Consider the following 57671-nt stretch of genomic DNA (forward strand, 5'->3'; position numbering starts at 1 on the left):
GGTGGTTACCAGTTCTGGTAACCACCCCGCCTTTCGCCTATAAGACAAACACGTACGCAGGTTTTATAGCTGACCGTTATCGCGCGCCATCTGCTGCAGGCGGGCGATGCGTTTATCCATCGGTGGGTGAGTAGACATGAGGTTCTTCAGGCCACCGAAGGGGTTCGCAATCATAGAGGCCGAAGTATTCACAACCTGCTGATTCTTGGGATCCATTGGGTAGAGCGAGACACCCTTCTCCAACTTATTCAGGGCGGAGGCAAGTGCAATCGGATCGCCCGTGAGCTTTGCACCGTCTTCATCGGCATCGTATTCGCGGGTACGGCTGATAGCCATCTGAATAACCGCCGTAGCAATGGGAGCCAGAAGCGACATCAGGATTATACTCAAGAAGTTTCCGCCGCCGCGCTCACGGTTCCCGCCCATCATGGAGCCAAAGCCAACAATCTGCGCCGCCGCCGTAATCAGGGTTGCGATACCGGCTGCCACCGAGCTTGTAAGAATATCGCGGTTGTAGACGTGCATGAGCTCGTGCCCTAGCACACCGCGCATTTCGCGTTCGTCAAGAAGCTGCAAGATACCCTCGGTACAGCAGACGGCGGCATTGCGCGGGTTGCGCCCGGTCGCGAAGGCGTTTGGAGTCTGGGTGGGTGCCACATATAGGCGCGGCATAGGCTGACCGGCGCGCGAGGAAAGTTCCTCGACGATGTCATACAGAACCGGAACCTCCTCGCGGGTAACGGCATAGGCGTTCATGGAACGCAGCGCGAGTTTATCGGAGTTCCAGTATGAATATGCAACGGTACCCAAGCTCACAAGGGCGAAACCCCAGATAAAAATTGAGCTGCGGAAGTATGTTGAAAGGCCGCCGCCGATAAGCATCAGCAGACCGACCATGCCGCCCAGCAGAAGGGCGGTCTTAAGCCCGTTATAGTGTTTGTGCATTGCGTGTACCTTTAGAAATCGTGTTGCCGTGAACGTATTAGATTACAGCATACGGGATATATATATGAGGCAGACATCCAGATTCGCCACCAGCGTGTATTTCGTATTCTCGCATCCACAGGTTCCTCGAATGCGAGCAAGGTCACATGAAGTCTCGAAGTGTTCTGTTATCCCCCAGAAATTCGCAGTTTTAGCGACATAGTGTCATGGTGAAAGTACCCCGAACACGACTCTTATTATGAATTTATCGTAATTGTAATTGTGAAAAAGTCAGATTAACGGTAGAGTATTGTTCATGACCGAACCCCTAGATACGAACGCACACCCGGAACCCGAGCACCCTCTTCACGGATGCTCCCACACCGGCGTGCTACCGTTGGCAGCAGAATCCGCGACCGAACTTCTCACGGAATCTTGGTCGCAAAACTTGCGCGCTAAGGGGCGCAGGGTCACGAAACAGCGGCTTGCTGTTCTACGTGCGGTTCAGGCTCATCCCCATGCCAATGCCGAGGAAATAGTTACCGCTGTGCGGCAAGAGATTCCTACCATTACCGTGCAGTCGGTGTATGTGATCCTCACGGATCTGACGAATATCGACATGCTGCGTAAGTTTGAGCCGCCGGGAACCCCAGGGCTCTATGAGACTCGCACGGGCGATAACCATCACCACGCATTCTGCATTCGCTGCGGAAAAGTTCAGGATGTAGACTGCGCTATCGGCTCAGCGCCCTGCCTAACTCCCAGCGACTTCCACGGCATGGCGATTATCAGCGCAGATGTACTGTATCGAGGCGTCTGCGCAGACTGTCAAACTGAGGCAGAAGCAGAACTGGCGAAGAGCCAGGTGCAAGCCGCAGCGAGCGTTCAGCACTAACGAACCACATTCCCACACCTTACTCCGGGCGTGAAACAGCGCCTCGGTGTTCGTTAGCTGCACCCTAAAACAGGAAGAATGCTCGTCGAAAACCACATAGCATCACCAAAAACACAGGGAGAAGCAAATATGTATCAGACCCCGCAGAACCCCATTCATCCCGGTTCTTACACCACCACGAGCACTGGCACGCCGGTGGCTTCAGATGATCATTCGCTCACCGTGGGAGCCGATGGTCCCATCGTTCTGCACGATGCTTACGCTGTTGAAAAGCTCGCTCAGTTCAACCGTGAACGTGTGCCCGAGCGTGTGGTGCACGCAAAGGGAACCGGCGCATACGGCTACTTTGAAACCACCGAAGATGTTTCGCAGTACACCCGTGCGGCGCTCTTTCAACCGGGCGTTAAAACCGAGCTACTGATTCGTTTCTCGACCGTGGCGGGCGAATCCGGCTCCCCCGATACCTGGCGTGACCCACGCGGTTTCGCGGTGAAATTCTACACCACCGAAGGCAACTACGACCTGGTAGGCAACAACACTCCTATCTTCTTCATTCGCGATGCCATCAAGTTCCCCGACTTCATCCACTCGCAGAAGCGTATGCCCGGTTCGGGTCTGCGCGATAACGATATGCAGTGGGATTTCTGGAGCCTCAATCCGGCATCAGCACATCAGGTAACCTGGCTGATGGGCGACCGCGGTTTGCCCCGAACCCTGCGCCACATGGACGGCTTCGGCTCTCACACCTACCAGTGGATTAACGCCGAGGGCGAGCGCTTCTGGGTTAAGTACCACTTCAAGACCGAGCAGGGCAACGAGTTCTTCACCCAGGCTCAGGCCGATGAAATGGCGGGTAAGGATGCTGACTTCCACCGCCGCGACCTGCGCGAGGCTATCGAGCGTGGCAACTACCCCGCCTGGACGCTCTATGTGCAGATCATGCCCTATGAGGACGCGAAGACCTACCGCATTAACCCCTTCGATCTGACGAAGATTTGGCCGCACTCAGATTACCCGCTGATCAAGGTGGGTCGCATGGTGCTGGATCGCAACCCTCAGAACTTCTTCGCCGAGATCGAGCAGGCTGCCTTCTCCCCCTCGAACTTTGTGCCCGGTATCGCGGCTTCGCCCGATAAGATGCTGCTCGGTCGTATCTTCTCCTACCCGGATGCGCATCGCTACCGCATCGGCACCAACTTCGCACAGCTGCCCGTGAACGCACCACACGCAGCGCCGGTGAACAACTATTCGCATGACGGTTCGATGCGTTATAACTTCAACGACCCGTCCGTTCCGACCTACGCGCCGAATAGTCTGGGTGGACCGCATGCGGATGCGGCACGCGCTGGCGAAGGTAGCTGGGAGTCTGATGGCGAGCTGGTACGCACCGCCTACACCCTGCGCCCGGATGATGATGATTTCTCGCAGGCGCGCACCCTCTACGAGGTAACCATGAACGACGAAGAACGCGAACGCCTGATCAGCAACATCTCTGGTCACGTAGGCGCTGTTCGTTCCGACGAGATTCGTGAACGCGCGTTCCAATACTGGGATAGCGTTCACCCTGAGCTCGGTTCTCGCGTTCGCGAGGCCGTGTCAGCCGCCGCATCTGGTTCGTAAGATACGGCAGCGTCTGTTCTCCTGTAGGTTCGAGAACATGACGCACGGCTGCAGCATGGGGCCGGTGACTTTCAGTGAGGTGGAGTCACCGGCCCCATATTTTAAACCCGTTTGCAGGATTACAACCCTCTCCAAACACAAAAATCGTCCGGAAGAGACAACACCGTATGGGTGCTTCTTCCGGGCGATTTTTGCGTGACGGCTTTTATGAACTATGCGGATGCACTAGCACCAGCGGGAGAAGCGCCGAAGACCGCTTCCTGTTCACGCACAATATCGAGGAGTTCGCGGATCTGCTTGATGTCGAGCACAGCGCTGGGGTTGAAGTAATTGATCTGAATACCCGGGGCGTTGAGCTGCTCCGCGAGGGTCAGTACCTCAATCGCGTGTGCTACGCGCACCTCAATTGCAGGATCAATAGCGGCAACTTCAATCGGCGAGGTGAACGCCAGCATATTCGTGGGGTTGCCTTCATCATCGGGGACGAATGCCGGTCCCTGTACCTTACTCTTGGGGTCAATCGCCACCACCAGAATAGAGTTTGGTGCCACCAACGATCCGAGAAGCTGCTGCATATTGTCGTTGATAAGAGCCATTTTCGCGCCGTCATTGCGGGGCGAGTTCACAACCCACTGCACCTGGGCGCGCTCAATATAGCATTCGTGGTTAGAGCCCGGATCTATCGCAATCAGATCAAGATCGGGGTTGCTTAAGAAATCCATGAAAATCTTGACGGCGGGTTCGCGCAGAATCAGCTCGTCATCGTCGGAGTTTTCACGCATGTAGCTCTTCGAAACGTACTCTGCCGACGAGAATACGCATAGCGCCTGCATCCCGTTTTCAAGACGAATAACCTGGTAGCGCAGCTGCGATTCGGGACCAATATCAAGGTGCCCTGCAGGAACAATAGTTGAGCCGGAAGCATCCACGAGCAAATCGCCGCCGAGCATGGTGCGCACTACGTTAATGAGGGTTCGCTCTTTGACATCCTTCTTGAAAGCTTCGAGTGCAGCGGCGAGGTAGGGATTGGGAATTTCGTAATCGGTTTCTTTATGCAAGCCCGAAACATCGCGGGCGCGACCGTGCATACGTTCGGTCGCCCAAGCGGGAATACGCTCGGAATCGCGCGGGAACATGTGCAGATGCTCGCGTACATCCGAAGCACTCAGGGTTCCTTCAGTACCCCAGTTCTCCGGTTCTTCGTCGCGGTTATAAGATGCCCCCACACTGAACTTCGGTTCGGGCCAGTTATTGGCCGCCACCACCACAGATGCGGTAAACCAGGTGCCGCGGTTGCCGTCGTAGGCGGCGCGCTGGAGCTTGCGAAGATCGGGCAGTACGGGCGAATCTTCCTTGAGGGGGCCCACCGAACCGATGTACTCTTCGCCGTCACGGAATTCACGCACGCGAATATAGACCTGCCCGGCGAGGGGTTTTACGTCGAGGATCATCTCGCTCCACCCGGGCTCAGCCTTGACGACATCAAGAAGCCAGCTACCGATACGGTTGAGCGCATCCTGGGTGCGGGCGGCTCTACTCGTCGGTTCAGAACGTCGGGTATCCGTCATGGTTTTCCATTCCTTTATCGTCAGCTTGCATCTTAGGTCCCGGCGGGAAGCTACCCGCTACTCTATTGATTTTAGCGAAGCATCCGCCGTCACGCCGATTTATAACGTCATGATAGGTTAGGGAACACACTTTTGCGTGTGTGTTCTAGCATCGGTTACCAAGTTGTCTCTTGTTCAAATTTTTTCTCCATCCGACCTATAAAATTGGTGCAGTTTGTGGGTACTCACACCAAAAAGGTTGTTACCCTTAACCTATGACGAATTCTTTGCAGGATCTTATTGACGCATCAATCTTTATCTCGACCGAATACCAGGCGCGGTTGGCTGAACTTATTGGGTCTGCTGACTACGATGTAAACTTCGCCGAACAGTCCCTCACGTTCAAGGCCGCCGATCCGGTGTCTTTTCAACCCTACCTGCTCGGTACCGAATCTGAAAACCGTGGAACCTGGATTTGGTCGTGGCAGCAATTGGGATATTTTCCAAATGCGGTAGTCTCAGCGGCGCTGCAGGCGCGAGATGCCGGTGAACGCGACTCAGTTCTGGAGCTGAGTACCGACGAAATTCCGCTCTCAGAGGGATTGGCGCGTCGCCTGACTTTGGCAACGAAAACGGTGACCGGTTTGTACGCTCACTATCCTCTGCCGTCGGGGTCTGTGCGGGCGTGGAGCCTGATTGACAGCCCCGAACTGACCCTGGATGCGCCCACGTACAAAGGTGTAGGGCGCGTGATTGCGAAGGCTCTGCAAAGCGAAGATATTCACGATCATCCACTCGCCGTTAATTCTTATGCACGTCAGCGCGGGTTCCATACCGCTTGGGATACCGAGGCCACCGTGGTGCTCACCATGACCGACGGCGCCCTGCGGCTGTGGTTCGATGAGGGGCGCATTAGCGGTATCGAGCGCGCGAAGCCCGAGGTTACCGCCCAAGAACTTGCGCAGCTTGCCGCAGAGGCTGAGCAGTACCGTGCGGAATTGGCGGCTGAACGCACCGAAGTTGAGCAGGCTGCCGCTGCCGAGGCTGCAGAGCAGGTGGCCCTGCGCGAGCAGCAGTCGGCAGAGCGTGCGGCGGCACGTGCCGAAGCCGAGCAGGCACCCGCCGTTCAGGAACCCGAGGAAGCCCAGACGCCTAAGGACGCACAGGCAGCAAAGAGCGCCCCCGCACAGGAAAATGCACAGCCGGAAGAAGCAGCACCGGCTCAGCCTCAGGCTCCCGCGGCGGCCGCAGATCACGCTGTACCCGCTGGCACAGCGCAGAAACCGGTGGCGGGTGTGCGCACGACCGAGAACCTCTACCCGGATACCGAGGCCCCTTTCGATCAGGATCCGCGCGAGGATTCCGAGCATGGTCGCGTAACGGTCAATACCCTCCCAGGCGATGTTGTTCCGAACGCTGGCGCTGCCGCAGCACAGACCGGCGCACCTGCGGGTCAGGCTAAGGCGGCGAAGCCCGGTGCCTCCGATGCCTCGAAGTCCCGCACATCGATCACCCCGCGCGCAGCTGGCAAACCCGGCGCGAGTGCAGGTCAGGGACAGGCAGCTCCTCAGCCCGGCGCACAGAAGCCCGCTGCGGCAGGTGCCCAGCAGCAGCCGAAGCAGGCGCCCAAACCTGCCGCTTCAGGTACCGACGCATCCGCACCGCAGACCGAGAGCACCCCGGCAACTGCAATTCCGGTGATCAAGCCCGCCGAGCAGAAGGCCGATCAGCACGAGGAACAGGAGCAGACTCAGGAAACCGGCAAGAAGAAGGGCTTCTTCTCGCGGTTCTTCGGTCTGTAGACAACGCGATATCAGCAGGCATACAGGGTCTTTAATCCGTACCTGCGGCATATTATCCTGACCTAGAAATTTCATCATTCCGGTGGGGCGCAACGCTGTATTATGTTGCGCCCCATCGGCGTTTAATAGGCAACTCCCCTCCGCCAGCCGATACCTCGCACTCGTGCAAGAGTGCGGTGAAGAGTAGAGTTGTTAGAAGTTCACATCTCATCTTTCGTTCACAGGTAGGGAGGAGCCCTCACACTATGGCGCAGAACGCTCACAGCGCTACAGCACCCGCATCAGGCACGGCGGCACACGCTGCACAGACCCGCAATGGTTTTATCTGCCTTTTTACCACCTACGCGATCTGGGGTATGCTGCCGCTGTATTTCTATCTCATGGCGTCTTCGTCTGCGCTGGAGATTGTGCTCTCGCGTGTGATTTTTTCACTGGCATTCTGCGCGGTTCTGCTCCCTATTTTCCGGTTGACCAAGCCGTTTAACCAGGCGGTGCGTACTCCGCGCACTATGGGTATTTTGACGGTCGCGTCTTTGCTGATCGGCGCGAACTGGATGATCTATGTGTATTCCACCACGCACGGGCATACGATTGATATGTCGCTGGGGTATTTTATTAACCCGCTGGTCTCCGTGGTGTTGGGGGTCGTGTTCCTGCACGAGCGGCTGCGAAAAGTTCAGTGGGTCGCCATCGGGATTTCGACCGTGGCGGTACTGATTATGAGCGTGGTGTACGGGCAGATTCCGTGGCTGGGTTTGGGTGTTGCCTTCACCTTCGGAACGTACGGGCTGCTCAAGGCGCGGGTGGGGTCGAGTGTGCATCCGGTGGTGTCGCTATCGCTTGAGACTTTTATTTTGCTTCCGGTGGCGCTCGTGGTGCTGTGGTGGATGAATACGCAGGGACAGCTCACATTGTTTTCGCAAGGCCCCGGGCATTTCTGGCTGCTTGCTTCCACCGGCATTGTCACGGTGACTCCGCTGGTTCTTTTCTCGGCGGCGGCGCGGGCTCTGCCTCTGTCGGTGATCGGCATGGTGCAGTATATGGGCCCGACCATTCAGTTCTTCCTGGCGCTCTTCGTGCTGCACGATAGGATTACCCCGGATAAGTGGATTGGCTTATGTCTGATTTGGGTGGCTATCGTAATTTTCACGGTGGATGCGGTGCGCGCCTCACGCACCTCGCGCCCGTCGAAACTCACGGCGGTCGAGACCGGCATGATCCCTATTGTGCAGATTTCTCAGTCCTCTGAGGGTGGCGAAGACCGCGAGCAGAACTATCTTCTGGATGCGGTGCAGCTCTCGCCCGAAGACACCGAGGATTCTGCGGCGAACGCCCGCGATAAATCCTGAATTCTTGCCGTACATGCATAAAAGTGTTGGCATGAGGACCGATCAGAGTCCTCATGCCAACACTTTTTATTCGCGCCGAATGCGCGAGTATTCTATGTTTTTACGTGCCGGGCACGGTCCGCAGACCTGCCCGCGCGACGGTATTATTCGGTGGCTGCCTGCTCGACAGCATCATCCTCAGGTTCTTCGGGGTGCCTGCTCAGGTTTACGAGGGCAAACACCAGGCCTCCCCAGATAATGAGGATTGCCACGATCATCATAGCGATAGCTGCACCGCTCATTATGCCTCCTCACCCTGTGCTTTTGCGTGTGCTTTCAGCGCGGCATCGTCCACATGCGTGTGGGCGAGTTTACCGCCGATAACGGGCGGTGCCGGGGGTTCCTCGGCGGCGCGTGACTTATGCGACCACGGCAGGAATGAAATCACGATGGAGCCAACGATCAGGAGTACGACCATGCCCCAGCCGAAGATACCAAGCAAATCTGCAGGGTACCCTCCATGGGGTTCGGCAATTGTCTTCACGAGCGTGGAGATCAGGCTGTACCCCAGGATCAGCGGGGTAACGCCCGCCAAGAGAATCATCCAGATCCAACCCACTTTGAAGGAGGAAACAGAGTTTAGGTGCTCCCGCAGGATCGGCAGCGCCCGCACGCCATAGGTGATCACGACAATAGAGGTGAGGCCAGCGGCAAGAATGCCAAAGTTATTCACGAAGGTATCGAGTATATCCAGCATGTACAGACCGGATGCGGTGGGCATCAGCAGGGTCGAGATAATCGCCAGCGGGATAATCACGATCATAGTCGAGGTCAGGCGTGAGGTGCCTGCTTTATCCTGTACACCGGCGATAATGACCTCAAGAATTGAGATGAGCGAGGTGAATCCTGCGAAGAGGAGCGAACCGAAGAACAGGAACCCGATGAGCGCTCCCGCCGGTGCCTGCGAAATAATGGTGGGAAAGGCAATGAAAGCCAAACCTATTCCTTCTTCGACAACTTTATCCACGGCGATGCCCTGTGCCTGCGCCATGAAGCCCAGCGCCGCGAACACGCCGATACCCGCCAGCAGCTCAAATCCGGAGTTGGCGAAGCCCACGACGGCACCCGAGCCGGTCAGGTCGGTCTTGGGCTTCAGGTAGGATGCGTAAGTCACCATAATGCCAAAACCAATGGAGAGCGAGAAGAAGATCTGTCCGTAGGCGGCGACCCACACCTCGCCATTGGTTAGCGCACCCCAGTTGGGAGTGAACAGAGTGTTCAGGCCGTTCATCGCGCCGGGCAGGGTGAGCGAGTACGCAACCAGACCCACGAACATAAAGATCAGCAGAGGCATAAACACCACATTGGCAGCACCCACGCCTTTTTGTACGCCCAGCGCCATGATGACGATCAGGGAAATCCACACCAGCACGAGCGGAATGAGAATGCCGGGGTTAAAGTCAAAGGAAAGCTTCGGATCCCCCACTTTCAGGAAGTCCTTCATGAAGAAAGTTTTCGCGTCGCTGCCCCATTCCTGGTTGAATGAGAAAATCATGTACCGCACTGCCCAGGCGATAACTGCGGCATAGTAGATGGCAATAACCGCGCTAATGCCCATATGCCACCAACCGATAAACTCGGTTTTGCGGTTGAGGCGGCGGAATGCCAACGGAGACGATGCGCGCCCGCGGTGGCCAATCGCGTAGTCGAAGAAGAGGAAGGTGAGGCCTGCGGTCAGCAACGCCACGATGTACGGGATCATGAAGGCGCCGCCACCGTTCTTGTAAGCAACAGCGGGGAAACGCCAAATATTTCCCAGACCAACAGCTGAGCCGATGGCGGCAAAAAGGAAGACCCTGCGGCTGGAGAAGCCTTCACGCTTCGCCGGGGTCTTGGCGGGTTTTGTACCCATGATAGTGGTTACCTCGGTCTAGATGTTCATGTATGCACGTCACGCGACGATGCACCTTGAGGGTAGATGGGGCATGTCGTCGTGAACGGAGGCGCGCTAGGGTTTGGGCGCGACTCTCCGGTGCTCTGTGCTCTCAATGATGTATGGGCACAGACGTTCTTTAGGTTTACCTGATGTAGGCTATTTGGTCAATGATAGCCCATCATGTGGGATTCTGTGGGATTTATGAGGGGAATGTAACAGATAAACACAAGCATTTTTAAACTAAAGCTTCTCGACCTTCGGCCCTCACAACCTCTCGTGCCGAGTGGCAGGTGCATCTTGGAAGAGGCCAGATTTATCGGTACTTTTACGGCTCTCTACCTTTGGACTCCGCAAGATTCCCACCAGAATTACCGTGAATCCGCACAGTGGAGCAGCCCCGAGGGCGAGCTCGGTACGGCTCACCACATCCAGCGGCACGTGCAGCAGGAGCAAGGCCAACGCAGCCGCACAAACCCAACCGCTCACATATAAACGGTGCATATTCAAGGCAATAGCCAGATTTCCAGCAAGCACAAGCACGGCGATAATCGCGGATTCGAGGGTCAAAATAGCAAGCATCATTCCGGGTGCAAGACCGGCATATTTAGAGTAGAAAATGTCAAAGAGAAAAGGACCGATAAGATAGGCAAGCAGTGCGCCGAAACCGCCGATTCCCAGAACCCACAGACACGGGCGTGCTAAAGCGCGCAGTGGGTGATCTTGGTGCTTTAAGAAAGCCGATATGGCGACCCCTTGAAAGGCCTGAAGCGGCATCATAATCGGCGAACGTGTAACGCCAATAGCAGCGACCAGGGCATTGAACTGTGCGCTTTGTTCCTGCGTTGTGAACTGTAAGAAAAAGGGGAACGCCGTCATAAGAATCGATGCACCGGCGGATGAAAGCATGAGCATCACAATATTTCGTGCATACCGCCGCGAACTAACATCAATGCTCGCGTGCCAGACGCGCCGCCCGGTACGTGAAAATACGACGCACGGAAGCCAGATCAGCGAGGCAACAACCACGGCGGTCTCAAATCCGAGCAGGTGCCACGACAACGCTACCGCCGCCAGTGTTGCCGCCAAACGTATCAGTGCCTCACCACTGCCTAAAGCGGCGTAAAAATACCAGGAATCCCGCCCTGCGGATGCGCCACTAACCGCAGCATAGACGGCGTACATCACGACGCCGAACGCTATCAGTACAACACTCATCTGCGGGTAGGTGGGGAAAGCGGAGGACCACAGCGGTGAAGTCATGACGACGATCACGGCAATACCCAGACCTAACAGGGCTGCCACGGCGGAATATGAAAGTCTATTGGTGTGTGTTCGTGATTCCGGATTCTGCAGAAGGGACTCCCCGACTGCCCGCGTTGTCTCCTGCTGAATAGCGCCGGTTATGCCGTAAATTCCGAACACGAGAGGCCAGAATGCGGACTGAAACTGCCTAAACTCACTGTGCGATAAAAAGTACGCAGCAATAACCGATATAGCAAACGTTGCCGCAGCCGCTATAACCGAGCTGAGGAATATTGCGGCAGATTGATATGCGGTAACGGTTTTGTGGGCCATAGTTTCCCTTAAAGAACTCTATCGAGTTCAGCTCCACCTGGGCGTTCTTCACACACTACGCTGCATCGATATACACATTCTCGTGAAGAAGTCTTCCTGAAGCAACCGTATCACGCGGTTTAGCCCTCGCGATGCACCACGGCATGCGCGAAGGATTCCAGCGCCGCCTTCGCGGTGGAATCCGGCAGCGGCGCAATGGCCGCGATCGCACGATCCGCCCAATCATAGGCTATCTGCCACGCTTCTTGCGTGACCGGATGCGCGGCGAGCGCGGATACAGCGGCAGCAAGCGCATCGTCGCTCGATAGGTCTGCCTCAATGAGCGTTTGAACCTGACGGGCTGATTCGTCCCCGGCCTCTGCGGCACGGTTGAGCAGAATAGTCGGCAGGGTCGGCACACCCTCACGCAGATCGGTGCCCTGGGTTTTCCCGGAGGATGCACCATCGCTGACAATATCGATCACGTCATCGGCGAGTTGGAATGCCACGCCCACGAGTTCGCCGTAGGTGGCGAGCATCTGAATAACCTCTTCGGAGGCGCCCGCCAAGAGTGAGCCGTACTCCCCCGCCGCCGCGATCAGCGAACCGGTTTTCCCTTCAATCACGGAGATATAGTGATCGAGAATATCCTGGTTTTCGCGTACACCGGTTGTTTCGTAGAGCTGCCCCAGCACCAGGCGCTCGAAGGTTTGCGCCTGAATTTTCATGGGTCGCGTGCCCAGATCGGAGACCAGCAGCGAGGCACGGGAGAAAATGAGGTCGCCCGTCAGGATGGCGACGGAATTTCCCCAAATGGTCTGGGCGGTATCGACGCCGCGGCGTTTGGGCGCGTCGTCCATCACGTCGTCGTGGTAGAGGGTCGCCAGATGGGTGAGCTCAACGACCACCGCAGCCTCAATCACCTCGTCGTTAATCTGTCCGTCCACGGCGGCGGCAAGCAGGGTCAGAAGGGGACGCACACGCTTTCCACCGGCGAGCAGTAAGTGTCGGGCGGCAACATCGGCGAGCTTATCGGTGTAGCTGATAGCCTCGGCAAGCCGCTCTTCAATCCGCGCCAGCGAGGTAAGAATCTGGGGGCCAAGCTGCGGGTCGGACGCAATGAGCTCAAACCCTGCGGGCAGGTTGAAATCGAGTCCTGCCATCAGGTCGGTGGCTGCAATGGATTGCTCTGAGGTGCTCACGATGCCTTCTTCGGTGTGTTGGTGTGTAGCTGTATGCTGTGTGTTGCTCAATGATGATGTGCTGAGTGTTAGTTTTGGGGTTTGAAGCCACGGTGAATGGCAACAATTCCGCCGCTGAGATTACGATATTTGACGTCCTGCCAGCCCGCCTGTGCGAACTTTTGGGCAAGGGTTCTCTGATCCGGCCAATCGATAATCGACTCCGCCAAATATACATAGGATTCCGGGTTTGAGGAGATAGCGCGCGCTACGGGCGGTATCGCCTTCATAATGTATTTCTTATACACCTTACCGAAAGGGGCGAAGGTTGGGGTTGAGAATTCCAGTACCACGATGCGCCCGCCGGGCTTAGTAACCCGGTACAGTTCGCTTAGCGCACGGGGGTAATCCGCAACGTTACGCAAACCGTAAGACATGGTGACGGCATCGAAGCTGTCGTCCTCGAAAGGAAGGTCGGTAACATCCGCCCGCACGAAGGTCATATCGGGGCGGCGTTTGCGCCCGACCTCCAGCATCCCTTCGGAAAGGTCCGCGGCGATAACATCAATCCCGGCATCGGCGAAAGGCTCGGATGAGGTTCCGGTACCGGCGGCAACGTCGAGGACCTTCTGCCCGGGATGCGCATCCACAGCGGCGACGGTCTGCTTGCGCCAGTAGATATGCCGTCCCAGCGACAAGATGCCGTTCATCAGGTCGTAGCGTTTCGCGACGGTGTCAAACATGGCGGCGATATCGCCGGTCTTCTTGTCAAGGGTTGCGCGGGTACCCTGAACATTTTTCTCTACGTTGCTCACGCCTTCAATTGTGGCATGTTCTGCCGCCCGTGGGGTAGTTGAGCGCCCCTTGATACGTCATCTGAGGTGGCGAACACTTTAACTCACGAAAATATGCACTCTTGTTCCCGGTGTTGCGCACGTGCAGCACGTTTCTCCCGCCGTCCGCTGCAGCGCGCCAGCATTCCTGGTTTTATACATAATATGCATACATAATTCGTCATTTCCTCAGAAAAATAATGAATATTTATAGGTATACTTGCATTCTTTATCGCACAGGTGCACAATGGAAAACATCAAAATTTTCTACACACGGAGCACACCATGTCGATTTTCACCGCAAAACCCAACCTCAAAAAGTCCCTCGCGCTCCTCGCGCTCGCACCCCTCGTCCTCACCGGATGCGTCTCGACCGCATCCGACGGCGAAAACGGAGAGGTAAACCTTATCAACAACGGCGTCCTCACCGTCTGCACCAACACCCCCTACATGCCCTTCGAATACGAAGAAAACGGAAAAATCGTAGGTATCGATGCAGATATCGCAAACGCTATCGCCAAAGACCTGGGCGCAGAAGCACAACTCACCTCCATCAGCTTTGAAGGCCTCGATTCGGGCACCGGACTCACCAGCGGACAATGCGATATTGCTCTCGCGGGTATCAGCGTGACCGACGAGCGGAAATCCAAGATGGAATTCACCGATGTCTATTTTGAAGACAATCAGGCAATTCTGGTCCCCAAAAACTCTAAGATCTCCTCCGTCGAAGATCTTAAGAACGCCAAAGTAGGCGCTCAGCAGGCAACCAGCGGCGAATCCTACGCCAAAGAAAAAGGTGCGGATGTTGTGCAGTACGAGGACAACGAGCTCATGTTCTCGGCATTGAAGACCGGTCAAGTGCAGGCCGTCTCGGCAAACCTCTCGGTTATTTCTGAGGCGCTAACCAAAGACCCCGACTCTTTCAAGATCGCCTACCAGACCTCGGAAAACGCCGACCAGATTGCCGGTGCAGTAGCCCCCGAGAAGAAAGCCCTGCTAGATAAAGCAAATAAGACAATTCAGCAGCTCAAGTCCAGCGGCGAACTCGATAAGATCAAGGAAAAGTGGACCAAGGCTAAGTCTTCGCCCTCATCCGCATCTTCATCCAGCGCAAACTAACCGCGATTAGCGCGGTGCGCGTTCGTTCGCTCACGTGCACCGCGCATCCTGAATATCACGATAAACACAGACTACGTTAGTGTAACGATGGCACAGAATAAACTATCTCCCCGCAAAAAACAGGCGATGTTCCGGTACTCCCAGTACGCTCTGCTGGCGGTTATCGCGGTTCTTATTATTGCCCTTGCCGACTGGAAAACGCTGTCCAGTCAGGTATTCAACCTTGAGGTTGCGCAAAAGCAGTTCCCGAACGTTATTACGGTAGCGCTCAAGAATACCCTGATCTACACGGCCCTGGGTTTCGCCGTGGGTCTAAGCCTTGGTCTTATCCTGGCACTCATGCGTATCTCATCGATCGCACCCTATCGGTGGCTGGCTACAATCTATGTCGAAATTTTCCGTGGCATTCCGGCGCTCTTGGTGTTCTTTGCCTTCGGTTACGGCATTCCCCTAGCCTTCAAAATCCGGTTTGTCGATAACCTCATTCCGGTAACACTCTCCCTTGGACTGGTGTCCTCTGCCTATATCAGCGAGGTGCTGCGTGCTGGACTACAGGCGGTTCCGAAAGGTCAGTATGAGGCGGCACGGTCGCTGGGCATGTCGCACACCCGGGCGATGCTCTCGGTAATTATTCCGCAGGCATTCCGCATCGTGCTCCCCCCGCTGACTAACGAAGTTATTCTGCTGACTAAGGATTCCTCGCTCGTGTACCTGCTGGGTGTACAAATCGCGCAGTACGAGCTGGCGAAATTCGGGCGTGAAGGTATTACCACATCCGGCGCGGGGCTCACTCCCCTGGTAGTCGCGGGCCTGTGCTACCTGATTATTACCGTGCCGCTGGGGCAGCTATCCGCATATTTTGAGAAGCGCACGGGCGCATCACGCAAGTAACCACGACAAAGACTTTGGGAGATTGTCATGACTGACACAGTAACATCGGCGGCATCGGTGAGCATCACGGGGCTACACAAGTCTTATGGCAAAAACGAGGTGCTGCGCGGTATTGATATTCAGGTTGAACCGGGCGAGGTCGTCTGTCTGATCGGCCCTTCGGGATCGGGTAAATCAACGCTTCTGCGATGTGTAAACCTGCTCGAAGAGCCCAATGCGGGAACCATTACCGTGGGCGGTGTCGAGGTAACCGATCCGGATGCCGATATTAACGCCTTGCGCACCCGCATGGGCATGGTGTTTCAGCAGTTTAACCTGTTCGGACATCTGAGCGTGCTTGATAACTGCACGATTGCCCAGATCAAGGTCTTGGGTCGTGATCGTGCAACGGCAGAAAAGATTGCCCGCGAACAGCTGGCGAAAGTGGGGCTGGCAGATAAGGAAAATGCCTACCCGAGTAAACTTTCGGGCGGCCAGCAGCAGCGTGTGGCGATCGCTAGGGCGCTGTCGATGAATCCCGAACTCATGCTCTTCGACGAGCCGACAAGCGCGCTCGACCCCGAAATGGTGGGCGATGTTCTTACGATTATGCGTGATCTCGCCGACGAAGGCATGACGATGATCGTGGTGACTCACGAGATGAGCTTCGCCCGCGATGTCGCCGATAAGGTCGTCTTCATGGCGGATGGCGTGGTCGTCGAAGAGGGGCCCGCCGAGCGGGTGATCGGAAGCCCGCAGCATGAACGTACCAAGACATTCTTAGCGCGTGTGCTTGATCCCACCCACGTGGATGAAACCCCCGCAGATCAGGATGCGGCAGCAAACGCCTAGTCCGTTTGCCCTGTTCAGACCAACCCCGCAGATACGTTTTCCTCCAAGTGCTCCGTGAGGAAGGTATCTGCGGGGTTTTTACCGTTTCACAGAAAACCTGCTCATAACAGCTTTGCCTGTTGGGGAGAATATACGACAATGTCCCGTATCCGTCGCTGAATACGGGACATTACCGTGCTTAAAGGGATTTATTTATTTCTAAGGCGTTGTGCCCTAGACCTGTTCAACCTCAATAGTGATATTAGGCTCCGGATGTGATTCTCCGGTCAGCATAATGACCATCAGGGTCGAGTCTTCGAGTGCCGTGACCGAGTGCAACAGCTTTGCCGTGGTGTGGATGATTTTACCGGGTTCCAGAATAATACTCTGCCCCTTGGCGCTGTAATCAACCTTGCCTTTAAGCACCTGCACAATCACCGGATGTACACTGTGGTGTTCGTGCCAAGATTGACCGCCTGCCAGCTCCATTAGGGTGATGCTGCCACCATCGGCATCAAGAAGTTTCTTTGCCTGCGGCTTAGTCTCAAAGGGGGTAAGAACTTCGGTGAGCTGTGGGAAAACAATCACACGCCCTTCGTGAGTACCCGCCATGAGTTCTAACCTTTCGCCGATGATGGTTGTTCTTTTAGGATACGAACGTCCTAAAATCTGCATGAACTGTACTAAATTCTATGCCTGTGTTAGGGGCTAGGCAAAAAGTGAGGCATATATTTCATAACGTGATACGAATACGTCCTTAGTATTCCCACACGCGCGTATAGGGAGAAGATACCTGGTTACGCGGGCGCAGAAGCCGCACCAGTATCGCCGTGGTTCCCGTGCTGACCGCCAGAATCATGCAGGTTGAGGCAACGAACACTCCCCCGGGCATGGTGGAAAACATGGTGACCGCATACATCGCGGCCGCGCAGAACGAGAGGAACAGGCTTGCAATCGTCAGCAGAGGCACCGCGATGGCTCCCACCACGCGAGGGGTCGGTGCGTTAAATTCTGCACGGCGCAGGTACCGAAGAACGCCCAAGCCGAGAACGGTCCAGAGAGCAACTACCAAAATCGCGCTAATAACATCCGCTGGGCGGTGCCAGCCGTTAATAATGGTGGATGCGCCCGTAGCGCAGGTCGCCATCGCCGCCAGGACCGCAATCGTGGGTCGAAGCGCGCGAGGCGCTGCGATAAACAGAGCGGCGCCCGCAGAAGCGGCGAATGCCGTGTGCCCGCTTGGTGCGGAGTTCAAGAGGGCTTCCTGAATACCGAAATTAGGTTTGGTGACCACATAATTCTTGAGGACGTGGACGCTCAAACACGCGCCCGTGCCCGCAAGAATACCCACGATAGCGGGCAGGATGCGGTGCTTCCAGATCAGCCCAATAATAATGCCGATCACCGCGATTACGCCGGTAATTGTCGGCAGGTTATCGAGAGCCGCCAGGGTGGGACGCTGGTATTCCGCGAACTGGCTGGCATATTCGGTAAACGCATTTTCGTCGAGCTGCTGCCCGGTACGGCTGTAGATGAAGAACTGGAGCGTGGCGTAGAGCAGGGCACCGAACAGCACCATGACACCCAAATGCTGCGCCACAACCTTGGTACTTGGCGGATCATTAGGAATGGGCGCTTCTGCGGGAACACCTGCCCCGGGGGCCGCAGGGTTCGGGCGAGCGCCGTATCCGGCATAGTTCGCGGCGCTCATCGTCGGGTTAGCGGCGTGGGGATGCGCGGCGGCATTGTACTGCGGCGTGCCCGGGGGCGTGGTCTGCATACCGGGAGCACCCGTTGGCATGGCGACCGTGGCAGGATAATCAGCCGAAGGGGCTATATCCGGCTGCACACGGGTTTGCGGCTGGGCGGCACGCGTGTGTTGAACGTAGTGAGCACGCGGATCCTGCGATGCGCTGATGGCTTCGGTTGGAGAATCGTCAAGAGCGTCGAGGGCTACTGTGTCAGAGCTTTCACGGGGTTTAGGCGCCTCGTGCGGGTTCGGGATGGCGCGGGTTGCGTCCGTGTCTGGTGAGGAAGATGGCAGATCCTGAAGCTCCAGAAATTCGGTCGCGTCATCATCGGTTTCATAGGAAGATTGGATGCTCGATAACGGAACCGTCGCATCGACATCGGCACTGTCGTTATCGGCTAGAGTCTGAGGAGATAGAATACGCGTAGCATCATCCGTGTCATTCGAGGTACTGGTATGGCGAGGAACATGACCACGCGATGTGTGAGGACCCTGTGACATACTTTTTCCCTCCAAAATGTCTGTGATGCGGTGTCTGTAAACACGACATAGAAAACACTATCTCAGGTTAAGCTATGAAAAATACGTGTTTTCTAAATTCCAAGCTGGGAGTTTACCGAGAATACCTTAAGGAGAAACGCCATGTCATCCGTGCCGCCGCTAGGATACGGGTTCATCACTGAGGGCTTAGCTTTGCCGCCGTTAGAGCAGGTTTTACGCGCCGTTCGAGTGGTTGATATTCCCATGCGGGTGACCTTCCGCTCAGTCAATCGGCGCCAGAGTGCGCTGATACAGGGTCCCGCCGGATGGGGCGAGTTCGCGCCGTTTTTAGAGTATGACGATCATGAGGCGGCGGCGTGGTTAGCTTGTGCGTTAGAGTCTGCCTGGCTGGGGGCGCCGCCCGTTCGACGAACCACTATTCCGGTGAACGCGACCCTTCCCGCGGTGAGCGCCGAGCAGGTTCCCGAAGTGCTGAACAACTATCGTGGAACCATCCACGAGCTTAAAATCAAGGTTGCTGAGAAGGGGCAGACTCTCGACGATGATATTGCCCGCGTTGCGGCGGCGCGGTGTGCCCTCCCGAACGCGCGGTTAAAGGTGGACGCTAATGCGGGGTGGAGCGTCCCCGAAGCTCTCGAAGCCCTTGCGGCGCTGAACGAGTACGATCTACTTTATGCCGAGCAGCCCGTCGCCACGGTTGATGAGCTTGCGCAGGTGCGTGCCCTGGTGCGCGAGCACGGCCTTTCGATGCTCATCGCCGCCGACGAATCCGTGCGTAAAGCTAGTGACCCTCTCAAGGTGGCGCAGGCGCACGCCGCCGATGTGCTGATCGTCAAGGCGGCGCCTTTAGGCGGGGTTCGGCGCGCACTAAAGATCGTTGAACAGGCGGGTTTACCCGCGGGGGTGTCTTCGGCGCTGGAGTCTTCCGTAGGTATTGCAACCGGTGTGTCTTTGGCGGCGGCTCTGCCGGATCTTCCCTATGCGTGCGGGCTGAGTACGGTCTCGCTGATGAGCGCCGATGTGACCGAAAATTCGCTGCTTGCTCGCGACGGCGAGCTCGAAGTGCGACGGGTTGTGCCTACGGAGTCGGCGCTGAGGTGCGTTGAAGCAGAGGGCGAAGTGCGGGATGCCTGGATGGAGCGCATCCGACGGTGCTACCTGGTGCTTCAAGAAGCCTTGCCCACGAGTCTTTAGCCAGGTATGTTCTGAACGTTCTGGTCAGTGTTCTGGGGGCTAACTGCCCGTTTAGGGGCCCCATATTCTTCACACGCCCAAACACCGGTCTAGAATAGACGGGTGACTGAAAACCCCGACTGTGCCGACACCGTTCAATCTCCCCCCGCTCCAGACTCCATGCTCTCCGCCGTCGCCGTGCTCGATTCCCTGATTCGCGCGGGCATGCGGCATGTGGTGGTTTCTCCAGGTTCTCGAAGCGCTCCCCTGGCGTATGCGGTTGCGGCGGCCGAAGAGGCAGGTGCGTTGGTTGCCCACGTGCGCGTTGATGAGCGCGTGGCAGCGTTTACGGCGCTGGGTATCGCGAAAGCTTCGCAGCTGCCCGTGGGGTTAGTGTGTACCTCGGGAACGGCGCTGGGTGAGTATTTGCCTGCCGTGATGGAGGCTTACCATGCCGGGGTTCCGCTGGCGATCATGAGCGCGGACCGTCCCGTAAGGCTGCGTGGAACCGGTGCTAATCAGACGACGGTTCAAACCGATTTTTTCTCTCCCTTTGTGCGCGCAAGTGCTGATTTGACCTCGTACCCCGAACATAATCCTGGGCAGCAGACCGCCGATTTTATGGCATGTTTAGCGGCGCTGACCGGCAGCGATGCGCAGGATTGGTCGCGCGCAAGCGATGAGCCCGTGGGGCCGGCGCATATTAACGTGTGTTTCGATACCCCGCTCACACCTTCGGCTCGGACAGCCGAGATTCTTCCCACCTGGGCCGCATCGCTTGCCAAGCATATTGCCCCGGGGGCCGCATCGTACCCCGTTGAGCTTGAGCCTGCGCGGCTGAGCCCTGTCGAGAAGTTTTGGCTGATGCAGCATGAACAGGCGGCTCAGGCCTCGCCACTTAAACCCGAAGGCGCACCAGACTGCCCGAAAACGGTGGTGATCGCGGGAGACGGTGCCGAGCCGTTCGCTGCCGAGTTTGCCCGCGCGTTGAATCTGCCGCTGCTGGCAGAGCCTTCTTCGCAGGCGCGGCACGGCGCTACCTCGATTCCCCAGTACACGACGGTGCTCGGGGAACATGCGGCTTCCGAGCTGGGGCAGAGCATCGAGCGAACTATTTTATGCGGGCATCCTACGCTTTCGCGCGCTATTTCTGCGCTTTTAGCGCGTACCGATGTGCAGCATGCCTACTATGCGCCTCGGCGCGCCAGCTGGTACGAACCCGGCACCCGTGCCGTTCGCGAGATTGATTCGCCCGCCGAACTTGAAGCCTTTGCGCTTATGGGATCGGGCGTGCGGGCCGATGATACCTGGCTTGATGCTTGGGTCACTGCCGGTCAGCGAGCTCAGGAGGCATCGCTCACGTCGATCGAAGCCTATCGTTATGCCGAGTCTGAAACAGTGCAGCCGCAGACCTCTGCTCCATCCGAGGAATGTCACCAAGACGGTGCACATACTTCTCAGCCTGCTAGAATTCCCGCTCAGGCGCTTGCACTCCAAACCTGGAATACATGCGCACAGCAAAGTCGAGCCCTTGTCGTCGGCTCGTCGAGTATTGTGCGCGATCTAGATATTATCGCCCCCGCTCTTGGTGCCGATGCGCCCGCACGGGTTCTCGCAAACCGCGGGCTTTCCGGCATTGACGGGCTTATCGCAACGGCTGTCGGTGTTTCTTTAGCGGGCTACTACCCCACCGGCAACGCACGCACGGCTGTCGATGCTTCCGCCCATGTGGCGGGCGCGCCGATTCCGGTTACCCTCATATGCGGCGATTTGACCTTTCAATACGACATTTCTGCACTGAACCTGCCCATGACTGAGCTTCTGCCCGATCTTGACGTCGTCGTCTATGACGATGCTGGAGGCAGTATTTTTACCGCACTGGAACACGGAACTCTCGCCCAGAATCCACAATTTACCCGCGCCATCGAGCGGTTCTTCACGGTTCAGGCGGCACCGAATACGGATTTGGAACGCATGGCGGCGGGCTTCGGTGAGGAGTCGGGTATTCGGGTGCGCATTCACCGCCCGAACGATATTTTCGATACCCAAGCTTAGGCTGCGCCTTACCCCTTCTAAGATTCGCAGAATAAGACCTCCGCACAGGGACGCACCATAACCTCGAAATGGTACGTACCCTATGCAGAGGTTTTCAGAAATTCTTATGAATATGACAATATATGTCATATCCAGTCGTCATATGTCTGCGCTTATGCTAGTGCAGGCTGCCAATCGTGATAGGACCGGTGTATCCGGTGGTTTCAGAGCTGTCGGTAGGCACTTCGGTACCGTCAAGCTGTGCCATACGATCTAGCAAGAACCGGGTAGGTCCGGGTGCGTACGGCAGGTGGTACATGGCGGCGGTGGTACTCGCATCATTCGGGTCAATAGTCGAATGGCGAATAGCGTAAATAGCCTTCTTCATGGTTTCCTGAAAACGTTCCACAAAGTCACGCTCTACGGGGTCGCCGCAGCCAGGCACATAGACGCGGTAACGATCAAGCTCAAGAAGCGCGCCTAGGGTCTCTACCCAACGATCGGGGAAAGAGTCTTCAAAGGATGGGTCGGTCCCCTGCTCCAGCAGACCGCCCGTAAAGAGCACGTCGTCGATGCCCACCAAGATATCGCCCTCGGTATGGCCGGGACCCAAGTAGATGAGGGTTGCCGAGCGCTCCCCCAGATCAACCGGGGTAAAGGTAATGCCTTCCCCGCTTTGGGCAACCAAATGATTTGGCACCACGATATCGGTTGCCGCTCCCTGGTGATGTGCCATCTCAGGTTCTAGGGTCTCCACATACAGGCGCTGCCTATCTCCGTACTTCTTGATAGCGCGTGCCGCCCGTGGGTGCGACCAAAACTCTTCGGTGCCCATAGCCGCAAAAACGTCGTTCCCGAAGTAACGCTCGGGGTGTGCGTGCGTATTGACGACGACGAGGGGCATACGGGTAATACGACGAACCTCATCATAAATTTCGGTTGCCTGTCGAGGTCCTGCACCGGTATCGATCACGAGTGCTTTCTCAAGACCGAGGATGAGTCCGGTATTTAGACAGTAGTTATCGGTTGCAATACGATAAACACCGTCCGCTAGTTCAATCGTGGTTGCCATACTTCTAACGGTACTCGACTTTAGCGTCAGATACGGAATATTTTTATAAAGGTTTAATAACACACTTGCGAACGTTTATCACGAAGTTCCCCGTGAGGTTGTTATTATTTTGTTATTTTTTGTCGAATCCTATGGCGTGAGGCACTTTTAGAGGTACCGCTAGGATTAAAACCATGAGCTTACTCAGCACCACCACCCAGGATTCTTTCACAATGCACGATCCTGCTTCACCAGGCGCGGGCAGGTACGCACCGTCCCCCTCTGGAGACCTACATCTGGGCAATCTGCGCACCGCAATTCTCGCATGGCTTCTCGCGCGACAAGAGGGGCTACGCTTTGTAATGCGCATCGAAGATCTCGATCGTGTGCGCCCCGGCGCCGCCGAACAGCAGCTCGCCGACTTAAAATCTTTGGGGCTCGATTGGGATGCAACACCCGGCGAAGACCCAAGGCGCCACGACCATGTTTTACGCCAGAGCACACGGCTTGCCGCCTACGATGCCGCCGTGCAGAAGCTCCAGGATGCGGGGCTGCTCTACGAATGCTATTGCACGCGCCGCGAGATTTTGGAGGCAACTTCGGCACCGCACGGCATCCCCGGCTCCTATCCGGGAACATGTCGCAATCTGAGTGATACCGAGCGTAAATCTCGCCGTGAGATACGCCCTCCCGCCCTGCGTTTGCGCGCCGAAATCAGCGAATTTACGGTACAGGATATGTTTGCCGGTGAGTATACGGGCGCCGTCGATGACGTGGTGGTTCGCCGCAACGACGGCACCTACGCCTACAACCTAGCCGTCGTGGTCGATGACCATTATCAGGGCGTGACCCAGGTGGTGCGCGGAGACGATTTATTATCTTCCGCTCCACGCCAGGCGTACTTGGCAGCACTCCTAGGGTATGAACCACCCCACTATGCCCACGTCCCCTTAGCCCTCAACACGGAAGGTAAGCGTCTAGCGAAACGCGACGGCGCGGTAACACTAAGGCAACTTCGGGATGCAGGGTTTGCAGAGCCCGATATTTTGGAGTGGATTCGAGCCTCCATTCCCATTCTAGATGCCCCACAGTTCCCGAAATCGGCGCAGGATTTTCTGGAATACTTCGACCCTAAAGCCATGAGCCCCAAGCCGTGGATCATTACAAATCCTTTAGATTTATAAGAAGCAAAAGCATCACCACACGCTACCCGTTCACGTTGTGGTCAAAGCAACCTCAAGAGCCGCGAATTTTCGGGGTCGTTTCGTCAAAATTTCCCACATAAAACCACGCTTTACCACGGCATACCTCGTTTGATGTGAATATATATTCAGCAGTATGTAAACACGCTGAATGCATTACGAGTTGGTAAATCCATTCCGAGAGGTTAGACTGTATCCCAAGCCACTCATAAAGTCATAGAGTTGCGCATAATTACACAGATAGTTACGTGACGGAATCCCAACCACTAGATAGGAATGAGAGATGACCGACGGTACGTTCCAAGTCATCGCACTGGCGATTTACTTTATCGCCATGATTGTGATTGGTCTGTGGGCAAACAGTAAAAATAACGACCTTGACGACTATGTGCTTGGAGGACGACAGCTCTCCCCCACCGTCGCGGCTCTCTCGGCAGGCGCCGCAGATATGTCCGGCTGGCTCCTGATGGGTTTGCCCGGCGCTGTTTATTTAGCCGGTCTTTCCAAATCATGGATTGCTATCGGTCTGACAATCGGCGCATGGGTCAACTGGAAATATATTGCACCCCGTCTGCGTACCTACACCGAAGTCGCTGGCGATGCCGTTACCGTCCCTGTGTTCCTCAGCAACCGACTGCACGATAAGTACAATATTCTGCGTATTTTTGCAGGCATCATTATCCTCGTCTTCTTCACCTTCTACGTCTCCTCCGGCATGGTTGCTGGCGGTAAATTCTTCGAGTCTTCCTTCCACCAGAACTACCTCACCGGTATGCTTCTCGTCGCCGGTATCACCATGTTCTACACCTTCTTCGGCGGGTTCATGGGTGCCTCCTACACCGATATGGTGCAGGGTCTTCTGATGCTCGCCGCGTTGATTGCTGTGCCGATCGTGGCTATTACCAATATGGGCGGACTCGACCACGTCACGGATGCCGTCGCCAACGTTCGCCCCGACGCCCTGGGACTTTTCGCGGGAACTACGTTTATCGGCATCGCTTCGGCGCTCGCCTGGGGCCTAGGCTATTTCGGACAGCCGCATATTATCGTGCGTTTCATGGCCCTGCGCACTCCCGAAGATGCGAAAGCCGGGCGTCGCATCGGCATGAGCTGGATGGTACTGACCGTGGTAGGCTCCATCAGCACGGCGTTCGTGGGCGTAGCCTACTTTGCAACCCACCCCGAAGTTTCTCTCACCGATAAGGAAAGTGCGGAGACAGTCTTCCTGGATCTCGCGCAGATTCTCTTCCACCCCTTTATCGCCGGCATGATTCTGGCTGCCGTTCTCGCGGCTATTATGTCCACGCTATCCTCGCAGCTAGTGGTCTGCTCCTCGGCTCTCGTGGAAGATCTTTACGGTGTCTTTGTGAAGAAGAAGCTCAGCTCAAACCAGTCACTCTGGCTTGGACGTGCGGGCGTAGCGATTGTGGCGGTCATCGCGACTCTCATGGCGCTCGATAAGAACAACTCGATTCTCTCGCTCGTGGAGTTCGCATGGGCAGGCTTTGGTTCGGCCTTCGGCCCAATCGTGATCCTCTCGCTGTACTGGCGCAAGCTCACCCTACCGGGCGCAGTCTCGGGCATGGTCGTGGGTGCTGTCGTCACCTTCTTCTGGCGCCAGGTCTTCAACCTCACCGAAACGATCGATGTTTACGAGATGATCCCCGGGTTCTTCCTAGCCTTCCTGGTGACCGTCGTGGTCTCGCTTGCAACCTATGAGAAGAACGAGGAAATTGAACAAGAGTTCGATAAGGCTGCAGAGCTCGCTAAGGCTGGCTAAGGTCTGAACTTCTGCTCACAGATTTGCCCCGATCCGCGCATTACGGATCGGGGCAAATTTTTAATATTTTCAACTCTAACCTCTGTCTAGGGACTAATTCACACGGCTTTTAGAGCGTGCCCGCCATCAGTTCCTGGCACCATTTCTGGATCGGATGGCTAGCCTCCAGCAAGGCTCTGCGCAAGATGCGGTACGTTTTCGCATCCGTAGCATCATCAACGTTAAAGAGTTCTTGCTCAATCTCGTAGCGTGGCTCTCGCAGCTGGTCAAGGTGCTGCAATTCGTCCAGCGTTAGCACGCGCACCACCCCATAGTTGTACCCCGTGTGCTCGTTATTCTCGGGAACATACACGCTCCGGGCGAAAGAGGGGCTGTCCTCCTCGAAAATCGTGTTCTGAAAGTTCGTGGTGTCGAGATACGCCGAATCCTCAAGATTGACGGGGCCGGCAAAATGCGAATCGGAGAAATCGACGGAATCGTTATAGATAGAATCCCCGAACGTGGCCTCCTGTAAATAGGTCGAATGCCAGAACCATGCGCGACCGTAATAGACACTCTTGCTCAGGTTCGCACGCCCACCGTAGGTGCACCGGTCAAGATCGGCGAAAGTCGCGTAGGTGCTCAAGAATAGGTCTGCGCCGCGCCTGTAATCGCAGTTCCCCAGGCTTGCGTGACCCACATAGGTGCAGCAGGCAAGATCAGCGTGCCCCTCGTAAATACTGTCATTCAGGGCAGCCTCACCCCAGTACACGTTGTAGCTCAGGCTGGCGTTGGCACGGTACACGGAATCGCTGAAATCGACGTTCCTGCGGTAGTTGCAGAAGCTCGCGTTAACCCCTCCGTTGTATGTGGAACCCGAAAAATCGGCCTCTGTGTAGTAAGCGGAATTGCTGCAATCTAAATACCAGGTGTATGTGGAACCCGAAAAATCGGCTTCAGCGTAGTAGGTGCACCCGCGCAGGTTCAGACGCCCCTCCCATTGCGAGCGCCCAAAGCTAACCGGATAGAAGAACACGCTGCCCGAAAAATCGAAGGAGAGGCGGCTCCACGGCCCCGGTCCCTCGTAGCGGGGCATAACCCGCAGGTGAATGGTATCGAGAACGGTTTGGCGGAACCGCGCCTCAGCACGAAATTCGGCTTGTTCGGCGCGGAAACGTGCCTTTTTCTGCGAATCCCAGCGTTTCTTTGGTTCTCGGTCCAGCCGCATGTAGTCTTTATGCCTGGAGGCGGGCAGGAATGGGGCATAGATGCACGCGCAAAACGTATCGATAATAACCTGTGCCTCGGCAAGGCGCTGTTCTTCGGGGGTGCGCTCATCCGCAAGCCACTCATCGGCAAGACGCACCAGAGCGTTAAACCCTCCCACGCGCGTGGCAAATCCGCTCTCCCCTAAAAGCGCGGTCGCCGCCGCATACCGTTCATGCCGCATTGCATGAAGGTGGATGAGGGAATCATCGGGTGTTGCAGAAGTTCGCGACGTGTACTCTGACATATTCTTCTGTCCTTGGTGGCTGGGCGGGCATAAATAGGCTCTTCCAGCATCTTATAGCAGGAGTGGATGCGCAAGGAATATGAACGTGACATGTTTCGTCGTGTTTGCCACTATATCGGGTAAACACACGGCAAAACCCTTGAATATGGTGCCCAGGCCTGCAATATTTCTTCAAGGAATCAACGGGTTTTATCGGAAAAGTGTGTGTACGCTTTACATCTGCTTCGCGGTTTATCGCTTAAGGGTAACGGAAGTATCCTCTTGGGTCCGGAGCATGGGCGGGTTCATACTGCGTAAAATAGGGGGCATGACTGTTACGTTCCCTCCCCAGGTTTCCGATATTTTCAACCCGCAGCACTGGCGCACCGTTGACGGGTTTGAGGATTTTACCGATATCACCTACCACCGCCAGGTGCAGCGCGACGAGACGGGCGAAATCCTGCGCGACTTGCCGACCGTGCGCATTGCTTTTAACCGACCCGAGGTGCGTAACGCCTTCCGCCCGCATACTGTAGACGAACTCTACCGGGCGCTCGATCATGCCCGCATGACCTCTGATGTAGGCACTGTACTTCTGACCGGGAACGGCCCCTCCCCCAAAGATGGCGGGTGGGCGTTCTGCTCGGGCGGCGACCAGCGCATCCGCGGGCGCGATGGCTACCACTACGCCAGCGGCGACACCGCCGAATCTATTGACCCTGCACGTGCCGGGCGGCTGCATATTCTGGAGGTGCAGCGCCTGATTCGTACCATGCCCAAGGTCGTGATCGCTCTGGTCTCCGGGTGGGCTGCGGGCGGCGGGCATTCCCTGCACGTGGTTGCGGACTTGACCATTGCTTCCGAAGAGTACGGCAAGTTTAAGCAGACCGATGCGACTGTTGGCTCTTTCGACGCAGGCTACGGTTCGGCGCTTTTGGCTCGGCAGGTTGGGCAGAAGTTTGCGCGCGAAATCTTCTTCCTCGCCAAAGAGTACGATGCACAGCGCATGTACGAGATGGGTGCCGTTAATGATGTGGTGCCCCACGCAGAACTGGAAAATAAGGGCCTGGAATATGCGGCTCATATTGCCCGGCAGTCTCCGCAGGCTATTCGCATGCTCAAGTACGCCTTCAATCTGCCCGATGACGGTATGCTCGGGCAGCAGGTTTTCGCAGGCGAAGCAACCCGCATGGCGTATATGACCGACGAGGCTGTTGAGGGGCGCGATGCGTTCCTGCAGAAGCGTGACCCCGACTGGTCGAACTATCCCTACTACTTCTAGGGTTTTACGCGTTGCAGAATAACCGTTCTGTTGTGTCGGAAGGCCCCCGCAATCCCCGTAAGTCCCGGGCGGATAGCGGCGAGGTAGACACCGCGAGAGGCGCATTCCCCGGTTCACTCACGCCGCTTCCTGCCCCACACGAGGATGCGCTGCATCCGCACGCGGTTCTCCTCAGCGCCGATGAGCCCGCCGAACCGCAAGAGATTCTGCGTGCCTTCGAGCGCTCTCTCACCGGGGACTTACTGAACAATGCTCGCGATCATCAAGACCCACTCGGGCAAACACAAGACCCGGAGTCTCTTGCGCTCGTGGTAGGCACCTCCGGGTCTACAGGTGCACCCAAACAGACGGCGTTAAGCGTGCGGGCGTTGCGGGCATCCGCCCGGGCGACCGAGAGGTTTTTTGCTGACTACCCTTCGTCCGGTGCAGCGAAGCCGCGGTGGGCAGTTTCTGAGGAACCTGCGCAATGGCTTCTCGCCCTGCCCGCTCACTATGTGGCGGGAGCCCAGGTTCTCGCCCGGTCGGTGCTCGCCGGAACGACGCCGGTAGTTGCCGCATCGATCACCGACGGGGTTAGTTTCACACCCGAGGTCTTTCTGAACGCCGCCGAACGGCTCAGCTGCGCCCGCCGGTTCGTCTCCCTCGTGCCCACACAAGTGCATAAGCTCCTAGAAGCCGCCGAAGCCAACCCCGCACTGGGGTCAGAGATTTACGATGCGCTTGGTCAGTTCACCGGCATCCTGCTTGGCGGCGCCCCGGCGAGCGCATCCCTGTTGGCAGCGGCACGAGAGCTCGGGTTGAACGTGGTCACCACCTATGGCAGCGCAGAAACCGCCGGTGGGTGCGTCTATTCGGGGACCGCGCTGCCCGGGGTGCGACTGCGTGTGGTTCCCGAAGACGCGGGTTTATTAGACAGTTCTGTGGCGGGCGACGCTGCGGCTGCCGGTCGGGGCGGCACTTCGGCAGAGGGCGCCCCTAACATCGGGCGCGTTTGGCTTGGCGGCGAGCACCTTGCCAGCGGGTATATGGGCGATAGCACGCGCACCGCATCCCATTTCTTCGTTGATGCCGACGGGTGCCGGTGGTACCGCACCGACGATTACGGCTCGCTCACCCCCACTGCTCCGGGTGCGCCAGAGAACGAGGGCGCCCCGATGCTGAACATTGTGGGGCGCTCCGATGATGTAATTATTACCGGAGGAGTCAAGATGTCCGCTCGGGCAGTTGCCGCCGTTCTTGAAAGCCATCCGGCGGTGCGTGAAGCTGCGGTCATGGGCATTCCCGATGCGCGCTGGGGCTCGGCGGTGGCTGCCGCGATCACGCTGCGGGGCGCATCCGAGGCTACATGCGATATACTGCGTGATTTCTGCACCGACAAGCTAGGTGCGGCGGGTGCCCCCAAATTCCTGAGGATACTCGCCGATTTTCCGACCGCAAGCACGGGCAAACCCGACCGGCAGGCTATATACAGTATGCTGTACAGAGAATACACAAATACGAGGGGCTAAAGACCCCGCCAAGAATCAGTTTTCGCACGCTCGCTACCGGAGGGATCACCGTGGCAACACCCGCAGAGTGGATTGAAGGCGCACGCCTGCGTACCCTACCGCTTGCCCTCGCCCCTATCATCGCCGGATCAGCCGCAGCGTACGAGATTGATGCGTTCAAGCCCTGGTATGCGTTTTTAGCGTTTTTAGTGGCGTTTTTTCTACAGATTGGGGTGAATTACGCAAACGATTATTCCGACGGTATCAAAGGCACCGATGAGGGCCGGGTTGGCCCGATGCGCCTCGTCGGTTCCGGCGCGGCAAGCGCGAAATCTGTCAAATACGCCGCGTTTTTGTGCTTTGCTCTAGCCATGTGTTCCGGTTTGATTCTGGTGGCGCTGGCAAACCAGTGGTGGTTCTTGGCGATTGGCGCCTCCGCGGTCTTCGCCGCTTGGGGGTATACCGGCGGTAAGCACCCTTACGGTTATATGGGTTTGGGCGATATTTTCGTGTTTGTCTACTTCGGACTGGTCGCCACCTTAGGAACCCTCTACACGCAGTCTCATGAGCTGACGGTGACCGGGTGGGTGTCTGCGATAGCTATCGGACTTATTTCCTGCGCCCTGCTCATGGCAAATAACGTGCGCGATATTCCGACTGACCGTAAATCCGGTAAGCTCACGCTGGCGGTGCGGCTTGGGGATTGGCGAGCGCGCATCGTCTATTGTGCGGAAATGCTGATAGCGCTTCTCTTAGGGGCTTTTGTAGTTCCGCATAATCCCTGGTTTTTGGTAACTTTTATTCTTCTGGGGCCGACTGTTCATTCTTGCGTAACGGTTTTGTTTAAACAGGGACCGGCGCTTATACCCGTACTCAAACAAGCAGGAATTGTGGCACTAATCTATAGTATTTTAGTTGCTATTTCAGTATGGCTACATGGATTAAATTTATTGAGTCATACCGTTGAGGTTTTCACAGGGTATTAAGAATACGCACCACTTCGCCAAAAACGCCCTGAACTCTGTTTTTACCGCTTATTCCCGCCATCCTACCAGCATCTCCCCATGCCAAAAAGGCTCTTTATGCGAATAAAGCAAATTTTCTAACGCTTTATTCACATAAAGAGCCTTTTTATACCCCACAGGGAATGTGGGATACTGCGGATGGATCTCACATGTTCCCACATTGTGAGTTTTTCATGACATAATTCATCTCTTTTTTGCATGTCATATTGACATTTGAAAAAATCTTTATTTACATTAATAATAATTTCAAGTGTTGACATATCATTCACTCAATTACATAGCGACTCTTGAATCACCACTCTACCCACCTGAAAGGACACTTTCGTGCGCCATTCACTTCAGGGTGCCGTGCAGCGCGCACCCTTTTTTCTTGCAGCATCTTTGCTTGTATCGACAAGTTTTATCCCAGCGAATGCGGTCTCTACCCCTAACGACTCCGCATCGTACACCCACACCGTCTCTGAGAGAAGCGACGATTCCGCTTCCGCAGTAGCACCTCTCAGCGACGACGTTCTTAACGCCGATCCCCAGGCATCGGTTGTGGCAGGTCAGGAAGGCGAGAACCCGGGGGCTATTCCTGAGGGAGACCCGCGAGTCATTACCTATTGGACGACCGAGCGTATGGAAAACGCTATTCCTGCAGATAACGTAGAGGATCCCCAGCAGGAGATCAACAATGCCGTCTCTCAGATGGAGACTGAAGAGCAGAATCCCGAGGTCGTTTCTCAGGAGGAAACCAACGAGTCCGGTGAGGAATACACCCCGCAGACTCTCACTCAGGAAGCTGACGAGCCTGAAACCACCGCTGAGTCTGTAGACCCCGTTCTGCCCGAACAGAAGAACGCACGCAATGGTGTGCAGCTTCAGGGTGCATCCAAGGTAACGAACTTCTCGCACACCAACGGCAAGATTTTCTACACCGATGCCAGTGACGGTAAAAACTATGTATGCTCCGGTGCGGCAATCAACACTCCCACCAAGCGTACCGTGGTAACCGCCGGTCACTGCGTGCACGGTGGCAAGAATAAGACCTGGCACCGCAACATCGTGTTTGTTCCCGGCTACAACCGGGGCGTGCGCCCGCATGGCACCTTCAGCGCGCAGTACCTGCGTGTTGCCAACGACTGGGTTCAGTACGGCCAGCCCACGGGCGGTACCGGCGACAGCTACAAGCACGATGTTGCCTTCATCAAGACCAACACCAACGAGAAGGGTCAGCTCCTCGTGAATATGGTAGGCGGGCACGGTTTGAACGTGGACCGCAGCCCCATCTTTGAGAGCACTGTCTTCGCATACCCCGGGAACAAAGAGTCTGGTACAGTTATGCACGCCTGCTGGGGGAACACCCACACGATCCGCATTACCCCCTACTACTTCCCCACGCTTTCGGGATGCGAGTTCGCGGGCGGATCCTCAGGTGGTCCATGGCTTGCCGACTACAATAATGCGACCGGCCTGGGCAAGGTTCAAAGCGTAACCTCGTTCGCAACTAATAACAATACGTCCGTCTCGGGTGCGATCTTCGACCGCCCCGTCTGGGACATCTACCAGAAGGCAGCTAAAGACTAAGAGCTGCCGCGAGCAGGTAGTTTTTGGTCGAGCGGGTAGGAAAACACTACCTGCTCGGATCGAAAACAACCTGCTCGCCACCTGAAATACATAAGATGCGGCTTCCCGCGCCCCTTGCCACCGCCGGGTGGATTTGGGACTGGGATGCCGCATCTTTGTTCTATGGAGGCAGATTTAGGGCTGATGGGAGAATATCTTAGAAGTCTTCGCCCGAAACCTTCTTATGCTCATCGACGAGCTGATCTTCGAGCGTGCGGTTCTCCGCTTCATCTTTGTTTTTAATGGTGGGGGCGCGTTTGAAAATTTTACGCATATCCGCGCTGGCGGCGGCGTGAAGTTTGGGGAAGAAAATATACGCCAGGGCGAAGGCGCATAGAATAGCGGCGGGACCAGCAATAAAAATACCCGCATCTATCAGCATAAAAAGGTAAAAGAGTACTACGACGAGGCCGAGCCGCAGCAGTGTGTACTTGAACAAGTTCATAACATCCAGTGTATCGGGGTTGCGATATGCCCCCAAGTAAACGAATGCGGCACGCCGGGAACGTCACAGATTATTTGACAGTTTTCATTGTTGGTTATGCTCAGAGTGTGTAACACTAGAGACTATGATTCGAGCCATGATGATTATTGGTGCTTTCGCCCTGGTGGTGGGGCTAACTCTATATACTCTCTTGGATGCGCTGCGCACGCATCAGGACCAGATGCGTACCTTCCCCAAATGGCTATGGATTATTGCGGTGATCTTCTTCCCCGTCGTGGGACCTCTCCTGTGGCTTCTGCTGGGCCGCCCGCGCGCCGTGCGAGCCCCTAAAACGCAGCAGGGCGGCGGGTTCACGGGTTCTCGGCGAGGCACACCGCCACCGGCAACATCTTCACCCGACGATGATGAAGAGTACCTGCGCTGGCTCAAGACGAAGGCCGACCGTCAGCGCCGATCTCGCGACAAGGATGCGGGCACCGGATCTGCGGACGGCGGCACGGGTGAACGTTCTGACGGCGAGAATGACGAGTCGGATGGAAAATATGGCTCTAAAAACTAAGACACGGGGTACTAGAGATTTTTTATAAATATTGTGGGCGGTACTAAAACACCCGGTAGGTGTTTAATACCGCCCACAATACATTAATCACGCAGATAAAACTGCTCTCAAGAAATATCACGCTATAAACATATTCAACTCACGGTATTCTCCACTCGGCATATAACAGCGCAGAGCCAGCTCGTCAGTCATCGAGAGCCGTTATCTCAAGCGTGTGAACCGCTAAATGACATCCCGAAGATGATAATCACGCACCAGAGTACTTTTTGCCGCATCATATACCGGCGAAATACCCTATGTATAAATCACTCTCGGTTTCACGCCCCAGATTACAACCCCGAATATGAATGCAAACCCGAGAAGAAAATATTCACGACCGTGAAATTAAAGATAATGCACGCATAGCCGATAATAGACAGCCATGCCGAGCGGGGGCCTGCCCAGCCGCGGGTGGCGCGTGCATGCAGATACGCCGCATACACCACCCAAATCACGAAGGTCCACACCTCTTTGGTGTCCCAGCCCCAGTAGCGTCCCCACGCATGATTTGCCCAAATCGCACCGGCGGCAAGCGTAAACGTCCACATTACAAACGCCAGCGCGTTCATGCGAAACGCAAAGTTCTCTAGAGCCTGGGCACTCGGGACCAAGCGCATAAACGCCCATCCGCCCGATTTACCATTCAGGATGCGCTGCTCGCGCCTGGTCTGCACCAGCTGCAGTACAGCCATCGCGAAGGTAATCGTGAACACCCCGGATGCTAACACCGCGATCGATACGTGAATTACCAGCCAATAGCTTTGCAGCGCAGGCTTCAGATGCCCCACCGGCGTGGGGAAACCAATTGTGGCGGCGCACAGCATAATGAGCACAAGCCCAGACACCAGCGTGCCCACGAAGCGCACATCGCGGAATATGAGGGTTATCAGAAACACCGCAGACACCATGAGCGCGCCCGTGGTGCAGAACTCGTACATGTTCCCCCAGGGCACGCGCTGCGCCGCGATACCGCGCATTATCACGGCGGCGGTGTGCACGAGAGCGGCAAGCACCATCACAACCACGGCGATGCGCGCGGCGGGGCGGCGAACGCCCGTGTACAGCATCGCAGAATCGGCAACCTCACCTTCGAGAGCCCGTGCGGCAGCACCCTTATACCCCATGCCGCGTTCGCCGGTGCCCTGTTCGGTACCGCCCGTGCGAACCGTATCCGCAGCGGTATTCGTCGTCGCGGATGCGCCAGAAACAGCGCCCGCACCAACCTTTATCTTCGCCTTTACGGTGGGTTTCTGTGCGGTACCCTCAGAGCGCCCTTCCAGACGCCGGGTCACGCGCGAGTTTGCCACCACATCGGAGGTGAACGCAATAAAAACGACGGTGTAAATCAGCGCCGCAATGTACATAAATAGTTCGCTGGAGCGCGCTAATGAGTCGTTCAGCATCGGCTACTTACCCTCGTTTTCATCATGGTTATCATCATCAAATTCTAGCCCCCAAGCGGCGGCGAAAGCATCGGTGAGGCGTTCGGCCTCGTTCGCAAGGCGCGGATCTTCCCCGCGTGCCAGCAAACCGTATTCGACCACGAGCACGCCATCGGCGGTGTGGGCACGCACCCATACGCGGCGGCGCGCCACGAAAAGCGAGACGATAAGCCCGACGAACGCGACCACAAAGGAGTACAGAACAATATTCTGCCCGGGGTCATGGCGCACATCCAGACCAACATAGCGCTTATACCCCAAAAACTCGATCTTTCCCTTGTTATCGGGCAGCACAGCTTCGGGATTCTGCGCGCTCAGTACAATGCCGTTGCCCTGTGCCATGGAGTTCAACTCTTGCAACTTAGAGGTATCGAGCACGTACACATTCTGCGGCTGCCCCGAGTTGAGCCCCAGATCGCCCGAATAGGACTGGAAAATCAGCATGGGGTTTGCGGGAGCGGAATCTACCGAGTGGGGTACGGTAGTGCCGCGCGCATAGTCGCCGGTAGGCAGGAACATGCCCACAAAACCAAGCTGGCTAGGTTTGGCGTCCGGAACCTTGAGCACCACCGATGAGGTGTATTTACCGTCCGTAGTAATTCCCACCACGGTGCCCTCATAGGCGACTTTACCTTCGCCATCCGTCACTCGCACCACGGGCGCATAACCATTACCCGAGAGGAAAATGCTGGTACCGCCAATATCGACCGGTTCGTTCACCTTGAGGGTCTTCTGCTCGGTGCCGCCCTGCGGGTCGTGCACCGTCAGCTCCGCCTTGTAATCGAGGTCTTGCCCGTAGGTGTGGCTGTCTTGCTGACGGTCGTAGCGCACCTGAAAATTATTGAGCGTCACCGCATACGGGGTAAGCCAGTCGGGGTTGTAATTCGTGCCGGGGGTAAACGAATCGTAGCCAATCAGCGAATTGACGAAAGTTTCATCCTGAACCAGAATTTTTTGTCCACGGTATCCATAGAGCGAACCGAAGGCGACCCCTACTAGAATGCCAATCATCGCCACGTGAAAGAGAATATTGCCGATTTCGCGCAGATACCCGCGCTCGGCACCAACCGAGTAGTGTTCGTTCTCTTCATCCCGAATTTCAACTCGGTAGTGGCTCTTTTTCAGGATGCGCGCCGCATCCTCAATTGCGCCCTTGGCACTCAGGTTCAGCCCAGCATCCGCCACGGGAACCTCAAGCTGACGGTGCACCGGCATACGGGAAAGGTTTCTGGGGGTGCGTGCCGGGGGCTTACGCCAGTCTTTCGCGTGTTTGATGGCGCGCGGGGTTACGCATCCGATCAGCGAAATAAACAGCAGCAGATAGATAGCGGAGAACCACGCCGAGGAGAACACATCGAAAAGCTGAATCTTATCGGCAAATTCGCCCCAGCCGGGATGGTTCTTAATGTAATCGGTAACCTTAGTGGGGTCTTGCACGCGCTGGGGGAAAATCGAGCCAGGCACCGCTGCAATCGCCAGCAAAAGCAGAAGCATGAGCGCCGTATTCATTTTGGTCAGCTGAGTCCAGCACCAGCGAAGCATGCCCACGAACCCGAGGGCTGGCGCATCCTTGCGCGCTGGTTTACCGGTTTTCTCGGTCTTCTCGGATGCGTTCACGGCACGCCCAGCATTTGCGGTTTTGCCCGCCTTGCGGTTTGCGGTGTTTGTGTCCTTTGCCTCTGTTGAAGTGTTTTCATCGTCGCTGTGTTCGGAAACCATGACAGCCCTCCTTTCTTAGATCGGTAGTTCGTAGGCGGGTAATGCCGCCTGTATCCATGACATCAGCTCGGTCCACAGCCCCGTCATGAGCAGTACCCCGATCAGGATGAGTACGGCACCACCCACCCGCTGTATGCCTAGGCGATGTTTTTGCGCCCACGCCAGGGTGCTCACTCCCCTGCCCATGCCCCATGCCACGAGCAGAAAGGGAACGCCCAGGCCCAGACAGTATGCGAGAGTCAGAACGACTGCCTTGCCGGTGCCGGAACCGCCCGTATATACGAGGGTCTGCACGGCCGCGAAGGTCGGCCCGATGCAGGGTGCCCATCCCAGCCCGAAGGTTATGCCCAGAATCGGTGCGCCCCACAACCCGGTGATCGGGCGGCGATGCAGGCGTTTATCGGTCTGAAAGATCGAGAGCCCGCCCAGAAATACGATTCCCATAAGCACAACCAGCGCGCCCAGAATTATCGTGACCCAGGACTGCCCCTTAAGCCAGGGTGCGGTGCCGAGCTGGGCGAGAACAACCGAGAGAAGCACGAAAATAACGGAGAATCCCGCAATAAACAGTGCAACTCCGGCGAGTAACCGCCAGGTGGCTTTGCGGCGAGTTACAGCATACTCATTCGGTGTCTGAATTTTACTCTCTGTTGTTATGGGCGCAGAAGCGCTGTGATTGTCTACTACATCCTGTGTTTGAGGTGCCGTTGGCACTAAACGCCGCGCCGCCGCCGGGTTCACGAGAGCGAAAGTTTTCGTATCCACGGGCTCCGCCGCATGCCCTTCAGCTTGTGATGCGCCCGTTGCCGGTATATTCGCCCCGGTCAGCCCCGCAACATATCCTAAATACCCCGGAACCAGCGGCAGCACGCATGGAGAGGCAAAAGAAATAAACCCCGCGAGCGCGGCAAGCGGTATCGACAGCCACAGCGAGCCATCTAGCACGGTCGAGCTGATGCTCGCCACGAGGAAAGCACCGACCCCGGCGATAGCGATGAGCGGCTGAACGGGCGTGTGCGGCACGCTAGGCACCCTTCGTCACGGTCTCGACGAGGGTTTTCAGGATGGACGGGTTAGCCTGCCCCAGCACGCGGGATGCCACGCGCCCCTTCTCGTCCAGGATCACGGTGGTGGGCACCGCCTGCGCGGGTACGTATTTGCTGAGCGAGAGAAGAACCTTGCCCGTAACGTCTTTGAAGGAGGGGTATGTGACGTTGAAGCTGCGGTCGAAGGCTTCTGCCGTGTTTTTCTCGTCACGCACGTTCACGCCGTAAAAGGCGATTTTATCTTTGAATTCTTCGGAGAGTTTCTGCAGGTCGGGTGCTTCGGCTCGGCAGGGGGCGCATCCGGCGTACCAGAAGTTCAGCAGTACCGGTTTACCGCGCAGGGATTCGGCGGTTACGGTTTTTCCGTCGAAGAGTTCGCCGGTGAAGGCGACAGGGTCACCGCGTTCGGCTTCCTGGTATTCGGTGACGGAACCATCGCCCGCGATATAGCCTTTGTTATCACCCGAATTTGCCTGTTTCGCCAGGGAATCATCGCTGGATGAGCACGCCGAGAGGAGCACGGCACCTGCGGCGGTGGCGCAAATACCCGCACCCGTGTGCAGAAGCGCGCGGCGAGTGAGTGGGGTATTTGGCGTCGTGGGTTTTGGCGTAGGGTTCATGCTTTCCTTCCGTGCCAGCTGGCGGCATCGGTGTGTGCGAAGGCCTGCGTTCTTAAACTATAGGAGACTAGCTTCCGGGAAGTTGAATCACGCCGCCGTACAGGGGCGAGGCGGGTTCGGAGTATCCGCTCACCTGCGGCATTTCATGGTCAAAATCCGTGCTCTTAAAGTCGAGGGAGGTGATCGAGGCAAGGTTACACTGGCGTGTGCGCGGGTCATGCTGCAGCATGCGGCCTTCTAACCCCAGACGGGTGACCCAGATGGGCAACTGATGCGAGACAATAATCGCTTGTGCGCCTTCGCCGCCTTTGTCGTAGGCGGTGCGTGCCGCATCCTGAATAGCGGATGCCATGCGTTTTACCTGGTCAAGGTACGGTTCCCCCCAGGATGGGCGCAGAGGGTTGTAGAGTTTGCCCCAGTGTTTACGATTGTGCAGAAGACCCTGCCTGGTCACGTGCTCGCCCTCAAAATAGTTATCGGCTTCGATAACCCGCTGATCCGCATGTGCCTCCAGACCCAGCAGCTCGGTGATTGGCGCGGCAGATTCGCGGGTGCGCAGCAGGGGTGAGCACACCAGATGCACAATCTTGGCACCGTCCTGCGCGCGCTGAGCAAATTCCTGGGCACTCATGCGCACCATGTGCTGCCCCTTCTTGGAGAGAGCGTAGCGCGGCAGACGGCCGTAGACAATACGTTCGGGGTTGTGAACTTCGCCGTGGCGCATCAGGTGAACCGTAACCGTGGGCTGAGTAGTCATTCTCTCAGTTTCTCAGACTTTCGGCGCTACCCCAAAATATATTGCGAAGTGTTCGGTTAGCGGGCAAGTTTCTTGTCGAGAATCTTACGCATGCGTTTGGGGTTAATACGCCAAAAATCCTTCGCTTCGCCGTCGATGCGCAGCACCGGAATTTCGGTCTCGTGGCGTTTGAGCAGATCCGGGTTATCGGTAATATCGAGCTCGGTATAGTCCAGGCCGTATTCGGCGCAGATTTCGCTCACGGTTAGACGCGCATCCTCGCAGAGATGGCACCCGGGACGGGTCAAAAGTTCAATGACAGGTTCAGGCATAGTTCCCAGTGTATACCCGTGCAGCTTCTTGAGGTTCTGCCGCGCTGGCTTGTGTGCCCACGTCTGCACGCGATATATGTCCGATAGTTATATTCTCTCGCACCATGTGTTCTTGTTCGCACATATGCTCGGTCGGGAATATATACAGGTCAGAGCGCCATATCTAGGTTCATGCATTGGTGCGTCAGAGGCAAAACACCCCGCATCCTTGCGGTTGAACCTGCTGGATGCGGGGCGCAGAAGCCTTAATTACTTCTTATTGCGGCGCTGGTGGCGAGTCTTGCGAAGCAGTTTACGGTGCTTCTTCTTGGACATACGCTTGCGGCGCTTCTTAATAACGGAACCCATAGGATTTCCTCACTTTTCTAGACCCGGCCAAACCAAACCGGTTTGGTAGCTACCCGGGTATGTTTATACCGGTATAAACGCTCTAAAAGGCATTTTAGGCACAGCAGTACCCAAGCGTTTTGAGAACGCTACCTTCCTAGAGTACAAGGTAATAGCCTATTTTCACCATTTGAAGGACAGAAAACCTTCGATTTTGCGAACTTTCTCTCGCCCCCGATGTCTTTTCCACTGCAACGGATATACATGAGGCGGCGAGAACCACGGGTGCATACTCCCGAGTTCCCGCCGCCCCAAATGCCAAATGGTGGCGCGATAGCGCTAGTGGCGCCTCTTGCGGTTCTTCTTCCCCTTCGAGAGGGCACTGGCATCCTTAGAAGTACCGTTCTGAGCCGGTTTTTTAGCCTCGCTTGCGGATCCCTGCGTCTTAGCCTGCTTCTTCTGAGCAGCAGCCGCTTCCGCCGCATGCGCCCGCTCGACAGCTCCCAGCACGTCGAAGCCCTCAAAAGGATTCGGAGCACCGTTAGCGTCTACTGCCGTCAGGGCCTTCTTATTAGCGGATGCAGACTTTGAGGCGCTGCCTGCTACGGGCGCAGGCTTTTTCGTCTCGGGTTTCTTCGAAGCCGGTTTTGCTGATGCCTGGGCAATCTCCGAAGGCGACGGGGCGGGTTTTACCGGTGTTTTCTCGGTATCTGCCTGAGCCTTTTGCTTGGGTTGAGATTCCACAGGCTTATTCTTAGTTTCGTTCACCGCAGAAGCAACCGGAGTCGAATCGATACCGCTCAGATTAGCCGTTTCCGGGCGGGCAACCGCTGGAACGGGCTGCGGTATGGCTGCAGCCGCAACCGAAACATTCTTCGCCGGAGCCTGAGAATCTGAATCCTTGCGATTGGGGCGTTTAACCGCCACGGGCTCAGCGGTCGGGGTCGGCACCGAATCGGGCGAAGGCTCGTCCAGAGTAATCGCGCTCTGCAACTCAGAACGTATCTCTTCCGGAGTTTCCTCCAACTCGACATTCGCCGCCGCCCTCTGAACGGGCGCATCCGAAGGTTCTGACTTCACAGAGTCAGAAGAATCCGTCTGAGGAGTTTTTGCAGCGGGTTTCTCGTGCTTCGCCGAATCTATGCTCTGTGCAGGGGCGGATGCGGGTTTTTCCGCAGGCTTAGCAGTCTTCGAATCCGTCTTATCCGAAGGTGCTGCCTCCGGCGCGGGCTCGGCGCTCTTAGAAGTTGCATCGCTCGATGGCTTCGAGGGTTTCGGTGCCTCAGCAGGTTTGGGAGCCTCTGCCGCCTTCGCGGGCGATGGCTGAGCCGTTGGTTTCTTCGGTTCTGTGGAGGCTTCCCGCTCTTGCTCAGCCGCCGAAGACTTGTAGGCCTCGGCGGAGGCAGCGGCAGGGGTATCCTCAGATGATGAAGCAGAAGCGGACTTAGGCTCTACCTTGGGAGGTTCTGCCGCAAATTTCGCATTGTCTGCGGCTTTCTGCTCGGCCGCCTCTTGCGCCTCAACCAGCTTGACCGCCTGGGTATGCGGCAGATCAAGACCGAAGTAATGGCGGACGCGGCGAATCAGGCTGATGCGCTCGCTCGCGGGCTTCTCCGCTTTCTCCGGCTTTTCGGACTTGCGCGGTGAGAATTGCGAGGGTCGCACGGGCGGCACGTTTCGGCGCAGGGGTGCACGAATAACATCATCCTCCCCCTCAGCTTCGGTCTGGGGTGAGGTTCCGTTCTCGGCCTGCTGTCCCATGGTGCGCCACGGAATAAGGCCGGTCGCCACAAGTTCTTCGGCGGAGATTTTACCCACCGGAGCCTTCTCGACATAGACTTCCCGAATGTGTTCTTGTTCGTCGGGTGTCTCTTCAGCGTCTTTATCCTCGGTGCTTTCGGTCGAGTCTTCGTGAGAGGCAGAGTCGTCCTGCGCTTTGCCCTGTTTCTCTTCCGAAGACTTGGATTTTTCGGATCCATCAGCAGACTTGTCCGTAGCTTTTTCTGCCGTTATCTTTTCAGCAGGCTCTTTGTCCTGTGCCTCGTCAGATACAGACTCGCCGGGTTTTTCAACCGGCAGAACGTCATCCTCAAATTCGGGCTGCACGCTCTCAAGCTGGGGTTCGTGCGCCGCGGTTTCCTCCAGGGGATCGATCGGAGACTCGTGGGTGCTCTCGACGGTTTCCTGCTGCTCGGGAATGTCAGCCGTAGGAGTATCACCCATGTTCTCGGCGGATGCGGTTTCCCCTGCCTCGTCTTCCTCGAAGCCCATGGCCACCGGGGTCGGCACGCGCACACGCCCTTGACGACGGCGTGAAACGGTGCTTCCTTCACGAATAATTTTTGGAAGCTGCGCGGCCGGAGATTTCTCCTGCTCAGCCTTATATTCTGATTCGGGAATATTCTCGTCGGTATCCTGCTCTGGTTCCGCTTCCTCATGTTCTTCCACGTCAGCGTCGGATTCGGGCTCTTCGGAAGAATCAGTGCTTTCCTCGGAGTATTCCTCCTCCTGGAATTCCTCGTCGTCCTCAGAGGGGTCACCAGGCATACCGTTCGGGGTATTTGCCGCCTGATCCAGCTCTATGCCAGCTTCGGAGTATAGCTCTTGCAGCTGGTGGGCAATCAGTTCACGCGCGGTGCGGGCATCGCCGTCTTTGACAGCATCTACAATGGCACGGTTTTCCACCCGGATGCGCGTCATCGTGCTGCTCCACAGCGGCAAACGTCCCATAAGCGACAGCAGGGAATCGAAGGAAGACTGGCGGATCGCAACCAGCAAGCCCACGACCAGTTCGTTACCCGCCAAACGCACCAGCCGGTGGTGGAAGGTCAAAAGCTGGTCAAGAAACTCACCAATACTCAGAGTATCGTCTTGGAGCGTCTCAAGAGCTTCATCAACCTCATCAAATGAGACCTTGTCGGGGTCAATATTAGATACCGCCCAGCTCTCAAGCAGGATGCGGGTCTGCAGCATATCGCGGGTTGGGTAAAGCGATGTAGACATGTGCAGACGAATGGGTCCCGCAGCCGCAGCCGCCGGTTCCTCATAGAGATAAGGAATGATCTCTTTGCCGCGCCCAGAGTACAGGCGTATCAATTCCATATCTTCAAGGGTTTTGAGTGCATCTCGGGTTCGGGAACGCCCCACACCGATGGCGTGGGCAATCCGCTGATCGTCAGGAAGGCTTTGACCGAGCTGAATATTGCCTTCAAAAAGCTCGGTCTCAAGCCAGCGCAGAATCTTGCGATGAATAGCCAATGAGAACTCCGTTTATACGAGTTAGAAGTGGGATGCTATGAGAACCGTCGTGCACGCGTGCGGTCTATACCGCACAACACCACGAGACGTATGCTGTGAAATATCCATGTTACCGGCGCCTTCCGAAAACGCGTGAAAGCAGCCCGCGCGGGGGTTCTTTCGGGGTATCTGCAGTGCCGAATGCTGAGGTGTATTCCGTCTGTGTCTGGTACGGAAGTTCCTCGTTCTTACCAGATTTTTCGGATGCCGCACTCTTCGTCTTGTCAGAGGCATCGGCTGCCTCTTCGTCCTCTTGAGGACGGGCACCCTGCACGGAACTCATTTCCGGGGTAACGACGGGCAGCACCGCCGTGAAGGTCACGGAATCTGATTTGACCGGCGCATTCTCGGCGAGTTTAGCTTCCACTGCCTTAGCCTCTTCGGACTGTGCCTGCGTCATATTCTGTGCGGCGGCAGGGGCGGCTTCCGCTGGGGTTTCAGCACCCGATTTTTGCGGTTCCTGAACGGTTGACGATGACTCTTCCACCTGAGCCGCTGGCTTTTTCTCGGGCTCCTGAGTTTTTGCTGCAGCACCTGAGGAGGCGGTACCTTCGGCGAACCTAACCGTTGCGGGTTTTGCCGGTTCCTTGGTCTCAGGCGAGCCAGCGTTCCCCTGGCCCTTCTCGGCCTGCTTTTTCTGTGCAGTACCCTGTACCGCACGTTCCCCATTTTCCGTGCTCTTTTCGGCAGTGTCGATGCCGTAGCTCACGGTAGAAGATGTGCCGGGCTGGGTGGCGGTTTGTGCGTTGGTCGCAGTGGTTTCGGCGGGCTTATCCTCGGGTTTCTTCTCGGATGCAGCCGCCTGTATCGGGGATTCGGCGGGTTTCGCAGCCTGGGCTGGGGTTTCTTGAGAACCAGTGTGCGCTTCGGTTTTCGCACCGGGTTTTCCGGTATGCGCCTGCGCCGCCCGTTCCGAACCCGGCTTCGGGGCAGAAACCTCTTCACGGACCGATTGTGCCTGAGCCGATTCTGTTTTCGCGGCAGTTTGAGCCTGCGGCGAAGGTGATTCGGGTTTCTGAGGCTTTGTCTGAGCACTCTTGTGAGCATCCTTCACGGGCTTTTGCGCTTCGGCCTTCGCGGCGTGAGAGGTCTGTTTAGACTCGGCGGAGCTCGGTTTCACAGGCTTAGCACCCTCGGATTGCTGGGCAGGTTGCTGAGCGTCTGAAACGTGCGTGCGTTCTTGAGTCTGTGCCTCAGCGTGGAGCTGTTTCGTATCGTACGAACGCTCGGGAGCCTTAGCCGACTCGGTGCTCTTCACAGACGATTCAGCGTCCTTCTGAGCTGACGCGTCCTTGTCGGTCTTCTCGCTCTTTACTGCCTCCGGCTTTGCCTGTGCGGTCTTATCCTGCGACTTTGACCGGGGAACAAAGCCGCGAGCCTCGGGCGAGAACCCCTGCTGACCGTCATCAATTCCGTCGTCATACCCATAGGACTGCTGCGGTTTCTCCTGATAGGAAGACCCCGAAGGCGTGAAAGGACGCATGGGAATAAATTCGTTTTCCTCAACGGTTCCGGCGGTTTCTGTGCCCTCTTCCGATGCGGCGGGTGCCGCCTGCTGAGCGGGTTTTGACACGATGCGCGCAGCGGATTTAGTCGAGGTCTTCGGCCCCAGACCGGAGGTTACCGAGCTCTCGGCAGAACGTGTCTCATCATCAAAAATGGCGGGTTTTGCAATCGCGGCGGTCGTCGTCTTCTTCTTAGCAGACGATTCGCCCTCAGCGTGCGAATCATGAGCGCCAGCCTCGTGGGAAGCGCCCTGCCCATCGCGATCTTTCTGCCCGGAGTCCTTCTCGGCATCCCGCTCGCCCGAAGGGCTCGCTCCGGGCTTCACGCCAGCATTCGCGGAACCGGTAGAACCCGGGAAAGCCTCGAAACGCTTGCGCTGCGAAAGGGTCTTGGATACACGTTCCTGAGGCGTCGGCTCAGGCTGCTCAACGACGGAGGAGGATTCAACGGGCTGGGCGGGCGCATCCGAATCCGAGGTCTTATCTTGATCTTGTACATCTTGAGCATCGGCAGTGGCAGCTTCACCAGTGGTTTCATCGGTGGTTTTACCGGTAGTAGCTTTAGAGCGCTGCTCTGTATCTTGATCTTGCTGTTTTTGCTCGTTAGTCTCAGACTCGCCAGCGTGCGCAGTTTTCTCAGTCTTAGCCTCGGCGCTGGGCTTTTCAGTCTTGTCGGTTTTCGCGGTGTCATCGCCTGAGGATTCGACAACATCGACAACCTCAATCACGGAAGCCTGTTTAATCTGCGATTCCCGCTGTTCCTTCGTGCTGTGTGCAATCGCCTGTATATCGGCAACCCAGGCGGTGATCTCGTCAAATACTTCAGGGTTCAGTGAATAGAGGCGGCGCTGCCCCTCGACCAGCACGGTGACTGCCCGTGCCTCACGTAGAACCTTAAGGTGCTTTGAGATAGTGGGTTGGCTCATGTTCAAGTGCTCAACAACGGCACCAACAGTACGTGTTTGTTCAGCCAGAAGATGAACGATATTGCGGCGGGTGGGGTCCGCGATCACTGAAAAAACGTCTGATTGCATATAGCGATTATGACATATTTCGGCGTATGCTCGATACCTGTTTTATGGGTTCTAGCCCGAAACTACGCGGTTTTTCGCTAAGCTTTCCGCGTATATTACCAAATGCTCATAATATTCCGTTCTAGCTATATATCGTTTATGGCATATACACGCCCACACAGTGCATGCACCACAACAACCGTTCCAACATTATCCCTAGAAATACCTATGATGTTCCGCTCAGCTGCATGCCTGGGCGATACACTAGAGAAAGCTAAACATCCCCACCAAGACCGTACCCCGCCCAAACTCTGCGTACGATCGGAAAGGAGGCACCCGTGGGACGCTATCTACGTCGTCTGCGCGCGCATCAGCGCAAACGGGTGCGCGATTTTTCTGAGGGTCGCATCTCCACCGCTATCGGCAAAGTTCCGTCTACATCGCCGATGATGTATGAACAGGAAGAGGTCACTCGCCGCTTCAACCCCTTCGATATCCGAAGCTACGAGAAGCTGCGCAACCTTATTGATACGACTGTCTTCTCCTCACCTTCGCGAACCGCTATCGCGTCCTTCTTTCTGGTGATCATTTTCTTCACCGTAACGTTGAGCCTGCCGATTTCTTCGGTCACGGGCGAACCTGCGCCATTTCACCACGCATTCTTCACCGCCACCAGTGCGGTGACCGTGACCGGTTTGACGACCGTTTCAACAGCGGCCCAATGGTCAGTATTCGGGCAGGTTATGATTCTGCTCGCCTGTCAGATTGGTGGTTTAGGGGCGCTGACCATGACCTCGCTTCTTGCCCTGGCGATCGGGCGGAAAATGGGTTTGCGCTCTAAACTTATCGCGCAGGAAGAGCTCAGTATCGGGCGACTCGGTGAGGTCGGCAGCGTGCTTCGTACCGTCGCTTATACCTCAATCGGGATCGAATCGACGATCGCCCTCGTTCTTACCCCGCGTTTTCTGCTTCTTGGCGAGAATCTGCCCACCAGCCTGTGGCACGGTATTTTCTACGCCATTTCGTCCTTTAATAACGCCGGGTTCACCCCGCATTCCGATGGCTTAGTACCCTATGGACACGATTTTTTCGTGCTCGCACCCGTCAGCATCGCGGTGTTCTTGGGGGCACTCGGGTTCCCCGTGCTGATGACGATTCAGCAGAAACCCTTTCGGCCCCGCGACTGGACTCTAACGACCAAACTCACGGTGACGACCACGAGCATCCTGTTCGTGCTGGGTGCCCTGCTCTGGGGCATAGCCGAATGGGCAAATCCGCGTACTATCGGCAATTACGGTGCGGGTGAGAAAGTTCTCAGCTCGATTTTCGCTTCCATCATGACGCGCTCGGGCGGGTTCAACCTGGTCGACATGAACGATATCCGCCCGGTCACCGGCCTCATAACCGACGTGCTCATGTTTATCGGCGGCGGCTCAGCATCTACCGCAGGCGGCGTGAAAGTTACCACGATTGCCGTGATTATGCTTGCAATTATTGCGGAGGCACGCGGTGACCAATTCGTGATGACCTTCGGGCGCACGATCCCGGTGTCGGCGCTGCGCATCGCCATTTCGGTGACGATGATGAGTACCGGAATTGTACTTGTGGGCACCGGAGTTCTGCTGGCGATAACAGACCAGCCGCTCGTGCGCGTGCTCTTTGAGGTCATTTCCGCCTACGCAACCTGTGGACTGTCAAATGGGCTCTCTACGGAACTGCCGCCCTCGGGCATCTATGTGCTCTCCCTGCTTATGTTTATTGGGCGAATCGGCACCATTACTGCCGCCACCGGTTTGGCGCTGAGGTCTCGCCGCCGTCTGTATAAGTACCCCGAAGAAAGGCCCGTCATTGGCTAGTAACCATAACGCCCCCGTACTGATTATCGGGTTGGGACGGTTCGGTTCGGCGACCGCCGCCCAGCTTCACGCCCAGAATAAAGAGGTTCTCGCCATTGAGAAAGACCCCGAAATTGCGCAGAAATGGACGGGCGTACTCACCCACGTGGTCTCGGCAGATGCTCGCGATATTGACGCGCTCAGGCAGCTGGGTGCGAGCGATTTCGGGTCTGCGGTTGTGGGTGTGGGTACCTCGATTGAGGCTTCCGTGCTGATTACCGCGAACCTGGTCGATCTGGGGGTTGAGCGTATCTGGGCGAAGGCGATCACCCCCTCACACGGCAAGATTCTAGAGCGTATTGGCGCGCATCATGTTGTCTATCCGGAGGCGGACGCGGGCCGCCGCGCCGCACACCTGGTGTCGGGGCGCATGCTGGACTATATCGAGTTCGACGACGATTTTGCGATTGCCAAGATGCGCCCGCCGAAGGAAACTCACGGGTTCACCCTAGCCGAGTCGGATATTCGCGCGAAATACGGGGTGTCTGTGGTGGGTATTAAGTCTCCTGGCGAGGAGTTTACCTATGCGGATGCGGCAACGCGCATCCATTCCCGGGATATTCTGATTGTCTCGGGGCAGGTGGATCTGATCGAACGTTTCGCGGCACGCCCGTAGGTTCTGTCTTCCCCTTCTTCGTCATAAAAAGAGCCTTTATGTGAATAAAGGCTCTTTTTTATGTAGGGAGAGGTAGGCAGGAGAAGGCGGGGGCTAGTCAGCCGTGTACTGTTCGCTCAGCTCTGCGGAGCGGGCGGCGCAGGCGCGCATAGCATCCTCGGTGAGATCGAAAAGTCCCTTGTCAATAAAGGTATTGATAGCGCGCTCCGTGGTTCCATTCGGGCTGGTAACAGCCTTACGCAGGGCGGCGGCATCCGGGTTACTATCCAACAGGTACCCTGCTCCCGCAATCGTTGCGGATGCGAGCCTCTGTGCGGTCTCTTCATCCAGACCGAGCTTCACACCGGCACTCGCCATAGTCTCTGCCAGCAGGAACCCGTAGGCGGGGCCGGATCCCGAAACGGCGGTGACAGCATCCATCTGATCTTCTCGCACCCGCACTACTAGGCCTACGGTCTCTAGGATCTTCTCGGCGAGCGCAAGCTGCTTCTCAGTCACTGCCTCACTCACAGAGATCGCCAGCACACCCTTACCCACGCTTGAGGGCGTATTGGGCATGCAGCGGATCACCGGCTGACCCGCAGGAAGAGCCTTCTGCAATGTGTCAAGGGTGACTCCTGCCGCCACCGAAATGACGAGTGCATCCGGGGCGAGAGCGGGTGAAATTTCGCGTGCCAGTTCGACGATTCCATAGGGTTTAACCCCCAGAAGCACCACGGATGCGCCGCTGACTGCCTCACGGTTGGCTTCGGGCTTGAGCTCGCATCCGATCACGACGGCATCTCGCCCTTTAGGCCCCAACTGATGGCGCAGGCGGTCTATGGAGTTTTTGCTGCGCACGGTGGCGCGTATGGCCTCTGCGGGGTACCCGCCTGCGATGAGCCCGGCAGCGATGGAACCGTTCATGGAGCCGGTGCCGAGGAATGCTATATGTTCGGTCATCTTCGATCCTTACTGTCTGCTTCGTTCGTGTTACGGGGCGCATGCCGCCCGCACCACAGGGTATGTTATCTAGCATACAATCCAACACCGGATCCGGCGGCTCCCCGCATGTACTCCGGCACAAAAAGGGCTGCGGTTCGCGGCTAGAATGTAAAACGATGAAAACACGTCTGATTCGCTGTGCCCACCTTCTGCTGTGCACCGTGCTGATTGGCGCGGCCACCGGTGGCGGGGCGATTATTCTGCACTACCTCCTGGATATCATGCAGGAGCTCACGTTCGGGCATACGGAGGCGGAGCATCCGATCGTGACGGATCACAGCGATACTGTTCGACGTGTGCTGGTGTTGATCGCGGTGGGCGTGGTGGTCTCCATCATCTGGTTTTTACTTCAGCGGCGCACTAAGCTGGTGTCCATTAAGGCGCAGATTCGCGGCGAAACTCCGCAGGAGCGCCACCCGGGATTTCTACGGCAAACCCTGCACAGCCTCACTCAGATTGTGGCCGTGGGCGCGGGTGCGCCGGTGGGTAAAGAGGTTGCCCCGCGCGAGTTGGGTGCACTGTTTGCTGGGCGTCTGGCGGATCTAATGCGCATTCCGCAGACCGTGCGTCCGGTGTTGGTAGCCTCGGCTGCGGCGGCGGGTTTAGCGGCTGTGTACCAGGTTCCGGTGGGCGGTTTTGTTTTCCTGTTTGAGGCTCTCGGTTTAGCGCTGTCGCTGCGCAATATTTTCACGGGTGCGATCCTGATTTTTGTGGCAACCCGCACCGCGAATCTGGTTATTTCGGATGCGCCCACCTACCCCGTCCCGCAGCTGCAGACCACCGGTGAATCGCTGCTGCTCGCGGTTGTTCTTGGTCTGGCTATCACTCCCCTGGCGCTGTGGTTCCGGGCGGCGTCTCAACGCGCAGAGAGCCGCAAAACTACGAATCGGAACGTGCTCTGGCGGCTTCCTCTGGTACTTGCGTTGGTGGCGGTGACCTCGATTTTCCTGCCGGAGATTCTGGGGAACGGCCGCCCGCTGACCCAGCATATTTTCGATGCCGCATCCGGTTTATCTTCGGACTCCGGCAGGCTTGACGCGACAGCCTTAAGCCAGGCTCTTCTCTATGCTCTCGCACTGCTGGCAGCCAAAGCGATCTTGGTGGTGGCGAGCCTGCGCAACGGCGCCTACGGAGGCACGCTCACACCGGGGTTGGCGCTGGGTTCCGCCTGCGGTTTCGTGCTTACGGGCGCTCTAATCCTCGTGTTCCCGACGCTGATTCAGCTTCAATCGGGCGCGGGAGCGCTTCATGCATCAGAACTTCTCGGGACCGCCGGGCTACTGGGCGCGGTCACTTTCCTGAGCCTGTCGATGAACGCCCCGCTGAGTGCCTGCGCCCTGATTCTTGGGTTCGCCGGGCAAGACTGGCAGGCGTATGCGCCTTTCGCGGTAGCGGTCGGCACGGCATGGGGTGTCAAATACCTGTGGATGCGCTTAGGCAACAAAATACAGCCACCCCGCAAACCGTAACGCCTGGTCAGCGTTAAGACTCGGCTGGCTGAGCACATGTAAGGGGAATTTCGCGTGCTTTACGCGTGTCGCACAAACGGTATGCACGGGTTTCTTGCGTGGATGCGGCTATAATAATTTACTTTACAGTGCATCTATTTTAGGTGTGTTCAGATTCTTCTACCGCCGTCGGTTTCATGCCTACGGTACTGCGGGCAAAGATTCACCGGGTTTTCCGGGCAATGCACACACCCGAAAGAGGGTGCCTGCCGCGCATCCGACTGCAGGCTCAAGCTCGACTATACATATGGTGTTGTGCAAGGTAACTTCGTGTTGTACGCTGACTTGGAGATATCTCTCGCTATCCTTAAAGAGCCCAATATTTCCGGGGTGTTTAGGCAACTCGTGCCCGTTTTGGGTACTATTGCAGAGGTTATCCCGCGAAATTCCAGTTCGCAGCCTAGCCATACCGCTGACCGCGCCTTAGCTGAGCTCTTACCGGTGCCTAGCACCCGCTGGATTTTCTAGGCGGAAAACCACCCCGCCCGCACCAGCTCGACACCTGCCCACAGACTTTAACACCAGCCACAGCATCCGAGGGAGACACGATGAGCGATAAGAATCCTCATACCTCTGAGCGCATACAGGATTCGCACCACCAGGGAGGTGCGCCTTTCAGCAATCCTCGACGCTCTCAGACTTCGACGACTGTGCAGCACGTGCAGGAAGAATCACCTGCCCAAAACTCGCTGCCCCCTCAGGATGCTGGGCCGGATGCACCCGCCCAGACCCCGCAGGCAGCGCAGGGTCCGCAAGGCGCGAAGACTCAAGAGCCCGCTCAGAAATCTGCTGAGAGCGCTCACACCGCCCAATCCACGCCGTGGGGCTCACAGACCTCAAAGCCCCAGCCTGCCCAGGCCGAGAACGCTCAACCCGCCGCCGTTGAGATCGATACGAACACCCCTGCGGATGCGCTTCCCCAGAGCATTTCACGCCCGGATGCTGACGAGGCTGTGCACCACGAAAATACGCAGACCCGTCAGCTTCCGGTGCAGAGCCGACCTGAGCAGGGCCCGCTGAGCTCGTATCTTTCGGAGAAACCACAGGATTCTGAGGCTCCTGATCCTGCCGCTGCACACGCGGAGGCACCGGAGGCTGAACCTGCCGATAACATTCCTCAGTCCATCTCGCGCCCGGACGCTGACGAGGCTGGCGACGCGGAAGACGTGAGAACCCGCCAGCTTCCCGCTCAGGCCCAGGAACAGGGCGCATTCCCGTCCATCGCCGATACGATGTCTGCCGCTCGGGCAGAGCGCGGGTCTAGTGTCCCTGCCGACTCCACCGCATCCGAGGCGCAGGCTCCCGCAGAGAAAACCGGGGCTAAGAAGGTCTATGAAGACACCATGCCCGCATCCGCAATTCCGATCATTACGGCGAACACCCCAGCGGTATCGGTCGGGGCACCGGCAAGCGGTCAGATAGCCGCAACTACAGGGGCGGTGCCTGCGGGTGCCGAGAAAACCCCCGAGCAGAAACGTTCGCGCGAGCTCAAGACCATTGTTACGGTGACCGCGATTCGTACCGTTCTGCTTGCCGCGTGCCTGGTGATGTATGGCTTCGGCTTTGGTGGCGGCGGAACCTTCAACATGATGCTCGGCTACGGCGGCGCAGTGTATATGCTCGTGCAGATTGCGGCGTGTATTTTCGCGGTGCGCTCGAAGTCTACGAAGGGCATGCGCATCCTGAATGGAATTAGCGCCGGATTGGGTATTATTCTGCTGATCGTCACGGCGATCGTCTATGCTGGCTGGTCGGGTGAAGATTCTTCAGCCGGGGCCTATATCTTCATCATGGCAGATATTATTCTGAGCGTGATTATTGCTTCGGCTCGGTCAATCATCGAGCAGCCGAAGGACGACGTTGAACCCGAGAGGTTAGCACGCGAATAGGCGGTCGTTTTCTCACAGTCTAAGGTCGGATGCGCCGGGTACGATCCTGGCGCATCCGACTTTTGTGTACACTCCTGTGAAAACACCAGACTCTACGGCGGAAAACTATCGGCTGGCACGGTTTGGGACTAAATGCCTGTGTACCCCGTCAAAGGACTGCAGACACTTCTAGTCCTAGAAAAACCTGCCTAATCGGCCGATTTGTTACAGACTGTGACGTCATGCCTTGTTTACTAGACACTCGTGCTTCTTCCCCGGTATAGCGCCTTCAAACCCTCGATTGAACATGTGTATATCTGAGCTGTATTTAGCTTACGAACATTAAGTTTTGATAAATCATCCCTGAGTATGAGGGTTTTTAATGCCGCAAAGGCATAATATAGAAATTAAACCTATACACCAGACATGCTTGCGAACCATATTTTGGGGGAATCATGAGCACACGAGCAGCATCTGCGGGAGCGTACACCGCCTTAGGTGGCGTTGAGCGTGCGCACGGCATCCCGCAGCGTGGCTCGGGTGAGGTTACCTTCAGGCATACGTTGGCATCCGTGGGGTACACGGTACGCGTTCTGTTTATGGTATTCCCGTATGTGATGACGTTCTTCGCGCTTCTGGTGAGTGGCGATTTGACTAGCGACTGGAGCCACATACTGTTCCACCCGATGGGGCAGTTCATTCTGGTATACGCGCTGGGGCATATTGTTGCGAATGTGTGCTTCAATTTTCGGATGGGCACCGGGCTGGTGCGGTCCGTCAATGCTTTGGGCGCGGTACTGTGTGTGGCGGTTTCTCCGCTGTGGTTCCGACTGCTTACGAGCGGTAACCTGGCGCTGGATGCGCTGTGGACGCTCACGATCGTGCCCCTTGAGTTTGTGGCGTGCTTGGCGTATTACATGCACGCGGTACGGAGGGATGGGTAGACCCCTCCAGACCCTCGCACAGTGTCAGTGAGAGCACCTCCCTAGTGAGCACCCGACGTTCGTTCTTCCGTCGGGTGCTCACTCTCTGTCCGAAACTTTTCGCAGTGGTACCAAAGTGGGAGCGAAAAATTACATCGGGAACAGGAACACGGTCTTCGCTTCTGGATTTTAGACACCCCGCATATTCTCGCGCGTAACAGCGCATAAGAGCGGGTAAAAGCTCCACCTGTTAAGTGCAGTGATACCAAAATAACGCCTTGTCACGGAATATTGGAACACTGTTTATGTGGCGTGGGGTGTCTCAGATTCAACTTAAAGGTGTAAAATTCCTGCTGAAGACTAGCTCTACGACAAGTACGGCATTAGACACCCACTCGCCACAAGGAGCCCCGTCATGGACGACCACCGCCTCAACGCAGAGTCACGCATACAAAGCATTACAGAACCGCCGCTTTTAGAACCTTCTAAGCCGCGGACTGCCAGACCTATCGCCTGGTCGATTCTTATATGTGCGATTCTCTGCGTAATAGCCGCAATTATTATTCCATTCCTCACCAAACAAACCACTCTCTCACTTGTGCTGTATGCGATCGGCGGTGTGCTCACAGTTCTCGCACTCATCGTATTCACCCGCCGGAACCTGCCAAGCGTGGCGACGGTCGCCCACAAAAGCGTTGATATTTTTGGCGTTACACGTGCAGAACGCGAGTCTATTTACCAGCAAGCTACCGCTCAGCTTGAGGATCAGAATGCGAAAACGCGGCAGAAAAGTCTCTATACCTTTCTTGCGCTTGTCGATAAATGCCTTGAGGACGAAACTTTAAGCTACGAAGACCGCAATAAGGAGGGGCAGCGCATTGTCAATAAGATCAGCGGGTACATTCAGTCTCCGCCGATTTTTGACCCGCACGCCTTAGAGTTTGCATACGGCGCATTTCACGCAAAGAGCGCCCTTCTGCGTGAAGAAGCTGAGCTGCGTTTCGGTCTGATGCAGCAGATCCGTGACCGTCTGCGCGCCCCCTCGGATGCGGGCGGATACCAGGATGGTCCGTGGACGAACTTTGAATACGATTTTTCGGGAAGCACCTTCTTCTACCCCATCGAGTTCAGCCGAGTCTTCTTCAATAAGACCGCCGATTTCAGCGGGTGCACCTACATGCACGAAGCCGATTTTAGCGGCACGATCTACCGTAACTGGGCGGATTTCCGCGGCTCTACCTATCTGGCGCACGCGAACTTTAGCGGGTCTTCGTACCACGGTGCGGCATCGTTGAACGATTCCGTATACCGCAGCACCGCAGACTTTAGCGGCAACCTGTACCTGGATCAGGCAAACTTTAGCGGATCTACGTACCATGATGCGGCAACTTTCGTGAATTCCACATACCGCAACTGGGCGGTGTTCCGTAACTCAACGTACCTTGGCGCGGCGGATTTCAGCGGTTCTGTTTATCATAATCAGGCGAACTTCCATAACTCCGTCTATACCGGCGCGGTAACCTTCAACAACTCCGTCTATCATAATCAGGCGAACTTCCATAACTCCGTCTACACGCAGGTGGCAAGTTTTGGCGACTGCACCTATCACCGGGCGGATTTCAGCGGGTCTGTCTACACGGACGACGTGCATTTCAATAACTGCCGTTACGGTGGCGATGTGTACTTCCGCCGATCTGTCTATAACGGTTGGGCCGATTTTCAGGGTTCGGTGTACAGCAAGTGGGCGAATTACACGAGCTCGCTATACTACGGTCTGGCGGGGTTCCAGAACTCGACGTATGCCGACAAGGCGCTCTTTAGGGGTTCCGTGTATGGTCATGCGGTAACCTTCCAAGGTTCTGTCTTTACCGGCGCGGCACCCGCTTTCATGAATGTTGAGGCGTGGGCGCAGTATATTTCGTTCTTCGCACCGACAGAGAATGTCTTCTCTCTGGGACAGGGCTACACTATCGATACCGGTGCCTCCGGGCTGCCGAGCGAGTGCCCGCCGCTGGCTGTGGAGCATAGGCAGTATTTGGCGCATAAGAATGGAGAGCTGCAGGAGATCACCCGGCATCTTCACGGCGACGATGCGCACAGCACCGATAGGCTGGGTCTAACCAAGGAACTTTCGGGCAGGCTGAAGTCTACCGTTGAGGAACTGCACGCTTGGCGCGAGAAGATCACGACGATCCCGCTGCAGGAGCAAGACCGCCAGCAGGTAGGGGTTTAGGGGGTTCCTCTCCCCTGTCTCTTGCGCTTCTTGCGTAAAAAGGCTCTTTATTCGAATAAAGCGTACTTTTCGCCTCTTTATTCGGATAAAGAGCCTTTTTTAGCGGCTGAAATCTGGAGGCGGCGAAGAATATACCAATCAGCAACCAGAAATTTCTGCGGCACACCCGAAAGGTGCGGTAGGGTGGGAAAGGAACACATCGCTCACTCATAGGGAATAGATAGTCGATGCCAGAAGAACACGAAGACGTAGAGACTAAATCACCTAATAGTCCAGAGGTATATCAACAAACCAAGTTTATGGCGTGGTTTGAGAAGGCTTTTCCGTGGCTTCTAGTTGGTGTAGCAGCGCTCGGTCTAACTCTCATGATTTTTCTACCGGGTGTTTTCTTCCAAAAGGAAACGGCTGAACAGCTTAAAGCGCAAAGTGACCTACGTTTAGCGCTCCTTTACACAACCGGCGGTGCGATCGCTGCACTTGGTCTACTTGAGACCTACCGTAAGAATACCAACGACCGCGCCAAAGCAAATGCAGATATTAAAGCCGCCTTTAAAAACCAAGACCATCAGACGAAAGTTCTCAAAGAACAGATCCGGCAATTCGATGAAAATGCTTTCAAAGAACGTAAAGCAGAACGGCGAGAACGGTACACCAAAGCGGTAGAACAGCTCGGAAGCAAGGAAGCACCTGTCCGTATGGGTGGCGTATACACGCTCGTTGGACTTGTAGATGAATGGCTGGAAGAAATGAACTTAGGATATAGAGAACGACTCAAAGAAGGGCAGGTTATCGTCAATAACCTCTGCGCCTATATCCGTTCTCCATTCACTCTTGCTGCCCGATATGATGAGTTACCTGAAGATAACCCTTCGTCTGATGGGATTTATAAAGATAATCAGCAGAAATTCTATGCAGACAAAGCAACATTAGATTCTGAAGCAGACGTTCGTCTAGGAATTATTAAAGAAATTCACGACCGCTTAAAAGGTCCAGGGGGAAAAGACTCGGGCACATGGTCAAATTTTGAATATGATTTCTCAGGAAGCGTCTTCTTCTATCCTGTAGATCTTACAAAATCTTATTACAAAAAACCTGTTACGTTCGGCAGATCCATCTACCAAGGCAAGGCTGACTTCAGCGGCTCCACTTATCAGGAAGATGTTACGAGTTTCCACTCCATCTACAAGGTTGAGGCTAACTTCGCCGATTCCACCTACCAGGGTCAGGCTAACTTCGCCGATTCCACATACCAGGACTGGGCTGACTTCACCGATTCCACCTACCAGGGTCGGGCAAACTTTCGCGGTTCCACATACCAGGACTGGGCTGACTTCAGCGACTCTACCTACACGGGCGTGGTTGACTTTAGTGGCTCCACCCACCAGAACTGGGCTGACTTCAGCCGCTCCATCTACCAATATAAGGTTGACTTCCGCGACTCCACCTACCAAGGAACGGTTCGTCTCATTCGCTTCATCTGCCCAGCACCGGCTAACTTTAGTGAGTCTATTTTTTATAGTGAAACTTATTTTGGTAAAGACGGATACAATAACAGCTCTTCTTGTTTTACAAACCACGCCCCTCAATTTTATGACAAGAAGAAGCGCAAGAATACGCTTTTTGGGTCACATAATAATGATTTCACAGTAGATATCGATAAAGGTTATCCTATTGACCTAGATTCCAAAGGTATACCCCTTAAATGTAAATTCCTTACTTCAGAGCAGATAGAATACCTTGAAGGTAAACTCCAAGAAATA

Annotated in this window: 46 protein-coding genes (1 of these 46 cut by a window edge); 24 read left to right on the plus strand and 22 right to left on the minus strand. The window is 56.3% G+C overall.

From position 1 onward, the window contains the following. Window positions 1-63 precede the first annotated feature (63 nt). On the minus strand, window positions 64-945 hold the full coding sequence (gene htpX, locus HMPREF2609_RS09200; protein WP_004005394.1) for a zinc metalloprotease HtpX: 882 nt from the start codon (window positions 943-945) through the stop codon (window positions 64-66). 295 nt (window positions 946-1240) lie between these two features. Between htpX and HMPREF2609_RS09205 the strand changes: the two genes are divergently transcribed. Beyond that, window positions 1241-1819 carry a Fur family transcriptional regulator gene (locus tag HMPREF2609_RS09205; RefSeq protein ID WP_004005395.1) on the plus strand — a complete coding sequence of 193 codons (579 nt, stop codon included), beginning with the start codon at window positions 1241-1243 and terminating at the stop codon, window positions 1817-1819. A 129-nt stretch (window positions 1820-1948) separates the two neighbouring features. After that, window positions 1949-3439 carry a catalase gene (locus HMPREF2609_RS09210; RefSeq protein ID WP_048753692.1) on the plus strand — a complete coding sequence of 497 codons (1491 nt, stop codon included), beginning with the start codon at window positions 1949-1951 and terminating at the stop codon, window positions 3437-3439. A gap of 212 nt (window positions 3440-3651) precedes the next feature. Here the strand turns inward: HMPREF2609_RS09210 and HMPREF2609_RS09215 are convergent, their stop codons facing one another. Next, window positions 3652-5007: an SseB family protein gene (locus HMPREF2609_RS09215; RefSeq protein WP_048753674.1), complete on the minus strand. Its 1356-nt coding sequence runs from the start codon at window positions 5005-5007 to the stop codon at window positions 3652-3654. 254 nt (window positions 5008-5261) lie between these two features. On the opposite strand from HMPREF2609_RS09215, the gene HMPREF2609_RS09220 reads away from it, so the two are divergent. Together HMPREF2609_RS09220 and rarD are read left to right on the plus strand one after the other, a co-directional pair. Beyond that, on the plus strand, window positions 5262-6788 hold the full coding sequence (locus tag HMPREF2609_RS09220) for a DUF6882 domain-containing protein (RefSeq protein WP_070536510.1): 1527 nt from the start codon (window positions 5262-5264) through the stop codon (window positions 6786-6788). A gap of 245 nt (window positions 6789-7033) precedes the next feature. Next, window positions 7034-8137, plus strand: coding sequence for an EamA family transporter RarD (gene rarD / locus HMPREF2609_RS09225; protein ID WP_070536512.1), 1104 nt, complete (start codon window positions 7034-7036; stop codon window positions 8135-8137). A 143-nt stretch (window positions 8138-8280) separates the two neighbouring features. On the opposite strand, the gene HMPREF2609_RS10695 is transcribed toward rarD, so the two are convergent. From HMPREF2609_RS10695 to HMPREF2609_RS09245, 5 genes are all read right to left on the minus strand, one after another. Further along, window positions 8281-8418, minus strand: coding sequence for a methionine/alanine import family NSS transporter small subunit (locus HMPREF2609_RS10695; protein ID WP_080513847.1), 138 nt, complete (start codon window positions 8416-8418; stop codon window positions 8281-8283). Then, window positions 8418-10028 carry a sodium-dependent transporter gene (locus HMPREF2609_RS09230; protein WP_070536514.1) on the minus strand — a complete coding sequence of 537 codons (1611 nt, stop codon included), beginning with the start codon at window positions 10026-10028 and terminating at the stop codon, window positions 8418-8420. Before HMPREF2609_RS09230 ends, HMPREF2609_RS10695 begins: the two co-directional genes overlap by 1 nt. Before the next feature lie 288 nt (window positions 10029-10316). Then, complete coding sequence (locus tag HMPREF2609_RS09235; protein ID WP_070450920.1) at window positions 10317-11627, minus strand: hypothetical protein; 1311 nt, start codon at window positions 11625-11627, stop codon at window positions 10317-10319. 119 nt (window positions 11628-11746) lie between these two features. Then, the gene (locus tag HMPREF2609_RS09240) at window positions 11747-12808 is read right to left on the minus strand and encodes a polyprenyl synthetase family protein (RefSeq protein ID WP_070450918.1); all 1062 of its coding nucleotides are present in this window, start codon (window positions 12806-12808) and stop codon (window positions 11747-11749) included. A gap of 68 nt (window positions 12809-12876) precedes the next feature. Beyond that, window positions 12877-13602 (minus strand): demethylmenaquinone methyltransferase, encoded by a 726-nt coding sequence (locus tag HMPREF2609_RS09245; protein WP_070536516.1) that lies wholly within the window; start codon window positions 13600-13602, stop codon window positions 12877-12879. A gap of 303 nt (window positions 13603-13905) precedes the next feature. Between HMPREF2609_RS09245 and HMPREF2609_RS09250 the strand changes: the two genes are divergently transcribed. The 3 genes from HMPREF2609_RS09250 (at window position 13906) to HMPREF2609_RS09260 (ending at window position 16461) form a co-directional block, all read left to right on the plus strand. Continuing rightward, the gene (locus tag HMPREF2609_RS09250; RefSeq protein ID WP_037231173.1) at window positions 13906-14739 is read left to right on the plus strand and encodes an ABC transporter substrate-binding protein; all 834 of its coding nucleotides are present in this window, start codon (window positions 13906-13908) and stop codon (window positions 14737-14739) included. 87 nt (window positions 14740-14826) lie between these two features. Next, window positions 14827-15630 carry an amino acid ABC transporter permease gene (locus HMPREF2609_RS09255; RefSeq protein ID WP_070536518.1) on the plus strand — a complete coding sequence of 268 codons (804 nt, stop codon included), beginning with the start codon at window positions 14827-14829 and terminating at the stop codon, window positions 15628-15630. A gap of 27 nt (window positions 15631-15657) precedes the next feature. Next, complete coding sequence (locus tag HMPREF2609_RS09260; protein ID WP_048753661.1) at window positions 15658-16461, plus strand: amino acid ABC transporter ATP-binding protein; 804 nt, start codon at window positions 15658-15660, stop codon at window positions 16459-16461. Between the two features lie 213 nt (window positions 16462-16674). On the opposite strand, the gene HMPREF2609_RS09265 is transcribed toward HMPREF2609_RS09260, so the two are convergent. Together HMPREF2609_RS09265 and HMPREF2609_RS11185 are read right to left on the minus strand one after the other, a co-directional pair. Beyond that, a complete protein-coding gene (locus HMPREF2609_RS09265) occupies window positions 16675-17052 on the minus strand; it encodes a cupin domain-containing protein (protein ID WP_238382373.1) in 378 nt (125 codons plus the stop codon). 145 nt (window positions 17053-17197) lie between these two features. Next, entirely contained in the window at window positions 17198-18691 is a 1494-nt protein-coding gene (locus HMPREF2609_RS11185) for a phosphatase PAP2 family protein (protein WP_246824159.1), read from the minus strand. 141 nt (window positions 18692-18832) lie between these two features. Between HMPREF2609_RS11185 and HMPREF2609_RS09275 the strand changes: the two genes are divergently transcribed. Then, a complete protein-coding gene (locus HMPREF2609_RS09275) occupies window positions 18833-19885 on the plus strand; it encodes an o-succinylbenzoate synthase (RefSeq protein WP_070536520.1) in 1053 nt (350 codons plus the stop codon). Window positions 19886-19987: 102 nt separating this feature from the next. After that, entirely contained in the window at window positions 19988-21919 is a 1932-nt protein-coding gene (menD, locus tag HMPREF2609_RS09280; protein ID WP_210391468.1) for a 2-succinyl-5-enolpyruvyl-6-hydroxy-3-cyclohexene-1-carboxylic-acid synthase, read from the plus strand. 157 nt (window positions 21920-22076) lie between these two features. Here menD and HMPREF2609_RS09285 read toward each other — a convergent pair whose 3' ends face one another. After that, window positions 22077-22970 carry an MBL fold metallo-hydrolase gene (locus HMPREF2609_RS09285; RefSeq protein WP_013397713.1) on the minus strand — a complete coding sequence of 298 codons (894 nt, stop codon included), beginning with the start codon at window positions 22968-22970 and terminating at the stop codon, window positions 22077-22079. A gap of 173 nt (window positions 22971-23143) precedes the next feature. Between HMPREF2609_RS09285 and gluQRS the strand changes: the two genes are divergently transcribed. Together gluQRS and putP are read left to right on the plus strand one after the other, a co-directional pair. Further along, window positions 23144-24133 (plus strand): tRNA glutamyl-Q(34) synthetase GluQRS, encoded by a 990-nt coding sequence (gluQRS, locus tag HMPREF2609_RS09290; protein ID WP_246825634.1) that lies wholly within the window; start codon window positions 23144-23146, stop codon window positions 24131-24133. A gap of 301 nt (window positions 24134-24434) precedes the next feature. Beyond that, window positions 24435-25931, plus strand: coding sequence for a sodium/proline symporter PutP (putP, locus tag HMPREF2609_RS09295; RefSeq protein ID WP_070536522.1), 1497 nt, complete (start codon window positions 24435-24437; stop codon window positions 25929-25931). 109 nt (window positions 25932-26040) lie between these two features. On the opposite strand, the gene HMPREF2609_RS09300 is transcribed toward putP, so the two are convergent. Then, the gene (locus tag HMPREF2609_RS09300) at window positions 26041-27423 is read right to left on the minus strand and encodes a hypothetical protein (RefSeq protein WP_246825635.1); all 1383 of its coding nucleotides are present in this window, start codon (window positions 27421-27423) and stop codon (window positions 26041-26043) included. A 307-nt stretch (window positions 27424-27730) separates the two neighbouring features. On the opposite strand from HMPREF2609_RS09300, the gene HMPREF2609_RS09305 reads away from it, so the two are divergent. The 4 genes from HMPREF2609_RS09305 to HMPREF2609_RS09320 all read left to right on the plus strand — a co-directional run bounded on the left by HMPREF2609_RS09305 (window position 27731) and on the right by HMPREF2609_RS09320 (window position 32765). After that, window positions 27731-28684 (plus strand): 1,4-dihydroxy-2-naphthoyl-CoA synthase, encoded by a 954-nt coding sequence (locus tag HMPREF2609_RS09305; RefSeq protein ID WP_070536565.1) that lies wholly within the window; start codon window positions 27731-27733, stop codon window positions 28682-28684. A 32-nt stretch (window positions 28685-28716) separates the two neighbouring features. Beyond that, window positions 28717-30192 (plus strand): AMP-binding protein, encoded by a 1476-nt coding sequence (locus HMPREF2609_RS09310; RefSeq protein ID WP_246825636.1) that lies wholly within the window; start codon window positions 28717-28719, stop codon window positions 30190-30192. Between the two features lie 50 nt (window positions 30193-30242). Continuing rightward, window positions 30243-31157 carry a 1,4-dihydroxy-2-naphthoate polyprenyltransferase gene (locus tag HMPREF2609_RS09315; RefSeq protein ID WP_070536526.1) on the plus strand — a complete coding sequence of 305 codons (915 nt, stop codon included), beginning with the start codon at window positions 30243-30245 and terminating at the stop codon, window positions 31155-31157. 363 nt (window positions 31158-31520) lie between these two features. Continuing rightward, window positions 31521-32765, plus strand: a complete 1245-nt coding sequence (locus HMPREF2609_RS09320) for a trypsin-like serine peptidase (RefSeq protein ID WP_070536528.1) — start codon at window positions 31521-31523, stop codon at window positions 32763-32765. Window positions 32766-32961: 196 nt separating this feature from the next. On the opposite strand, the gene HMPREF2609_RS09325 is transcribed toward HMPREF2609_RS09320, so the two are convergent. After that, window positions 32962-33249: a DUF4229 domain-containing protein gene (locus HMPREF2609_RS09325; protein WP_004005418.1), complete on the minus strand. Its 288-nt coding sequence runs from the start codon at window positions 33247-33249 to the stop codon at window positions 32962-32964. Window positions 33250-33373: 124 nt separating this feature from the next. Here HMPREF2609_RS09325 and HMPREF2609_RS09330 point away from each other — a divergent pair, with 124 nt between their 5' ends. Beyond that, a complete protein-coding gene (locus tag HMPREF2609_RS09330) occupies window positions 33374-33808 on the plus strand; it encodes a PLD nuclease N-terminal domain-containing protein (protein ID WP_070536530.1) in 435 nt (144 codons plus the stop codon). A 329-nt stretch (window positions 33809-34137) separates the two neighbouring features. Here the strand turns inward: HMPREF2609_RS09330 and ccsB are convergent, their stop codons facing one another. From ccsB to HMPREF2609_RS09370, 9 genes are all read right to left on the minus strand, one after another. Then, entirely contained in the window at window positions 34138-35250 is a 1113-nt protein-coding gene (ccsB, locus tag HMPREF2609_RS09335) for a c-type cytochrome biogenesis protein CcsB (protein ID WP_070536532.1), read from the minus strand. Between the two features lie 3 nt (window positions 35251-35253). Then, window positions 35254-37008, minus strand: a complete 1755-nt coding sequence (locus tag HMPREF2609_RS09340) for a cytochrome c biogenesis protein ResB (RefSeq protein ID WP_246825637.1) — start codon at window positions 37006-37008, stop codon at window positions 35254-35256. A 15-nt stretch (window positions 37009-37023) separates the two neighbouring features. Further along, window positions 37024-38040 (minus strand): cytochrome c biogenesis CcdA family protein, encoded by a 1017-nt coding sequence (locus HMPREF2609_RS09345; RefSeq protein ID WP_070536534.1) that lies wholly within the window; start codon window positions 38038-38040, stop codon window positions 37024-37026. Next, the gene (locus HMPREF2609_RS09350) at window positions 38033-38674 is read right to left on the minus strand and encodes a TlpA family protein disulfide reductase (protein WP_070536536.1); all 642 of its coding nucleotides are present in this window, start codon (window positions 38672-38674) and stop codon (window positions 38033-38035) included. The genes HMPREF2609_RS09345 and HMPREF2609_RS09350 overlap by 8 nt, the downstream gene beginning before the upstream one ends. A 67-nt stretch (window positions 38675-38741) precedes the next feature. Beyond that, window positions 38742-39431, minus strand: a complete 690-nt coding sequence (locus tag HMPREF2609_RS09355; RefSeq protein ID WP_070536538.1) for a histidine phosphatase family protein — start codon at window positions 39429-39431, stop codon at window positions 38742-38744. Window positions 39432-39487: 56 nt separating this feature from the next. Next, window positions 39488-39811 (minus strand): glutaredoxin family protein, encoded by a 324-nt coding sequence (locus HMPREF2609_RS09360; RefSeq protein ID WP_246825638.1) that lies wholly within the window; start codon window positions 39809-39811, stop codon window positions 39488-39490. 180 nt (window positions 39812-39991) lie between these two features. Then, window positions 39992-40090 carry a 30S ribosomal protein bS22 gene (locus tag HMPREF2609_RS10700; protein ID WP_005504750.1) on the minus strand — a complete coding sequence of 33 codons (99 nt, stop codon included), beginning with the start codon at window positions 40088-40090 and terminating at the stop codon, window positions 39992-39994. A 318-nt stretch (window positions 40091-40408) separates the two neighbouring features. Continuing rightward, window positions 40409-43327 carry an FCD domain-containing protein gene (locus HMPREF2609_RS09365; RefSeq protein ID WP_070536540.1) on the minus strand — a complete coding sequence of 973 codons (2919 nt, stop codon included), beginning with the start codon at window positions 43325-43327 and terminating at the stop codon, window positions 40409-40411. Window positions 43328-43436: 109 nt separating this feature from the next. Further along, window positions 43437-45905 (minus strand): ArsR/SmtB family transcription factor, encoded by a 2469-nt coding sequence (locus tag HMPREF2609_RS09370; protein WP_070536543.1) that lies wholly within the window; start codon window positions 45903-45905, stop codon window positions 43437-43439. A gap of 425 nt (window positions 45906-46330) precedes the next feature. Between HMPREF2609_RS09370 and HMPREF2609_RS09375 the strand changes: the two genes are divergently transcribed. Next, window positions 46331-47740: a TrkH family potassium uptake protein gene (locus HMPREF2609_RS09375; protein WP_070536569.1), complete on the plus strand. Its 1410-nt coding sequence runs from the start codon at window positions 46331-46333 to the stop codon at window positions 47738-47740. Further along, a complete protein-coding gene (locus HMPREF2609_RS09380; RefSeq protein ID WP_004005437.1) occupies window positions 47733-48395 on the plus strand; it encodes a potassium channel family protein in 663 nt (220 codons plus the stop codon). The genes HMPREF2609_RS09375 and HMPREF2609_RS09380 overlap by 8 nt, the downstream gene beginning before the upstream one ends. 93 nt (window positions 48396-48488) lie before the next feature. Here HMPREF2609_RS09380 and proC read toward each other — a convergent pair whose 3' ends face one another. Beyond that, window positions 48489-49337, minus strand: a complete 849-nt coding sequence (proC, locus tag HMPREF2609_RS09385; RefSeq protein ID WP_070536545.1) for a pyrroline-5-carboxylate reductase — start codon at window positions 49335-49337, stop codon at window positions 48489-48491. A gap of 158 nt (window positions 49338-49495) precedes the next feature. Here proC and HMPREF2609_RS09390 point away from each other — a divergent pair, with 158 nt between their 5' ends. The 6 genes from HMPREF2609_RS09390 to HMPREF2609_RS09415 form a co-directional block, all read left to right on the plus strand. Continuing rightward, entirely contained in the window at window positions 49496-50848 is a 1353-nt protein-coding gene (locus HMPREF2609_RS09390) for a chloride channel protein (RefSeq protein WP_246825639.1), read from the plus strand. A gap of 309 nt (window positions 50849-51157) precedes the next feature. Further along, on the plus strand, window positions 51158-51355 hold the full coding sequence (locus HMPREF2609_RS09395) for a hypothetical protein (protein WP_037231202.1): 198 nt from the start codon (window positions 51158-51160) through the stop codon (window positions 51353-51355). A gap of 80 nt (window positions 51356-51435) precedes the next feature. Beyond that, window positions 51436-52776 (plus strand): hypothetical protein, encoded by a 1341-nt coding sequence (locus HMPREF2609_RS09400; RefSeq protein ID WP_246825640.1) that lies wholly within the window; start codon window positions 51436-51438, stop codon window positions 52774-52776. A gap of 434 nt (window positions 52777-53210) precedes the next feature. Beyond that, the gene (locus HMPREF2609_RS09405; protein WP_070536547.1) at window positions 53211-53699 is read left to right on the plus strand and encodes a hypothetical protein; all 489 of its coding nucleotides are present in this window, start codon (window positions 53211-53213) and stop codon (window positions 53697-53699) included. 394 nt (window positions 53700-54093) lie between these two features. Further along, on the plus strand, window positions 54094-55911 hold the full coding sequence (locus HMPREF2609_RS09410) for a pentapeptide repeat-containing protein (RefSeq protein WP_070536549.1): 1818 nt from the start codon (window positions 54094-54096) through the stop codon (window positions 55909-55911). Window positions 55912-56138: 227 nt separating this feature from the next. Beyond that, window positions 56139-57671, plus strand: the 5' portion of a protein-coding gene (locus HMPREF2609_RS09415; RefSeq protein ID WP_070536551.1) for a pentapeptide repeat-containing protein. The gene runs 159 nt beyond the window's last position; 1533 of the gene's 1692 nt are visible here — the first part of the coding sequence; the start codon lies at window positions 56139-56141; its stop codon lies off the right edge, out of view.

The sequence above is a fragment of the Rothia sp. HMSC058E10 genome, from assembly GCF_001809415.1.
GTDB classification, from domain to species: Bacteria; Actinomycetota; Actinomycetes; order Actinomycetales; family Micrococcaceae; genus Rothia; species Rothia dentocariosa.

Bases quoted from the DNA above. Each gene is read 5' to 3' on its own strand.
- rarD (WP_070536512.1), top strand. From the start codon at position 7,034: ATGGCGCAGAACGCTCACAGCGCTACAGCACCCGCATCAGGCACGGCG.
- HMPREF2609_RS09370 (WP_070536543.1), bottom strand. From the start codon at position 45,905: ATGCAATCAGACGTTTTTTCAGTGATCGCGGACCCCACCCGCCGCAAT.
- htpX (WP_004005394.1), bottom strand. From the start codon at position 945: ATGCACAAACACTATAACGGGCTTAAGACCGCCCTTCTGCTGGGCGGC.
- HMPREF2609_RS09210 (WP_048753692.1), top strand. From the start codon at position 1,949: ATGTATCAGACCCCGCAGAACCCCATTCATCCCGGTTCTTACACCACC.
- HMPREF2609_RS09305 (WP_070536565.1), top strand. From the start codon at position 27,731: ATGACTGTTACGTTCCCTCCCCAGGTTTCCGATATTTTCAACCCGCAG.
- HMPREF2609_RS10695 (WP_080513847.1), bottom strand. From the start codon at position 8,418: ATGAGCGGTGCAGCTATCGCTATGATGATCGTGGCAATCCTCATTATC.
- gluQRS (WP_246825634.1), top strand. From the start codon at position 23,144: ATGAGCTTACTCAGCACCACCACCCAGGATTCTTTCACAATGCACGAT.
- HMPREF2609_RS09410 (WP_070536549.1), top strand. From the start codon at position 54,094: ATGGACGACCACCGCCTCAACGCAGAGTCACGCATACAAAGCATTACA.
- HMPREF2609_RS09340 (WP_246825637.1), bottom strand. From the start codon at position 37,008: ATGGTTTCCGAACACAGCGACGATGAAAACACTTCAACAGAGGCAAAG.
- HMPREF2609_RS09330 (WP_070536530.1), top strand. From the start codon at position 33,374: ATGATTCGAGCCATGATGATTATTGGTGCTTTCGCCCTGGTGGTGGGG.
- HMPREF2609_RS09205 (WP_004005395.1), top strand. From the start codon at position 1,241: ATGACCGAACCCCTAGATACGAACGCACACCCGGAACCCGAGCACCCT.
- HMPREF2609_RS09275 (WP_070536520.1), top strand. From the start codon at position 18,833: ATGTCATCCGTGCCGCCGCTAGGATACGGGTTCATCACTGAGGGCTTA.
- HMPREF2609_RS09265 (WP_238382373.1), bottom strand. From the start codon at position 17,052: ATGGCGGGTACTCACGAAGGGCGTGTGATTGTTTTCCCACAGCTCACC.
- HMPREF2609_RS09285 (WP_013397713.1), bottom strand. From the start codon at position 22,970: ATGGCAACCACGATTGAACTAGCGGACGGTGTTTATCGTATTGCAACC.
- proC (WP_070536545.1), bottom strand. From the start codon at position 49,337: ATGACCGAACATATAGCATTCCTCGGCACCGGCTCCATGAACGGTTCC.
- HMPREF2609_RS09220 (WP_070536510.1), top strand. From the start codon at position 5,262: ATGACGAATTCTTTGCAGGATCTTATTGACGCATCAATCTTTATCTCG.
- HMPREF2609_RS09405 (WP_070536547.1), top strand. From the start codon at position 53,211: ATGAGCACACGAGCAGCATCTGCGGGAGCGTACACCGCCTTAGGTGGC.
- HMPREF2609_RS09350 (WP_070536536.1), bottom strand. From the start codon at position 38,674: ATGAACCCTACGCCAAAACCCACGACGCCAAATACCCCACTCACTCGC.
- HMPREF2609_RS09260 (WP_048753661.1), top strand. From the start codon at position 15,658: ATGACTGACACAGTAACATCGGCGGCATCGGTGAGCATCACGGGGCTA.
- HMPREF2609_RS09215 (WP_048753674.1), bottom strand. From the start codon at position 5,007: ATGACGGATACCCGACGTTCTGAACCGACGAGTAGAGCCGCCCGCACC.
- ccsB (WP_070536532.1), bottom strand. From the start codon at position 35,250: ATGCTGAACGACTCATTAGCGCGCTCCAGCGAACTATTTATGTACATT.
- HMPREF2609_RS09325 (WP_004005418.1), bottom strand. From the start codon at position 33,249: ATGAACTTGTTCAAGTACACACTGCTGCGGCTCGGCCTCGTCGTAGTA.
- putP (WP_070536522.1), top strand. From the start codon at position 24,435: ATGACCGACGGTACGTTCCAAGTCATCGCACTGGCGATTTACTTTATC.
- HMPREF2609_RS09255 (WP_070536518.1), top strand. From the start codon at position 14,827: ATGGCACAGAATAAACTATCTCCCCGCAAAAAACAGGCGATGTTCCGG.
- HMPREF2609_RS09235 (WP_070450920.1), bottom strand. From the start codon at position 11,627: ATGGCCCACAAAACCGTTACCGCATATCAATCTGCCGCAATATTCCTC.
- HMPREF2609_RS09300 (WP_246825635.1), bottom strand. From the start codon at position 27,423: ATGTCAGAGTACACGTCGCGAACTTCTGCAACACCCGATGATTCCCTC.
- HMPREF2609_RS09230 (WP_070536514.1), bottom strand. From the start codon at position 10,028: ATGGGTACAAAACCCGCCAAGACCCCGGCGAAGCGTGAAGGCTTCTCC.
- HMPREF2609_RS09400 (WP_246825640.1), top strand. From the start codon at position 51,436: ATGAGCGATAAGAATCCTCATACCTCTGAGCGCATACAGGATTCGCAC.
- HMPREF2609_RS09375 (WP_070536569.1), top strand. From the start codon at position 46,331: ATGATGTATGAACAGGAAGAGGTCACTCGCCGCTTCAACCCCTTCGAT.
- HMPREF2609_RS09390 (WP_246825639.1), top strand. From the start codon at position 49,496: ATGAAAACACGTCTGATTCGCTGTGCCCACCTTCTGCTGTGCACCGTG.
- HMPREF2609_RS09250 (WP_037231173.1), top strand. From the start codon at position 13,906: ATGTCGATTTTCACCGCAAAACCCAACCTCAAAAAGTCCCTCGCGCTC.
- HMPREF2609_RS10700 (WP_005504750.1), bottom strand. From the start codon at position 40,090: ATGGGTTCCGTTATTAAGAAGCGCCGCAAGCGTATGTCCAAGAAGAAG.
- HMPREF2609_RS11185 (WP_246824159.1), bottom strand. From the start codon at position 18,691: ATGTCACAGGGTCCTCACACATCGCGTGGTCATGTTCCTCGCCATACC.
- HMPREF2609_RS09355 (WP_070536538.1), bottom strand. From the start codon at position 39,431: ATGACTACTCAGCCCACGGTTACGGTTCACCTGATGCGCCACGGCGAA.